This window comes from Alcaligenes sp. HNGD-HTN06 (assembly GCF_049932565.1).
GTDB classification, from domain to species: Bacteria; Pseudomonadota; Gammaproteobacteria; order Burkholderiales; family Burkholderiaceae_B; genus Alcaligenes; species Alcaligenes ammonioxydans.
Window position 1 is genome coordinate 1,706,507 of record NZ_CP187782.1, and the last position, 57,034, is coordinate 1,763,540.

At 56.7% G+C, this 57,034-nt stretch carries 49 protein-coding genes, 1 tRNA gene and 3 riboswitches (2 of these 53 cut by a window edge); of the genes, 22 read left to right on the forward strand and 28 right to left on the reverse strand.

Annotated features, from left to right (window positions below; all coding sequences use genetic code 11):
- Both pgaB and pgaA read right to left on the reverse strand, forming a co-directional pair.
- Positions 1-1,134, reverse strand: partial view of a poly-beta-1,6-N-acetyl-D-glucosamine N-deacetylase PgaB gene (gene pgaB, locus ACOZ42_RS07790; RefSeq protein WP_426345783.1) — the 5' portion only. Its footprint begins 888 nt before the window's first position; 1,134 of the gene's 2,022 nt are visible here — the first part of the coding sequence; its start codon is at positions 1,132-1,134; its stop codon lies off the left edge, out of view.
- Positions 1,135-1,146: 12 nt separating this feature from the next.
- On the reverse strand, positions 1,147-3,630 hold the full coding sequence (gene pgaA, locus ACOZ42_RS07795) for a poly-beta-1,6 N-acetyl-D-glucosamine export porin PgaA (protein WP_426345784.1): 2,484 nt from the start codon (positions 3,628-3,630) through the stop codon (positions 1,147-1,149).
- 220 nt (positions 3,631-3,850) lie between these two features.
- Here pgaA and ACOZ42_RS07800 point away from each other — a divergent pair.
- Positions 3,851-3,927, forward strand: a tRNA-Pro gene (locus tag ACOZ42_RS07800).
- A gap of 53 nt (positions 3,928-3,980) precedes the next feature.
- Here ACOZ42_RS07800 and ACOZ42_RS07805 read toward each other — a convergent pair.
- Both ACOZ42_RS07805 and ACOZ42_RS07810 read right to left on the reverse strand, forming a co-directional pair.
- Complete coding sequence (locus ACOZ42_RS07805) at positions 3,981-4,253, reverse strand: hypothetical protein (RefSeq protein ID WP_153008880.1); 273 nt, start codon at positions 4,251-4,253, stop codon at positions 3,981-3,983.
- A gap of 467 nt (positions 4,254-4,720) precedes the next feature.
- The gene (locus ACOZ42_RS07810) at positions 4,721-6,034 is read right to left on the reverse strand and encodes a ParB/Srx family N-terminal domain-containing protein (RefSeq protein ID WP_426345785.1); all 1,314 of its coding nucleotides are present in this window, start codon (positions 6,032-6,034) and stop codon (positions 4,721-4,723) included.
- Between the two features lie 427 nt (positions 6,035-6,461).
- On the opposite strand from ACOZ42_RS07810, the gene ACOZ42_RS07815 reads away from it, so the two are divergent.
- From ACOZ42_RS07815 to ACOZ42_RS07830, 4 genes are all read left to right on the forward strand, one after another.
- Positions 6,462-7,592, forward strand: a complete 1,131-nt coding sequence (locus ACOZ42_RS07815; protein ID WP_059317662.1) for an NAD(P)/FAD-dependent oxidoreductase — start codon at positions 6,462-6,464, stop codon at positions 7,590-7,592.
- A gap of 38 nt (positions 7,593-7,630) precedes the next feature.
- Positions 7,631-8,704 (forward strand): YkvI family membrane protein, encoded by a 1,074-nt coding sequence (locus ACOZ42_RS07820; protein ID WP_003800160.1) that lies wholly within the window; start codon positions 7,631-7,633, stop codon positions 8,702-8,704.
- Positions 8,694-9,308 carry a helix-turn-helix domain-containing protein gene (locus ACOZ42_RS07825; RefSeq protein ID WP_003800158.1) on the forward strand — a complete coding sequence of 205 codons (615 nt, stop codon included), beginning with the start codon at positions 8,694-8,696 and terminating at the stop codon, positions 9,306-9,308. Before ACOZ42_RS07820 ends, ACOZ42_RS07825 begins: the two co-directional genes overlap by 11 nt.
- A gap of 189 nt (positions 9,309-9,497) precedes the next feature.
- Positions 9,498-9,992: a hypothetical protein gene (locus ACOZ42_RS07830; protein WP_230406302.1), complete on the forward strand. Its 495-nt coding sequence runs from the start codon at positions 9,498-9,500 to the stop codon at positions 9,990-9,992.
- A 139-nt stretch (positions 9,993-10,131) separates the two neighbouring features.
- On the opposite strand, the gene ACOZ42_RS07835 is transcribed toward ACOZ42_RS07830, so the two are convergent.
- The 5 genes from ACOZ42_RS07835 to ACOZ42_RS07855 form a co-directional block, all read right to left on the reverse strand.
- Positions 10,132-10,992, reverse strand: a complete 861-nt coding sequence (locus tag ACOZ42_RS07835) for a formylglycine-generating enzyme family protein (RefSeq protein WP_426345786.1) — start codon at positions 10,990-10,992, stop codon at positions 10,132-10,134.
- A 222-nt stretch (positions 10,993-11,214) separates the two neighbouring features.
- A complete protein-coding gene (locus ACOZ42_RS07840; protein ID WP_426345787.1) occupies positions 11,215-11,826 on the reverse strand; it encodes a hypothetical protein in 612 nt (203 codons plus the stop codon).
- An 82-nt stretch (positions 11,827-11,908) separates the two neighbouring features.
- Positions 11,909-12,109 carry a hypothetical protein gene (locus tag ACOZ42_RS07845; RefSeq protein WP_230406303.1) on the reverse strand — a complete coding sequence of 67 codons (201 nt, stop codon included), beginning with the start codon at positions 12,107-12,109 and terminating at the stop codon, positions 11,909-11,911.
- Positions 12,110-12,241: 132 nt separating this feature from the next.
- Positions 12,242-13,609, reverse strand: a complete 1,368-nt coding sequence (locus ACOZ42_RS07850) for a TrkH family potassium uptake protein (RefSeq protein WP_003800147.1) — start codon at positions 13,607-13,609, stop codon at positions 12,242-12,244.
- Positions 13,610-13,612: 3 nt separating this feature from the next.
- Entirely contained in the window at positions 13,613-14,266 is a 654-nt protein-coding gene (locus tag ACOZ42_RS07855) for a potassium channel family protein (RefSeq protein WP_039943008.1), read from the reverse strand.
- 156 nt (positions 14,267-14,422) lie between these two features.
- On the opposite strand from ACOZ42_RS07855, the gene ACOZ42_RS07860 reads away from it, so the two are divergent.
- Complete coding sequence (locus ACOZ42_RS07860) at positions 14,423-15,523, forward strand: alkene reductase (protein WP_131071756.1); 1,101 nt, start codon at positions 14,423-14,425, stop codon at positions 15,521-15,523.
- A 194-nt stretch (positions 15,524-15,717) separates the two neighbouring features.
- Here the strand turns inward: ACOZ42_RS07860 and ACOZ42_RS07865 are convergent, their stop codons facing one another.
- From ACOZ42_RS07865 to ACOZ42_RS07885, 5 genes are all read right to left on the reverse strand, one after another.
- Positions 15,718-16,137 carry a PaaI family thioesterase gene (locus tag ACOZ42_RS07865; protein ID WP_003800142.1) on the reverse strand — a complete coding sequence of 140 codons (420 nt, stop codon included), beginning with the start codon at positions 16,135-16,137 and terminating at the stop codon, positions 15,718-15,720.
- Positions 16,134-16,595: a GatB/YqeY domain-containing protein gene (locus tag ACOZ42_RS07870; RefSeq protein WP_426345788.1), complete on the reverse strand. Its 462-nt coding sequence runs from the start codon at positions 16,593-16,595 to the stop codon at positions 16,134-16,136. The genes ACOZ42_RS07865 and ACOZ42_RS07870 overlap by 4 nt, the downstream gene beginning before the upstream one ends.
- Positions 16,596-16,658: 63 nt before the next feature.
- Complete coding sequence (locus ACOZ42_RS07875) at positions 16,659-19,856, reverse strand: error-prone DNA polymerase (protein ID WP_426345789.1); 3,198 nt, start codon at positions 19,854-19,856, stop codon at positions 16,659-16,661.
- Complete coding sequence (locus ACOZ42_RS07880) at positions 19,853-21,136, reverse strand: Y-family DNA polymerase (protein WP_003800138.1); 1,284 nt, start codon at positions 21,134-21,136, stop codon at positions 19,853-19,855. The genes ACOZ42_RS07875 and ACOZ42_RS07880 overlap by 4 nt, the downstream gene beginning before the upstream one ends.
- On the reverse strand, positions 21,093-21,830 hold the full coding sequence (locus tag ACOZ42_RS07885; RefSeq protein WP_240208715.1) for a hypothetical protein: 738 nt from the start codon (positions 21,828-21,830) through the stop codon (positions 21,093-21,095). The genes ACOZ42_RS07880 and ACOZ42_RS07885 overlap by 44 nt, the downstream gene beginning before the upstream one ends.
- Before the next feature lie 113 nt (positions 21,831-21,943).
- On the opposite strand from ACOZ42_RS07885, the gene ACOZ42_RS07890 reads away from it, so the two are divergent.
- A complete protein-coding gene (locus ACOZ42_RS07890) occupies positions 21,944-22,558 on the forward strand; it encodes a tRNA-uridine aminocarboxypropyltransferase (RefSeq protein ID WP_240208714.1) in 615 nt (204 codons plus the stop codon).
- Here ACOZ42_RS07890 and ACOZ42_RS07895 read toward each other — a convergent pair.
- The 6 genes from ACOZ42_RS07895 to pbpG all read right to left on the reverse strand — a co-directional run bounded on the left by ACOZ42_RS07895 (position 22,545) and on the right by pbpG (position 28,197).
- The gene (locus ACOZ42_RS07895; RefSeq protein WP_003800134.1) at positions 22,545-22,964 is read right to left on the reverse strand and encodes a carboxypeptidase-like regulatory domain-containing protein; all 420 of its coding nucleotides are present in this window, start codon (positions 22,962-22,964) and stop codon (positions 22,545-22,547) included. The genes ACOZ42_RS07890 and ACOZ42_RS07895 overlap by 14 nt on opposite strands.
- Positions 22,961-23,854, reverse strand: coding sequence for an NRDE family protein (locus ACOZ42_RS07900; RefSeq protein WP_426345790.1), 894 nt, complete (start codon positions 23,852-23,854; stop codon positions 22,961-22,963). Before ACOZ42_RS07900 ends, ACOZ42_RS07895 begins: the two co-directional genes overlap by 4 nt.
- Positions 23,855-23,966: 112 nt before the next feature.
- Positions 23,967-24,914: a succinylglutamate desuccinylase gene (locus ACOZ42_RS07905; RefSeq protein WP_426345791.1), complete on the reverse strand. Its 948-nt coding sequence runs from the start codon at positions 24,912-24,914 to the stop codon at positions 23,967-23,969.
- A 45-nt stretch (positions 24,915-24,959) separates the two neighbouring features.
- Positions 24,960-25,949, reverse strand: coding sequence for a Bug family tripartite tricarboxylate transporter substrate binding protein (locus ACOZ42_RS07910; RefSeq protein ID WP_426345792.1), 990 nt, complete (start codon positions 25,947-25,949; stop codon positions 24,960-24,962).
- Positions 25,950-26,107: 158 nt separating this feature from the next.
- A complete protein-coding gene (locus ACOZ42_RS07915) occupies positions 26,108-27,022 on the reverse strand; it encodes a LysR family transcriptional regulator (RefSeq protein WP_003800130.1) in 915 nt (304 codons plus the stop codon).
- Between the two features lie 170 nt (positions 27,023-27,192).
- Positions 27,193-28,197 (reverse strand): D-alanyl-D-alanine endopeptidase, encoded by a 1,005-nt coding sequence (gene pbpG / locus ACOZ42_RS07920; protein ID WP_100214771.1) that lies wholly within the window; start codon positions 28,195-28,197, stop codon positions 27,193-27,195.
- Positions 28,198-28,432: 235 nt separating this feature from the next.
- On the opposite strand from pbpG, the gene ACOZ42_RS07925 reads away from it, so the two are divergent.
- From ACOZ42_RS07925 to ACOZ42_RS07935, 3 genes are all read left to right on the forward strand, one after another.
- A complete protein-coding gene (locus ACOZ42_RS07925) occupies positions 28,433-28,825 on the forward strand; it encodes a flagellar protein FlhE (RefSeq protein ID WP_230406305.1) in 393 nt (130 codons plus the stop codon).
- A gap of 129 nt (positions 28,826-28,954) precedes the next feature.
- Entirely contained in the window at positions 28,955-29,770 is an 816-nt protein-coding gene (locus ACOZ42_RS07930; RefSeq protein ID WP_003800126.1) for a motility protein A, read from the forward strand.
- On the forward strand, positions 29,736-30,620 hold the full coding sequence (locus tag ACOZ42_RS07935) for an OmpA/MotB family protein (protein WP_426345793.1): 885 nt from the start codon (positions 29,736-29,738) through the stop codon (positions 30,618-30,620). Before ACOZ42_RS07930 ends, ACOZ42_RS07935 begins: the two co-directional genes overlap by 35 nt.
- Before the next feature lie 82 nt (positions 30,621-30,702).
- On the opposite strand, the gene ACOZ42_RS07940 is transcribed toward ACOZ42_RS07935, so the two are convergent.
- Positions 30,703-32,142 (reverse strand): sodium:solute symporter family protein, encoded by a 1,440-nt coding sequence (locus tag ACOZ42_RS07940; protein WP_426345794.1) that lies wholly within the window; start codon positions 32,140-32,142, stop codon positions 30,703-30,705.
- A gap of 142 nt (positions 32,143-32,284) precedes the next feature.
- Positions 32,285-32,392, reverse strand: a riboswitch (TPP riboswitch).
- Positions 32,393-32,459: 67 nt separating this feature from the next.
- A riboswitch (TPP riboswitch) is annotated at positions 32,460-32,557 on the forward strand.
- Between the two features lie 50 nt (positions 32,558-32,607).
- Between ACOZ42_RS07940 and ACOZ42_RS07945 the strand changes: the two genes are divergently transcribed.
- From ACOZ42_RS07945 to ACOZ42_RS07960, 4 genes are all read left to right on the forward strand, one after another.
- A complete protein-coding gene (locus ACOZ42_RS07945) occupies positions 32,608-33,390 on the forward strand; it encodes a 3-oxoacyl-ACP reductase (RefSeq protein WP_059317650.1) in 783 nt (260 codons plus the stop codon).
- Complete coding sequence (locus ACOZ42_RS07950; RefSeq protein ID WP_003800121.1) at positions 33,387-34,679, forward strand: LLM class flavin-dependent oxidoreductase; 1,293 nt, start codon at positions 33,387-33,389, stop codon at positions 34,677-34,679. Before ACOZ42_RS07945 ends, ACOZ42_RS07950 begins: the two co-directional genes overlap by 4 nt.
- Before the next feature lie 152 nt (positions 34,680-34,831).
- Positions 34,832-35,581, forward strand: coding sequence for an SDR family NAD(P)-dependent oxidoreductase (locus tag ACOZ42_RS07955; RefSeq protein ID WP_426345795.1), 750 nt, complete (start codon positions 34,832-34,834; stop codon positions 35,579-35,581).
- Positions 35,582-35,638: 57 nt separating this feature from the next.
- A riboswitch (FMN riboswitch) is annotated at positions 35,639-35,783 on the forward strand.
- A 151-nt stretch (positions 35,784-35,934) separates the two neighbouring features.
- On the forward strand, positions 35,935-36,570 hold the full coding sequence (locus tag ACOZ42_RS07960; protein ID WP_426345796.1) for a riboflavin synthase subunit alpha: 636 nt from the start codon (positions 35,935-35,937) through the stop codon (positions 36,568-36,570).
- A gap of 189 nt (positions 36,571-36,759) precedes the next feature.
- Here ACOZ42_RS07960 and ACOZ42_RS07965 read toward each other — a convergent pair whose 3' ends face one another.
- On the reverse strand, positions 36,760-37,290 hold the full coding sequence (locus ACOZ42_RS07965; RefSeq protein ID WP_240208710.1) for an AAA family ATPase: 531 nt from the start codon (positions 37,288-37,290) through the stop codon (positions 36,760-36,762).
- Here ACOZ42_RS07965 and ACOZ42_RS07970 point away from each other — a divergent pair.
- From ACOZ42_RS07970 to ACOZ42_RS07990, 5 genes are all read left to right on the forward strand, one after another.
- Positions 37,271-37,531: a hypothetical protein gene (locus ACOZ42_RS07970; RefSeq protein ID WP_426345797.1), complete on the forward strand. Its 261-nt coding sequence runs from the start codon at positions 37,271-37,273 to the stop codon at positions 37,529-37,531. The two genes, ACOZ42_RS07965 and ACOZ42_RS07970, sit on opposite strands and share 20 nt — an antisense overlap.
- 392 nt (positions 37,532-37,923) lie before the next feature.
- Positions 37,924-39,363, forward strand: a complete 1,440-nt coding sequence (locus tag ACOZ42_RS07975) for an aspartate ammonia-lyase (protein WP_426345798.1) — start codon at positions 37,924-37,926, stop codon at positions 39,361-39,363.
- 47 nt (positions 39,364-39,410) lie between these two features.
- The gene (locus tag ACOZ42_RS07980) at positions 39,411-40,730 is read left to right on the forward strand and encodes a dicarboxylate/amino acid:cation symporter (RefSeq protein ID WP_336579539.1); all 1,320 of its coding nucleotides are present in this window, start codon (positions 39,411-39,413) and stop codon (positions 40,728-40,730) included.
- A gap of 63 nt (positions 40,731-40,793) precedes the next feature.
- A complete protein-coding gene (locus tag ACOZ42_RS07985) occupies positions 40,794-42,611 on the forward strand; it encodes an ATP-binding protein (protein ID WP_059317646.1) in 1,818 nt (605 codons plus the stop codon).
- A complete protein-coding gene (locus ACOZ42_RS07990; RefSeq protein ID WP_059317645.1) occupies positions 42,596-43,930 on the forward strand; it encodes a sigma-54-dependent transcriptional regulator in 1,335 nt (444 codons plus the stop codon). The genes ACOZ42_RS07985 and ACOZ42_RS07990 overlap by 16 nt, the downstream gene beginning before the upstream one ends.
- Positions 43,931-44,130: 200 nt before the next feature.
- Here ACOZ42_RS07990 and ACOZ42_RS07995 read toward each other — a convergent pair whose 3' ends face one another.
- The 6 genes from ACOZ42_RS07995 to fmdA all read right to left on the reverse strand — a co-directional run bounded on the left by ACOZ42_RS07995 (position 44,131) and on the right by fmdA (position 53,321).
- A complete protein-coding gene (locus ACOZ42_RS07995) occupies positions 44,131-47,256 on the reverse strand; it encodes a tetrathionate reductase subunit A (protein ID WP_426345799.1) in 3,126 nt (1,041 codons plus the stop codon).
- Between the two features lie 19 nt (positions 47,257-47,275).
- Complete coding sequence (nrfD, locus tag ACOZ42_RS08000) at positions 47,276-48,325, reverse strand: NrfD/PsrC family molybdoenzyme membrane anchor subunit (protein ID WP_131071771.1); 1,050 nt, start codon at positions 48,323-48,325, stop codon at positions 47,276-47,278.
- Positions 48,326-48,334: 9 nt separating this feature from the next.
- Entirely contained in the window at positions 48,335-49,093 is a 759-nt protein-coding gene (dsrO, locus tag ACOZ42_RS08005) for a sulfate reduction electron transfer complex DsrMKJOP subunit DsrO (protein WP_426345800.1), read from the reverse strand.
- A 202-nt stretch (positions 49,094-49,295) separates the two neighbouring features.
- Complete coding sequence (locus tag ACOZ42_RS08010) at positions 49,296-51,533, reverse strand: TonB-dependent siderophore receptor (RefSeq protein ID WP_301605609.1); 2,238 nt, start codon at positions 51,531-51,533, stop codon at positions 49,296-49,298.
- A 243-nt stretch (positions 51,534-51,776) separates the two neighbouring features.
- The gene (locus tag ACOZ42_RS08015) at positions 51,777-52,064 is read right to left on the reverse strand and encodes an FmdB family zinc ribbon protein (RefSeq protein WP_426345801.1); all 288 of its coding nucleotides are present in this window, start codon (positions 52,062-52,064) and stop codon (positions 51,777-51,779) included.
- A 57-nt stretch (positions 52,065-52,121) separates the two neighbouring features.
- Positions 52,122-53,321, reverse strand: a complete 1,200-nt coding sequence (gene fmdA, locus ACOZ42_RS08020; protein WP_003800092.1) for a formamidase — start codon at positions 53,319-53,321, stop codon at positions 52,122-52,124.
- A 454-nt stretch (positions 53,322-53,775) separates the two neighbouring features.
- Between fmdA and ACOZ42_RS08025 the strand changes: the two genes are divergently transcribed.
- The 3 genes from ACOZ42_RS08025 to ACOZ42_RS08035 form a co-directional block, all read left to right on the forward strand.
- Positions 53,776-55,152 (forward strand): 8-oxoguanine deaminase, encoded by a 1,377-nt coding sequence (locus ACOZ42_RS08025; protein ID WP_240208705.1) that lies wholly within the window; start codon positions 53,776-53,778, stop codon positions 55,150-55,152.
- A 55-nt stretch (positions 55,153-55,207) separates the two neighbouring features.
- On the forward strand, positions 55,208-56,740 hold the full coding sequence (locus tag ACOZ42_RS08030; protein WP_131071777.1) for a nucleobase:cation symporter-2 family protein: 1,533 nt from the start codon (positions 55,208-55,210) through the stop codon (positions 56,738-56,740).
- 202 nt (positions 56,741-56,942) lie between these two features.
- A protein-coding gene (locus tag ACOZ42_RS08035) for an Hsp20/alpha crystallin family protein (RefSeq protein WP_003800089.1) crosses the window boundary here: on the forward strand, positions 56,943-57,034 show its 5' end (the start). The gene runs 358 nt beyond the window's last position; the window shows 92 of its 450 coding nt (coding positions 1-92); it begins with the start codon at positions 56,943-56,945; the stop codon falls past the right edge of the window.

A 57,034-nucleotide genomic window follows, 5' to 3' on the forward strand; every position in this document is an offset into this window, starting at 1 on the left:
GGCGCGCATGGGCAGGTGGCGGTTGGGGAAGTAAACCGCGCGCACCAGGCCATCGCCTGTGGGGTCGGCGAAGGCTTGCAGATAGACACTGCGTGGTTTCAAGTCTGCTATACGTTGCACCAGGGCGCTCAAGTTGCGTTCCATCTGCGCCGGATCGGGGTCATACACATAATCCAGATCCACATGGACGACGCGTTCGGCCTGACGGTCTTCACGGGCAGTGATAAAGCCTGCAAAGGTGCTGATGTCCGGGTCGTTATCCACTAGATAGCGCGGCATATTCATCAGGTCGTGGACGTTGGCCACGCCGTCGGTCAGCGTCAGGGCCATCTGATAGCCTTCTTGCTCCAGAATTTGCAGGCCCAGACCACTGATCCGGCCGTAGGGCCAGACCCAGACGCGCGGCGTCTTGCCAGCGTGCTGTTTGACCCGGGCGCTGATAGCCCGCACGTCCTCGCGAAAGCGGGCGGTGTACTCGGCATCGGTCTCGTAGCGTTTCTGATCGGTCAGATAGCGATGCGCGGCAGCCACCGGCTGAACATTGCCTTGTGGGTTGGCGATGGCACCGTAATGCATGTTTTGGGTGTGCGCGCCGATTTCCACTAAACCGGAGTTGGCCATTTCGTTGACCTGCGCCCAGTGCAAAAAGCGCGAGCGTTCGGTGGAAAGTCCGCCGAAGTCCACTTTTTCGTTGTCGGGGGTGTCCAGCCATTTGCCGACCGGGGCCAGCAGCGCAGGCCAGTGATAGGCTTTGAGCAGCGGGAACACGCGGGTATAGAAGCTTTGGTAACCGTCGTCAAACGACAGCAGCACCGCCTTTTCAGGAAGAGGCTCCACACCGAGGCGAGCGCGCATAATTTGCTCCACGCTGACCGGCACATAGTCGTTCTCCTGTAACCAGGAAAACTGCTGTCGAAGGTGCTCGGTGCTCACGCTTAGATAAGCCTGATTGGGGTCGCGGTCTTCTACATCGTGATAGGCGATGATGAGCAGTTCATCGTTGCGCCAGGGCTGTTCCTGTTGTTCAAGGCGACGCTGCTCGGGCGGCACATACAGGGCAGGCGGGCTAGTGCTGCAGGCGGATAAAAGGGCGCTGAAGGCTACTATCAGAAGGGGCAGGATTCGTGTGCTCATTGTCGTGGCCGCTTAGAATTTGATCTTGAGTTCAACCATGCCGCTGTACTGCTGTTCCCGCTGGCCGTCATAGGGGCGGGACAGGGCCTGCAGGCGCAGGCCGACTTCCAGATCGCGGTCGTGCTGGTAGTTCAGTTCGTAGGCGACGGAACCTACGGCGCCACTGCCATAGCCGCTTTGGTGATGTAGGCCCACACCCAGTGTCAGGGCCTGGGTCAGGCGCTCGTCGTAGTGTTGGTAAATCAGGTGCTCCAGACGTAGGGCAGGCACAGCCATATATTCGCGCCGTGGGCTGTAGTAGGGTCTGTCTTCGTCTTTGTTGGCGGAAGCCCATAGTTCCAGCTGGGCGTCGGCCTTGAGGCGCGGGCGGGTGTAGATGCGTTGGTTACCGGTGATCTGCAGGCTCTGACGTACGTTGTCGTCAGAGAATTTAGTCCCGGTGTAGGCGGCTTGCACCCACTGTTCGGGGCCGTTTTGCCAGCGCAGCCGTACTTGTCCCTGGTTGGCCGTGATGCCTGCGTCCAGAGCGCGATTCGGAATATCCAGGGTACGGTAATCCAGGGTGCCGCCGATGCTCCAGTGATCATTCAGCTCGTGATCGACCTGCAGGCTGGCCCCCATTTTGTTGCCCTGGCCCGCGTTCTGGTTGTTGATCATTAATTGCGACTGCCAGTCGCGGCCGCGGTACTCCAGACCGGCTCCCTGCCAGAACACGTTGTGGCCAAGCTCGTCGTTGGTATCCAGATGCCCGGCCAGGGCGGTGGCGCGCCAGTTGTAGTCGATGGGGGCGCTGTACCATTGCGCCTCAGTGCGTATGCCGTCATTGCCCGAGACATCGCCCCCGTTGCTCTTTTCAAAACCGCTGCGCAAAATCAGTTCGTTCTTGCGGTAGGTTTGCCAGTCTTTGTCCAGTTCGGTGACCCGCATATTGGTGGGGTAGTGCGCTTTTGCATACGCTAATAGTTCTTCGGCCTGGCGGTATTCGTGCAGGTCCATGGCGGTCTGGGCCTGGCTGATGATGACGTCTTCTTGACGCGGAGCGTAGGTTTCGGCGATCTTCAGATTGCGTTCCGCCGCCCTTGGCATGCTCGATATGCGCTGAACGTCGGCTAGCGGCACGCGCAGGTTGACGTTACTCGGTGCCTTCGCACTGGCCTGGGCCAGATTTTCGCGTGCGTCCTTGAGCAAACCCGTATAGGTATAGAGCGAGTTTTTTAAAATCAAGGTGTCGGTATAGCCCGGATTGGGCTGGGCGATGGGATTGCCGCGTAACCAGCGAGTGGCGGGCATGTCTTTCTCCATGCGCTCGGCCAGTGCCAGTGCCTGGTCTTCGCGGCCAGATTCCAGCAAGGAAAAGGCTAATCCGGTTTGATAGCGTGTGCGTGTTTTTTCGTCCAGCGAGGGTTCGGCCAACGCCCGCTCGTAGCTGGACACAGCTTGTTCGGGGTGGCGGGCGCGCAGTTGCAGAGCTCCTAGCGAGGCGTAAGCATAGCTCGGATATTGGGCCGCCCGTTCGGGGGCAATGTCCACTGTCGAGGGGGCGTCTTCGCGTGCGTCCACAGCAATCAGGCGGTCGCCACGAATGCGGCGTGCGAAAGCGGGATTGCCCAGAAAGCTGCCGCTGTCAGCCAGCCTGTCTTGCAACGCGATGGCTCGGTTGGCAATCACAAAGCGTTCGGTCAGTGTGCGTGTGGGCTGGGGCGATAGCCGGGTCAATTCAGCAGCATAGTCGGCCTGACGGTCAGCCATGTCTGCGTTCGAGAAGATGCCGGGATGCTGTGTTTGCCATTCCATCGCCTGACGATGTAGGCCGGCGGCATGCAGGGACTGGTCATAATCCCGGATGACATCGATTTTGTCGGGCTGGACAGCCAGGGCATCCTGGCTGACGCGCAGGGCGTCGTAGTTCTGGCCGGCAGCGCGGTAGATGTAGCTGCGGGTCAGCAGGTAATTGGTATTTTCACGTGTGGCCGGCCTCAGTTGCTGGGTGCAGCTCAAGGCCTGGGCAGTCAGGCCGGCATCGGCCAGGCTCATACATAGGCCCATGGTGAAGGCCGTTTGCTGTGGAAAGCGCCGCACTCCTTCCCGATACAGGGTTTGGGCGGGAGCCCATTGGCGCGTATCTTTGTGGGCGCGCGCGACCAACAGCAGGACATCGGCCGGCAAAAGCTGCTTGGTCGGCCAGTTTTCGTACAGACGGATGACCTCTTGCGGCTGACCTGCCCAGGCATGAATGCGCATCAGATCAAGCTGGGCACGCATCTCTTGCGGATGTTGTTGCTGGTACTGCTGCAAGCCGACGATGGCAGATTGATATTGGCCTTGGCGTGCCTGTTTGATCCAGTCCTCATAGGAGGCGGCATGCAGGCTATTGTTACACGCGGTCAGGACGAGCAGGGTTAAGGAATCCAGCCCACACCGGCGCAAAAACGAAGTTTTGGCTGGAAAGAGGCCGACGTTTTGCAGAGCACGTCTTTTTAGTGAACGCCTGGACACTTCTCTTCCCCTTGTTATTTGTATATACTTTGGCCCACTGTTCGTTATTGAGCGGTCAGAAGGGTCTTGAGGGGTATCCTAGGAGTCTGGGTCTCTGGCAGTAATTGGCCTTTTGATGTAAACCATCTGGTTTTTTTGTAGTAAGCCACTTGGCCTAAGCAAAACCTTTTTCAAAAAAAGCTTGCACAACAGAAAAAACAGGGTTATAGTTTAATTCTTTCGGGGCGTAGCGCAGCCTGGTAGCGCACTTGCATGGGGTGCAAGGGGTCGAAGGTTCAAATCCTTCCGTTCCGACCAAATTTGAAAAGGCCTACAGCATTTTTGCTGTAGGCCTTTTTCTATTGCAGTAATCAGTTATATCCAGGGGGCTGCGTTTCTACAATGTTCTTTGCGCCCATATAAATGGGTTCATTGGGATGCTCAGTGCAGTAGTTACGCATCCGTTGTGCAATCTGCGCTGGAGTCAGGCGGATTTGTCCGTTTTGCGGTCTGTGAAGATTGGTTGCGGATATAAAGCCTTGCACCCAGGACATATAAGCCAGACTCATCGTGGCAAAAAGCTCGCCATCCGAAGGATCTTTCCACATTGCGTCGTGTGCCCGCATGTCCAGCGCCTCGGCCATGCTCTTGCATGGGTGGTGGGCCCCCAAACCGTGTCCGATTCCCTGGGCGTTTGCGGTTGTCGTGCTTACTAACAGACAAGCAGCCCATACTATTTTTCTCATTGTGTCCTCTCCCGCGCAAAGCGCACTTGTATTGAATTTGAACGTCTTGGTTTCACGCTGCTGCCTTGTGTGCGTTGACAGTCTGGATGCCGGCATGTTTTAAGTTTGTCATGCTAGGGCGTTCAAGACTCCTGGTAGTGCTACGCCAGGGGCAGCACATTTTATTTGGCTTCGCCCGGGAATTGGGGTTTATCGGGGGCGAAATCGATCGACGCCACCCATTCTCGCGAGCAGCGTCATGGCCCATAAGCGGGATGGCGCCCTTATTAACGTAAAGGGCGCTCATGCCTCAAGACAAGAAGCGTGGGGCCAACAAAAAATCCCGAATGCAGGCTTTTTGTTGGCTTGATTCCCACGATCCCGCTTTACCAACCCCAGCAAGTCCCCGATGCTGGCTTGCCGCAATGGCGGTAGTTCACCGCAAACCAGAGTTTGCCGGCGCCACGCGGGCTGCCGTCGGATTTGACGTCGTTGCGTGGCAGCTCTTCCAAGGTATCGCGAGCGGCCTTGGTGACCGATCCACTGGCCGCATCAGCTTCCAGGGTGATACGACCCAGAGCGGCAGCGTCACGATCTTCAAAGACCAGATCCGTATCTTGCAAGGCCGACATTTTCAGAGAGGCATCGCGCACAGCTGCCGCATAGCTCGTATCTGAGCCGCCGGTTTGCAGGGCCTTGTTCAGGGTGCTGGCTGCCAGAATCTGCTCTGGTGTAGCGGGCGGGGCCATCAGGTAGGCGTCCAGTCCGGGGAGTTGGCCTGCTGCTGCCTGACGGCGTAGCCAGTCGCCCCACAGAAACTCCGCGTACTCGGGCAAATTCCCGTTTTTGTAGGCAATATCGCGCGTGAAGTACACCAGAGAACGATAGCGGTCTTCCTGCATGCCTCCTGCCTCTTGGTCGTTGGCCAAACCAAGACGCGTAGGCAGTTGTTCCACGGTGATGGGCTGATTCTGGCCATCTCGCAGCCAAACTTGTTTCTCCTCGCTCATGCGATCCCAGAAAGCAGGTGCATCATGCAAATCGCTGTAGTTGGCGTTGACTTTGACCCAGACGGGCAATTTCGGACCGCCATCAGGAATCTCACGCAGAGAGGAAAATGTGTGGTGACCATCGGTCAGGTAGAGATTGCCGTCCCAGCCGACCACCACAGTTTTAAGATTTTCGGTCTGCGAGCCCAACGGGTCTTTACAGAGATATGTCGTTGGTTGATCCAGACGCGCCGCTTGTACTTCGGCCAGGGACAGGAATTTCTGGGCACGTTCCGTGCCGCCCATGTCCTCGCAGTAGTCATCAAATTTCTTGCCGATGGTGCGATTCAGATAGTCCAGCTGTTGTTGGGGATCGTGTGCCCACGTGGGGCGATCCAGGTCGCCCTGCCAGCGTCCCAGCTTGTAATAAACCTGATCGTAGCCAATGGCGGCCTGAGTGGGATGCAGTTCTTCGATACGAACTTTGATCACATCACCTGCTTTGCGGTCTAGATAGGCAGTATTACGTGGTGGCGGCGCTGGCTCTTCGCTGGCAGGGGGAGTGACAACGGGAGGATCGACGAGGGCGTTGCCGCCGGTGCTCGATCCACTGTCGCAGGCTGCCAGAGCCAGAGGCAACAGGGCAATACCCAGAGTGCGCCATAAGGGGCGCCGCACGAGTTCGAGAGGGGGCAGGAAGGCAGGATTCATAGTCCATTAAGAAATGTTGTTGGAGGACCTTTCATCATGAGGGCTGGGTATTGCCGGAAGATTGCATTCAGAAACATTAATGAGCTGTCTTTCCGGTTGTTGGCCTCATGGCTATAGGGTGGGGCGTGCTGTTGAGTTTGAGCCCACTTATTTCCTGCCTGCAGGAGGAATGCGGATCGCCTAAATGGGCCTGTATATAGCCTGGCCTGGGCTGTATCGAGTGTGGCATGACCATACGCAGACTAACTCATGATCTGGCCTTCTGGGTGGCCCGTATTTTTGGGACGTAGGTAGTGTTGTCTTTAGCTCTCTGGCGGGTTGTCAGCGTAAGGCCAGCCCTTAAAGTGTCCGCCTAGTAAAAACCCTCTTGGCCGTTTTCCCAGGAAAGGCCTACTATTAGCCCTCGATTATCGGATATGAGAATTTTATGGTGTACGACTACCTGATCGTGGGCGCCGGCATGGCTGGCGTGTCTTTGGCTTACCGTTTGCCCCGTGATGCCCAAGTCCTGATTCTGGAAAGAGAGTCTCATGCCGCCTATCACTCCACCGGGCGTTCGGCTGCCATGTTTGTGGAAACCTACGGCACCGAGACGATTCGTGCCTTGACAGTGGCTGGCAATGACTTTTTCAGTCATCCTCCTGAGGGTTTTACGGATCAGCCCATCCTGTTGCCTCGAGGCGTGCTGTACGTGGGAACGGCCGAGCAGCAGGATTTGCTGGACAGCCAATATCAGGACTGGCTGGAGCAGGGCCTGGATGTCAGCCGCCTGAGTGCTGAGCAGGCTTTGGCCTTGGTGCCCTGTCTGGACCCGGAAACGCTGGCCGGCGCCTTGTATGACGGACAGGGCCAGGACATGGACGTCCATGCCTTGCATCAAGGTTTTTTGAAGGGCGCACAGGCGAAAGGAGTGAGCTTGCGTCTGGATGCCGAGGTGGTATCGGCGCAGTGGGATGGCGAATGCTGGGACGTCCAGCTCGAGGGTGAAGCGACCCGCCTGCGCACCCGTGTGCTGGTTAACGCGGCAGGTGCCTGGGCGGATACGCTGGCCCAACGCTGTGGCGTGCAGGCATTGGGCATTCAGCCCAAGCGTCGCTCGGCTTTTTTGTTCTCCCCGCCAGAGGGGGTCGATCATCGCCAATGGCCAGCCGTGATTGATATCGGCGAAGAGTTCTATTTCAAACCGGACGCAGGCATGTTGCTCGGGTCGCCCGCCAATGCGGATGATGTGCAGGCGCATGATGTGGTGGCTGAAGAACTGGATGTGGCCACCGGAATTTATCGCATTGAAGAGCGCACCCGATTGCGTATCCGTCGCCCTAGCCATACCTGGGCTGGGCTGCGCAGTTTCGCCCCAGATGGAGAGTTGGTGATTGGTCAGGATGCGCAATGTCCTGGTTTTTTCTGGCTGGCGGGGCAAGGTGGCTATGGAATTCAAACGGCGGCAGGGGCGTCCTTGCTGGCAGCCAGCCTGTTGCAACAGCAGGAACTGCCTGAATCGTTGAAAGCCTTGAACATTGATCCGGCTGTGGTGTCACCGGCTCGTTTCCGAACCTAAAAAAACAAGCAGCACTTTGATCTCCCGGAGGGGAAGGCATGTCAAATATAAAAAATATCCTGGGCATTGCGATGGCCTTTGTCGGCGTGGTGGTGGGCGCAGGCTTTGCTTCAGGACAGGAAATATTGCAGTTTTTCAGCAGCTTTGGCTACTGGGGGCTGTTGGGAGGGGTGGTCAGTGGCTTGTGTTTCACGATATTGGGCATGGCGGTGGGGGAACTGAGCCAGGTCTCCGTCTCGCATTCGTTCAAGGAAGGTTTGTATCTGATTTGCGGGCCACGACTGGGGATGGTGGTCGATGTCATGATTACCTTCTTTATGTATGCCATCGCTGTGGTGATGTTTGCCGGTGGCGGTTCGCTGATGGAGCAGCAGTGGGGGGTTCCGGCAGAGTATGGCAGCGTGGCGGTCATGCTGATTACGGTGCTGATTGTGTTTTTGCGTGTGGACCGCGTGATGGCGTTTATCGGCAGCATCACGCCCGTTCTGGTGTTGATGGTGATTTTTTTGGCGGTGTATAGCTGGAATACCCGAGACCTCCCGCTGGATGAGCTCAATGTCATCGCCCATACCAAACCCCAGGGCGCGGGGCATTGGCTGGTCGCCGCCTTGCTGTACGTGTCCTACAACATGGTGGTGGGGGCACCTTTTCTGATGATTGCAGGCTCGCAAGCCACGTCGCGGCGCAATGCGTTGCTGGGAGGGCTGCTTGGGGGGCTGTTATTGGGTGTGCTCATTGTATTGATCAGTGCCGGTGTGTTCGGTCGCATCGACTCGATTGGCTCGGCTGCCTTACCGATGCTGATGCTGGCGACCGAGCAGTCCAAGTTCTTGGGGACGGTTATGTCTGTGGTGATTTTCGCCATGATTCTGACAACCTCCGTGGGAGTGCTCTACGCTTTTTCGGCTCGCATTCTGCCTCCCAATACGCGTAGATTCAATATAGGCACCGCGATTGCCGGCGTGCTGGGATTGGTGGGCGCCAAGGTTGGTTTTATTAATCTGGTGGGCACGGTTTATCCATTTTTCGGCTATCTGGGCTTTGTTTTGATGGCCTGGATTCTGATTGCCTGGTTCCGTTTGCGCCGCTTACAATCCAGGAATGCTACGTAATGAACTGCTCAGCAAGGAACAGGTAGGAGCTCGCCTGCGCCAGGCCCGACATAATCAAAAACAGACACTCAAGCAGTTGGCTGAAAAAACCGGCTTGGCGCTTTCCACCATTTCCAAAGCGGAATTGGGGCAAGTCACCTTAAGTTATGAAAAATTCGTGGTGTTGGCCCGTGCCCTGAATATCGAAGTCGGCTCTTTGTTTGCCGTGCCCGATCAGGAAAGCGCACAGGCTTTGCCGGTGAGCGCAGTGGGTATTTCCAGCCACAAATCCACTGCGACCCCCGGTTATGCGACCCGTAATTACGAATACGGTTTGTTGTTTGGGGAACTAAGCGGCAAGCACATGAACCCCATTTTGGCCGTGATCGATTCACGCGATGCCAGTGAGTTTGACGATTATATTCGTCATGCGGGGCAGGAGTTTGTGGTCGTGTTGTCTGGCTCTATTGCCATTCAATTTGAAACCGGTGAAACCTTGTTTCTGGATAAACACGAATCTGCATATTTTGACAGCGGTATTGGGCATATTTATTTATCGACCAGTCAGGAAGATGCCAAGGTGGTGGCGGTCTGTACCAGCGGTTTGCCGCCAGGGATGGCTTGAGGTTTCTGGCTGAGGGATAAGGGATTAAAGTTTTTCCGGCCCTTTTTTTACCGCCGATTTTCTTTTCTCGTTTGCTTTTGGCTGCTATTAAGATTTCGCGCATACGTACCTGAATATGATTATTCTGCTTATTTAATAATTGTTAGTTACAATGCCGTTTCTTATAGTAAAAAAAGTAAAGGGTTAAGAATGAGGAAGACTGTCTTTCTGGCTGCGTTCATGTTGACGGGTTGCGCCTCCATTACCTCCGAGTCCAATCAGTTGGTGCGTGTGGATGCGGTGGATGAGTCAGGAGAGAAGGTAGAAGCGGCGCGCTGCACTTTAACGAATGACAAAGGTGAGTTTGTATCAGAGGCTGGCAAGCATGCGAGAGTGAGCAAATCCAGCAAGAACCTGAGTGTGAGCTGTACGGCTGCTGACAGAACTGACGAAGCCACGGGCACCTTGATCTCACGAGCAGGCGCTGGCATGTTTGGCAATATTATTTTTGGTGGCGGGATTGGCGCCATCATCGATCATAATCGCGGCACCGCCTATAACTACCCCGATTGGGTGGAGTTGGTGTTTGGCAAAGTGCTGACATTTGATCGCACAAACAACAAGGAAGGTCGGCCCATGAAGGAAGCCGACCTGCTGGTTGATCCGACTCAGCCTGCTGAGGCGGTGGTCGCCGCCAATCCTTGATCAGCCCCTACGGGCTAAGTAGCCCCCAAGATGGGCTTGGTTTCACAAGCTTGGGGGGCAGGTACATGTCAGCGGGATGTGTGCGCATGAGCGTAAGCCCCTGCTGGCCGGTCTGCTTGCCAAGGGCTGTCAGACAGGGCTAGGGCTTGTTAGTTGCCTCATCAAACACAGCGGGGGCATCGCTGCTGGGAACGCGGGTGGGAGCAGGAGCTCCGTTGCTTTTCAAGGGGGCCACACAGCGAGCCGTAGCGTGTTGGAAGTAGGCGGTGCCGGCCGGGTAATGGCGTAAACGGGCCAGTTCCGGCTTGGCTTGGATGCTGCTTTCGGATAGGGGAAAGACGATGCCGCGTGTGGGGATGGTATTGCGTGAGGTGCTGGCATCGTCGCCGCCGCCCTTGACGACCCTGACATGAGGCGGGTCGCGCGTGGGGTCTGAGATGACCCATTCATGCAGACCGTTCGCCATATCCTGGATACCGAGTGGGTTAGCCGGGAAAGAGCCAATATCGTAGTGCTGTGTTCGTTGCTCCTGATCGGGCAGGTTGCGCCCTTCTTGCCATTGGCCATTGTCGGTGGCCCAGGGAAAAGCCTGACCGCGGCTGCGGGCAGCATACTCCCATTCAGCCTCGGTAGGCAGGCGCATATCCAGACCACTGTTTTGACCTAACCAGGCACAAAATGCCTCCGCTTCGTCATAAGGCATATTGGCGGCTTGTTGTTCGTCGCCTTTGACCGCTTGCCAGCGGGCAGGGCGCTGGGTCTGTTTTAAAAAGCGGTCATACAGAGCGTTGCTGGCCTCTTTCTTCATGATGGAAAATGCATTGACTTCGACGGGGTAGGGCTCCAGGGCGCCTTGGTCAGGCTGGGCTACCCATTGCACGCTTTGTGCGCCGTCAGGGGTTCGCATGGGGACCTGAAAATTGCCGGCCATGAAGGAGCCGCCTTCTACTTGTATCAGTTCGGGACCGGGTTCGGGGCTGGAGGGCAGTGATCTCAACACCAGTAAGAGCAATACGCTGGCAACGATGAGAGTTGCACTGATCCGGACGGGGGTATGACGCAATCTGGGTTCCTTGTCGCTGGCTTTGGTATAAGTCAGCGTTTCATCGATTTGTGGGTTGTGCTTTTCAGGCCCCGTATTATTTCACGCTTGCTTCCGTGATGGGTTTGCCTGTGCGCAGAGTTTACTCATTTAAGTCAGACGACGGGGTCGACCAGGCACTTACTCGGCAGGAACCGCGGTTTTTTTGGGGATGACGCTCAGAGGAATACGAATCACCTGCCCTTCTTGAACCACAATGCTCCAGCGATCAGCTTGAAACAGCGCAGGGCTGACTTCAAATACCGCCACATCGGAAACGCTGACGCCAGGATTGATCTTGTCGGGCCCCACGGTGTCCAGATCATGCGCGTAACGGTAGTCCTGGCTTGCCCGTCGGTTCGGGGCGAACTTCTGACCGGCGGCATCCGCCAGGAAGAGGCGTGGCCGGTGTACCTGCGGGTTCAGAGGACGGCCTGAGGTGTTGGTGTAGCGGTAATGCAAAATGATAAATAGATTATTCTGGCGGGCGGGTGTGCCCATCTCGCCTTCATTCGGCTCATTTTGGGTGTTCCACCCGATCAGCTCGATATGCAGGCGCACTCCCTGATACTGAGGGGAGAGCAGGGTGGCTCCGTAGTTCAGCACGGAAGCCGCAGGTGGGATGGGCGCGATGGGAGGGGGCGCAGCAGGCTGCGTACGGGTGGATAGAATCCGGTCGTTTTGACTGTAAGCGACGGCAGACCACAGGGCCAAAGTGACACACAGCCAAAAACGGGAACGGGGAGCAATCATGGGGCGAGGCGAACAAGAGGCTTCATCGGTTACAGGGCCGGTCACGGCGACCCATATGGCAGGCCGGAAAAAAATAAACGGCTCATGGGCCGTTTTTCTTCACTACTTTTTTCAGATCATCCAGCTCTTTGCGCAGAGCGACGACTTCGTCACTGAGTAAACCAATGACGGCCATTTGACTTTGGTACATCTCTACCAAGGGGTGGTAACTGATACCACGACTGGTCAGTTCCCGACAAAGCGCGCTAAGACCGGTTCCAGCGCGCTTGGTTAAGGTTGCCATCTTCCTGTGATCCATAAGCCTGCGTCCTGATCCGTAGTTGTTCGATGTTTACATCCGTTAACCATACCAAAATTCGATGACAATAGTCATTTTTCTTAAAACTTCTTGTATATCGGTGGCTTGGCAATTGCCTTAGCCCACCTGAAAGTTTCCCTCCGGATAACGAACCCGGCTGCGTTTGCGGGTGGCCAGCGTGTACACCAGGGTCAGAGGCCCGAGTCGACCCGCAAACATCAGGATCATGATCAGGATCTGGCTGGGCAGGGATAGTTTGTGGGTGATGCCGTGGCTCATGCCGGTGGTGCTGAGCGCGGAGGCCGCTTCAAAGAGCAGGCTGGTAATGGGCATGTCTTCAAACAGCGTCAGCAGCAAAACACTGATGAAATACAGGGCGCCGGTGATCAGGAACAGGGCCAGGGCTTTCTGGACGGTCTCAGGCGGTACGCTGCGTTCCATCAGAACGACTTCTTCGCGTTGACGGATATAGGAGCGCACGGCTGCCAGCAGCACAATCAAGGTGCCGATCTTGATACCACTGGCCGTACTGAGTGAGCCGCCACCAATCAGCATTAGCACAATCAAGGTTAATTGGGTGCTGTCGCGCAGATTGGCAATATCCATGGTGGTGAAGCCGGCAGTGCGGGTCGCGGCGTTCTGCATCCAGGCGGCCAGTGCCTGGTCGCCGGTGCCCAACATGCCCAGGGTGTGCGGGTTGTTGAATTCCAGTGCCCACAGGCTGAAAAAACCGATCAGATTCAGTACCAGCGTTCCGATCAGGATGAGCTTGGTGTAGGGCAGGAGGGTTTGCCAGCGTTTTTTCTGGCCGACATCGGCAAGGACTGTAAAACCGATTCCGCCCAGAATAATCAGACCGGACAGCGTCATGACTGAAATAATATCGCCGGAAATGGGGATCAGCGAGTCATGAAACAGTGAGAAGCCGGCGTTGTTAAAAGCCGTCACCGAGTGGAACAGGGCGCGATACAGGGCCGTTGTCCAGGGAAAATCGATGGACCAGCGCAAGAACAGGATGGCGGCTGCGATCAGTTCAATCAGGGCAGCAATCTTGAAAACCTGGAAGGCCGTGCTGCGGATACGGGACACGCTGGTCTGATTAAAGGCTTCCAAAGCCAGCGCTTGTTGGCTGACACTGATGCGCTTGTGCATGGTGATCGCCGCAATCACGGCGAAGGTCACAAATCCCATGCCACCAATCTGCACCAGCAGCGCCAGGACAATTTGTCCGAAGTGGGTCAGGTCCGTGGCCGGGTCAATGACCGCCAGCCCGGTGACGGTGACCGCCGAGGTGGCCATGAACAGGGCCTGGAAAACCCCCAGACGGTGTTCAGCGGCTTGTGGCAGGCTGAGCAAAAGGGTGCCCAGGATAATCAAGGCCATAAAGCCCAAGGCCAGCACCAGCGGCGGGCTGGCGCTCAAGGTGCGAGCATGAGGATGGACCTCAAGACGGCGGGTAAAGCTATTGGGCAGCCAGTTGCGCATACATCAGACCAGTTTGGGGGCGGCAGTACGAAGTGCTTGCAATTGCCCAAACAAAATGAGCAGATCCTTGGCATGCAGGGAGAAATCAGGGCCGGGCTGAATGGTGGTCTGGCCGCGGCGCTTGACCAGCAAGACTTGGACATCGGTCAATTGCTCGCGCAGTATATCCCGTATGGTCTGGCCATTCATATTGTCGCTGGCGGTCACCTCCACAATGTAATCCCCATTTCCCAGGGTGATGTAGTCGTTGACCATGGGGTAGCTCAACATTTGGGCAACGCGTATACCCATTTCTTCTTCGGGGTGGATAATCCGGTTGACCCCAATCTTGGCCAGAATCAGATGCTGGGTATGGGAAATGGCTTTGGCCCAGATGGTGGGGACGCCAAAACTTTTCAAATGCACCACGCACACCAGGCTTGATTCAATATCCGCCCCAATGGCAACCAGAACGACGTCATAATTGTCCAGCCCCAGCTCCTCCAGAGCCTGACGGTCAGTGACATCGGCGATGACGGCACGGTTTAATTGGTCGGCGTATTTGTTGACCAGTTTTGGATTGGTGTCCACTCCCAGCACGGAGTGTCCCATTTTCATGAGTTCCAGAGCGCAGGCTGAGCCAAAGCGGCCTAGCCCTATGACGGCGAACTGTGCCATAGCTTATTTGTTCCGTTTGATGCTTGAAACAATTTCAAGCCAAATTAAGCGTTGATGGTATAAAGAGATATCTGGTAAAAACCCTTATCGGGTATTCCCTTGGGCGCGTGTCGTTCAAGCCCTGGCGGAAACATCAATAGTGGACAGTGTAAAACAATGGTTAGTTTGTTTGATCCAATCAAACTGGGTGATATTGAGCTCATGAACCGCATCATCATGGCGCCCATGACACGCGCGCGCGCCTCGGAGGGTCGTATGCCCAACGATTTGATGCGTATGTACTATTGTCAGCGGGCCAGTGCGGGTCTGATTGTAGCCGAAGCGACCTCGGTATCGCCGCAAGGCGTGGGCTATGCCCACACACCGGGCATCTGGAGCAGCGCGCAGGTAGATGCCTGGCGCACGATTACCGAAGCCGTGCATGCCAAGGGGGGGCGGATCGTTCTGCAATTGTGGCATGTGGGGCGGGTGTCTGACCCGGAGTTTCTCAATGGCCAGATGCCGGTAGCGCCTAGTGCAATTGCCTGTGACGGCATGGTCAGCCATTTAAGTCCCGAGCGTCCTTTCGTGGTGCCTCGCGCCTTGCGCACAGAAGAAATTGCCGACATCGTGGACGATTTTGCTGTAGCGGCCCAAAACGCACTTAGTGCGGGCTTTGATGGGGTAGAGATACACGGTGCCAATGGCTATCTGATTGACCAGTTCTTGCACGATGGGTCCAACACGCGTACCGATGCGTACGGCGGAACGATTGAAAATCGGGCGCGTTTCCTGTTGGAAATTGTGGATGCCTGTGTGGCCATTTGGGGTGCCGGCCGGGTGGGTGTGCATTTGTCTCCACGGGGTGGTTTGCATGGCATGAAGGATTCCGATCCGGCCCGCTTGTTCTCTTACGTGGCCTGTGAACTGGATCGCCGCGATATTGCCTTTTTGTTCTTGCGCGAAAGTCCGGCCTCGGACAGCTTGTTGCCCATGATCAAATGTCAGTTTGGTGGCGCCATTATTGCCAATGAGCATTTTGATTTGCCCACCGCACAGACCACTTTATCCAAAGGCATGGCCGATGCCGTGTCGTTCGGTAAGGCTTTTTTATCCAATCCGGATTTGCCATTGCGTTTGCAGTTACGCGCTCCCCTCAATAGCTGGGACCGGGATTCGTTTTACACCCAGGGCCCCAAAGGCTATACGGATTATCCATTTCTGAAAACCCAGGCAGACTGTGAGCAGTCGGTGGGTGAGGATTTGCAGACGCATTAATTCGGCGCTCTGGTTAAGTCGCTTGAAAATAAAAAAGCCCGTTTGATGCGGGCTTTTTTAATGGACTTTGTCTTGATTCGGTAGTGGATTGAAACAAGGTGCCGTTTTTGAATGATTGTGTGCGGATGGCTGATTTACTGGTGTCAACGCTGGTTTGACGGTGCCCGTTTAGGCAATCCCTTGGCGCGTGGTGTTCAGCTACCGCGCACAACCCGAAAAGTGGCTGCCGCTTTAACCAGCAAGCGCTCCTTCTCGTCGTATCCGCCTCCTTCGCAATAGGCGGTGTCGCCTTCCAGATAGAGACACCGGGCTTTGAACCAGACATCGCCACGGGCTGGGAGCAGGAACTGGGTGTTCATGTCGATGGTGGCCATCCCTGAACCAGGGCGCTGGGCTCGCGCGGCAGCGCTGAGCGTGAAGTCCAGAATAGCCATCAAGGTGCCTCCATGTACATCCGCACGGGAGTTGGCATTCCAGGCTTGCCAGGGCAGAAAAGTGATCACTTCCTGCTCGGTGCTGCTGACGGTTTGCAGGCCCAGGTGCTGCATCAAAGGGATATGAGTGCCGAAGAAATCCTGTTTGGGCTGCGCCAGTTCGGCCTGCAAATGCTTCATGGATTCAGCTTCTGCTTCACTTGAGCGGAAACTTGAGACATATCGGCACGACCGGCCAGTTTGGCTTTAACCAAACCCATGACCTTGCCCATCAGTGCGGGACCTTGAGCGCCTTCCGATTGGGCTTGGGTAATTGCATCGGCAATTGCAGTATCAATTTCTGCCTTATCGGCCTGTTGGGGCAGATATTCTTGCAGAATCTGCAATTCTGCTGCTTCTTTCTCGGCGCTTTCAGTGCGACCGGCCGATTCAAAAGCCTGAATGGATTCGCGGCGCTGCTTGACCTGTTTTTCAATGATGCTTGTGACTTCGGCATCGCCCAGCTCCGTACGCTCATCCACTTCACGTTGTTTGATCGCGGCTTGCAAAAAGCGCAAGGTCTCCAGGCGCGCGCTATCGCGAGCGCGCATCGCCGTTTTGATATCGTCAGCTAAACGGGTTTTGAGTGTTTGACTCATGGTGGTTCCTGATTGAACGGGCAAAGCCTTAGTTTAACGCAGGGCGGGATGGGGAAAATCCGATTATTGAAAATCCCGACTGCGCGTCACCAGATCACCGATCAGGTGATTCAGGCAAACCAGGCGTCGGGCAATCAAATGGCAGACAGCACCGTCGCGCTGCCAGATGCCATAGACGCCAAGCAGACGTGACTGGAGCAGTGCCTGGGATTGCTCCTGAGCCAGCTCCTCGCGCACGATGACATTCACACTGCCTGTTTCGTCTTCCAGCGTCACAAAGACCGTTCCCTTGGCGGTGCCGGGACGTTGGCGGGTCGTGACCAGGCCACAGGCCCGTGCCAGCCGGCGGTCCGGGTAGTTCAGACTCAGTTGTGCTGCCGTTGAGAATCGCAAAGGAATTAACTGCTGTCGCAGCAAGGACAGGGGGTGACGGTGCAGACTTAATCCGACTGCCTGATAGTCGCTCAATACCTCTATCCCTACGCTGGCACGAGGTAGCTCTGGCGTCGTGTCCGGGTTTTCTGCATGGCTGAGCAAACCGGCCTGGCTGGGACGGCGAGCATCCCATACGCCATGTCGACGCTGGCTATAAGCGCTGCGCAAGGCATGGGCTTGCGCCAGGGCTTGTTGATCATGAGCGGACAGAGCCAGCTCCTGGCGCAAGCAGGCCAGGTTCAATGTCCGTTCGGGGTGGTTTTGCCGGTAGTGAACAATAGCGTGTGCGCCTTGCTCACTTAAGCCTTTAACCATGTGCAGGCCCAGACGGACCTGGCGCGGGCTGCCCGGTGCTGAACATACATGGCTGTCAAACAGGCTGTATTGCACATCAACAGGCAGCACTTGTACGCCGTGGCGGCGTGCATCCTGGACCAATTGGCTGGGGCCATAAAAGCCCATGGGCTGAGAGTTCAGCAAAGCGGCCAGAAAATGATCGGGATAACGCGCTTTCAGATAGGCACTGAACCAGGCTAGTTTGGCGAAGCTGGCCGAATGGCTTTCGGGAAAACCGTATTCCCCAAAACCGCTGATCTGATCAAACAGGCGCTTGGCGAACTCAGGGGGATACTGTTTAGCGGCCATACCATCTAGCAACTCCTGTTCAAAAGGTCCCAAACCACCACGGCGACGCCAGGCAGCCATGGCTCGTCGCAGGGCATCTGCTTTGTCGGCCGAAAAACCTGCCGCCTCCATGGCCAGTTCCATCGCCTGCTCCTGAAAAATAGGCACGCCCAAGGTGCGTTCCAGCACAGGGCGGATTTCGGGAGCGGGGTAATCGACTTTGCTGGGGTCGCGACGGCGTTCCAGATACGGGTGCACCATGCCACCTTGAATGGGGCCGGGCCTCACAATCGCCACTTGCACCACCAGGTCATAAAAGCACTTGGGACGTAGCCGCGGCAACATGCTCATCTGGGCGCGGGATTCGATCTGGAATACGCCTATGGTGTCGGCGCGCCGGATCATGCGAAAGGTTTTGGCGCTGTGCAAAGGAATGTCCTGCAAGCGGAACGGCTTGCCTGTTTGCTGACTGATGCTGTCCAGGCATCGACGCAGGGCGCTCAACATGCCCAAAGCCAGGATGTCGACTTTCAGCAGCCCCAGCACATCCAGATCATCCTTGTCCCATTGCACGACGCTGCGTCCCGGCATGGCGGCGTTTTGAATCGGCACCAGCCTGTGCAAAGGCGTTTGTGAAATCACAAAACCACCGGGATGCTGAGACAGGTGACGCGGGAAACCCATGAGCTGACGGGTCAAAGACAGCCATTGATGGGCTTGTTCAGGCGGGCATTCGGGAAAGCGTGCCAGGACCTCATCCTGAATACGGGTATCTTTGAGCCAGGCGCGGTCACATTGGATCAAGGCTTCGATCAAGGCGTGAGGAATGCTAAGTGCCTTGCCGGTATCACGCAAGGCGCTGCGACGGCGGTAGCTCGTGATTACCGCCGTTAATGCAGCCCGTTCACGACCATATTTGCGATAAATGTATTGAATGACTTCTTCGCGACGCTGGTGCTCGAAGTCCACATCGATATCGGGCGGTTCGGCCCGTGCCCGACTGATAAAGCGGGCAAACAGCGTATGACTGCTGGCGGGGTCCACTTCCGTAATACCCAGGCAATAGCATACCGCTGAATTGGCGGCCGAGCCGCGACCCTGGCACAGAATTCCCCGGCTGCGGGCGTAGCTGACGATGTCGTACAAGGTCAGAAAGTAGGACTCGTAGCCCAGGTCTTCAATCAGGCTCAGCTCTTCGTCCAGGCGCGTGCGCAAACGGTCACTGATTCCTTTCGGATAGCGCCTGTGCGCGCCATGCTCGGTTTCCTGTCGCAGATACTCACTGCCACTGAGGCCGGGCGGAACAATCTCGACCGGGTACTCGTACTTGATTTCGCTTAAACAAAACTGGCACAGCTCTTGAATGTGATCGCTGGTCTTGCGCAAGTCGGCCGGGTAGAGGTTGGCCAGTTGGAAACGACTGCGCAAGTGGTGTTCCGCATTGCTGGCCAGAGACCAGCCACATTCTTGTATGGGTGTTTTCAGGCGTATGGCGGTCAAGGTGTCGTGCAAGGGCTGGCGAGAACGCACATGCATGTGGACGCCGCCCAAGGCGGCACAAGACAGGCCACACTGTTGGGCTGCCAGCCGAACCGTGCGTAAATGCTGCTGATCCTGATCCCGCCTATGTAAGCTGAGGCCTAAAAACAAACGGTCGGCAAACAGGCTTTTCAAGTCTTGCGCTTGCTGATAGATGTGTTCGCCAGACAGGCCATAAGCCGGTTTGTAAATGACCAGACAGTCGGCTAATACCGTGTGCTGCGCACCGTAGCGGGCTTGCTGCAAAAAGGACCAGTCAATGGGCGCCTCCTGCTTCAAGTCCAAAGACTGGTGCAGCTCAGAGATGAACTGACAAAGATTTCCATAGCCTTCTTTGTTGCGGGGCAGAATCAAGAGTTCGTGGGCCTGCGTGTCGTTGGGTGAAGCGGTCTCACAATGCGTGCCAGGGCAGGAAGAAGTGTCCCATTGGCCGCTAAAGCGGAATCGGCTGCCAACCAGCAAACGGATCTGTGGATGCAGTCGGGCCTGTGCGTAGGCGCGGACTACCCCGGCCATGGAGGCGTAGTCGCATAAGGCCAGTGCCTTGTAGCCCAGCTCGGCGGCTCGACTGATCAGCTCCTCGGGATGGGAGGCACCCGTCAAAAAACTGTAGTTGGACAGGCAGTCCAGTTCGGAGTAGAGCAGTTCTGAAGGGATACTCATCCAAAGACTCCGTGTAAATACCAAGCGTGTTCCTGGCTTAAATCCCGGTAAACCCAATACAAACGCCCTTGGGGGCACAAGGCTACAAAATAGTCTCGCTGCTGGTGGCCGCCACCGTTCCACCAGCCGGTTTGTATTCGCTCTGGGCCTTGAATCAGGCGCAAACGTTGATGGTCCAGGAGCGGGGATTGTTGGTCGTGTGGCAGGGGCCGGGCCGGCTCCAGCAGCCAGCAGGGACGCTGCCGTACCGGGCCTGCGGCTGGGCGGGCGGCCACCGTTGATGCGGGCTGCCATTGATTGGCTTGCTCGGGCAAATGGCTGGCCTGGGGGGCGGGGGTGAGGATCTGCCCGGTCCCGAGTCTGGCCTGCAAGCGTTCCAGAAGTTGCTGGTCTTGTTCCTGCCAATGGTGTGCATCCGGAAACAGACTGCTGGCGTGGGTTTGGCGTGGGTGAAGTTGGCGGGCCCGCAGCATCAGGCTTTGGACGGCGGCAGGTAATTGCAGGGGCTGGAACTGTTCTTGCCAGACAGGCAGAAAGTCCTGGCTGCGCCAGCTAGAGCGGGCCATGTGCAGTTCCAGATGAGTGCTGCGTGGGTAATCTTTATAGCGCTCCGTATGCAGGGTCAGTTCCAGGCCCGTACAAGCGAGTTGGTGCTGGTTCAGCCCGCCTTCCAGCTGGTTTAGCAGACGGGTCAAGGCCCGTAATACCAAGGCTTTGTTATTGGATGGGGTGTCCAGCTCCAGTCGGTATATAAATTGTGGGGCAGACTGGACCCATTCCAGGGTCCAGCTCTGCAAGCCGTAGGCCTGATCCAGTTGCAGGAGCAGGGTACGCAGCCCGCGCTGGGCCAGACCGTCGCGTGGCAATTGACGCAACTGGCCCAAGGTATGACAGCCCAGGCTGTGCAACCAGTGCAACTGATCGGCTGGTGCGCCCAGCAACTGGATGGGAAGCGGGTTCAGACAAGCGTGCAGCCGCCGGATGCAACGACGTTGCTTGCGTGTGGACAGGGCCAGCAAACAGGCCGCCCGCGCGCTGGGAGCCAGGGCCAGACAGGGATCGGGAATCAGGGCTTGCAAGTCTGCCCGAACGTGTTGGTATAGACGACGCAGGCCACCAAACAGCCGTAGGCTGGCGCTGATATTCAGTACCCATAGATTCGCCTGAATGTGAGCCAGTTGCGGGCTGTAGTGCAGCAAGACCGCCTGCAGCCTGTCTTGCTGCTCTGAACCGGCCTCAGGCGTGAGCAGGCTCTGGGGCAGTCGCAGGCACAGGTACATGGTTTGGCAGGGCCGCTGGCGGCATCCCGGTTGGGTGAAGGGCTAAGGCAATGGCTTGCGAGCAGGGCGGACCGCGGCGCTTAAGAATCTGCACATCCAGCCAGGCCTGGCCTTGTTGATCTTGTCGGGGGTAAAGCGCCAGGCGCAACAGGGCCGGGCTATTGGCTTGGCTGTGCAGGGGACGTAAGCAAAAAAACAGGCTGTCGCTATGGCTGGCCAACAGTTGCAACTGGCGTAAGGCGGCTAAAGGGACATGGGCGGGCAACCAGCTCAGTACGGCGGCACAGTGGCCGTGCCGCAGGGCTTGGGCGCTGGCCCATAAGGTGTCGTTCAGGTGCTGGCTGCGTATCCAGAGCAGGCGGGCGGGTAGCGTGCGTGGCGCAGGGTGGGTTGGCCGGGACATTGCACAGGTGCCATGCCACGATTGCTGCATGGGCTGATAGGGAGGGGCGACCAGCACACGCAAGCGTTCTGCCGGCATGGCATTTAAGGCGGGCAATAGCAAGGACATGGTACTGCTGTCCGGGTGGGCCAGCAGCTCGATCAGGTTGCCCACTGGCCAGCCGCCTCCAGGCAGTTGGGCATTCAGGCTGTCAAAGCCACTGGACAGGCACGTGCCGGCGGCATGCGCATAATGCTTGCCCGTCCACAGGGAGGGGTGAATATCTAAAAGGGAACGAAGTGCGCTTGCCATAGAATGCTCCTGAATGCTGTATAAATATACAGTAAAAATGCAACTCGGCAAACCGGCCATCGGCTTCAAAGCAGAACTTTTATATACTGTGGCCTTCTGTTGGGTCCCCTTGCATGAACGCTTCCTCTTTCTCTCGTCCAGGCCGTTGCGCACGGTGTCAGCGGCCTGTGGCCCGATGCTTGTGTTCGCTGATTCCTTCTCTGCAAGCAACGTGCCCTCTTTTGATTCTGCAGCATCATTCCGAGGCGCGGCATGCGCTCAATACCGGGCGTCTGGCTTATTTGGGTGTGCAAGGGGCGCAGCTGTGGGTGGGGGAGCAGTTTGAAGATCTGGAGGCGCGTTTAGCGCAGGCCCAGCGTCCTGTACTGCTGTTTCCGGGACCTCAGGCCCAGGTGGCCCGGGCCTTGGCGCCCCAGCACAGGCCTGATCTGATAGTGGTGCCCGATGGCACCTGGCGCAAGGCCCGCTTGATTTTGCATCGCAATCCGATCTTGCAGCGTTTGCCGCATTGGGTGCTGCCGCAAGGGGATGTGTCGCGCTACCGGTTGCGCAAAGCGCCAGATCCTCAGGCCGTTTCCACGTTGGAGGCGATTGTACGGTTGATGCAGCTTATGGAGCCGGAGCGCGATTTCAGCGCCTTGCTACGGCCATTTGAGCATTTGATCGAGGAGCAGATCCAGGCCATGGGCCTGGATACCTATGAGCGCAATTATCCTACTTCCAGATGAAGTTCAGTTCCTGCGGCTTACCCTCGACCAGTGTGGTCTGGCGCTCCTGGGTTTGGCCTTCGTACGTGGCAAACACTTTGTAGTTGCCCGGACCGAGGCGGATCAGGCAATAAGGGCCATCAATCAGGCTGTTGAGCACGGTCTGATCGGCGCTGTTACGGATCACCAGCTGGACATCAGAGATGTAGGCGATGCGCTCGCCCTGCTGGGCTGAAAAGTTGACGGACAAGGGAAAGGTGCTGCGCACCATGCGGAAAAGCTGGGCTTCATCACTGCCTATGCCGCCGCTGACGTATTCGGTGGAGCCGTAATACTGGCTGGGGGGCAGTTCCTGAGCGTGCGCAATCGGACTGCTCAACAAGGCCAGCGACATGGCAATGCCGATCAAAGAAAGACGAGGACTCATGAGATTTCCTTGCTTGAGGTGAGGTGGCTAAGCGGGCCATGCATGGCCCTGTTGCTGTTATGAGTGGAAGGGGGCAGGCCGTGCGGATGAAAGCTGGGCCATGACAAGGGCCAGTCATGTTGCCGCTCGGGCTGGGCCGCCGGGGTGAAGCTGCGTTCACGCAGCGTACCTTGCCCATGCTGATCCAGCGTAATGACGGTGGTGCAACGCGTGCCATAGTCGGGGCTGACAATAAACGGGCTGCTTAACAGGCGTTCGCGCTCCAGGCTCAAGCCGGTCTGAGGCAAGTCTGCATCGGCGGCCAGGTCCTGATTGCGCAAACCTTGAAACAAGCTCTCTACGGCCGGGGCCGAGCCGTCAAAATGTTGCGCTTGCAGGGTTTCCTTCAAGAACAGGCTTTTGGGCCACGGGGTGTTCAGCCAGGCATTGCTCAGAATATGGACGCCCGGATCGAGTCGTTGCGGCTGGCCGCTGGGGTGACGATTACTGTAATAAGCCAGTTGCAAGGCTTGCGTGTCGGTGGGCCATTGCAGCACAAAAAGATTAAAACCGGCGTACTCGGCCCCTTGACGGGCTAACTGGGCCAGATAATCCAGAGGGCTGCGCTCATCGCGCAGGAATTGGGGGATCAGTTCTCCCCGCGAACGTTGAGCGCCGTTTTTATTGCCGGGAATTTCGCGGTAGTTGGTAAGCAGGGCCAGTCGTCCCCGGCTTTGTGTCAGGCCCAGCCACGTGCCTCCGGCCTGCAGGTCACGACCGGCAAGAATGTCGGGCTCGTCTTGCCAGGGCTGTGCCGGCTGGCTGGGACGAGCATGATATTCATCGCGATTGGCGGCAATAATCAGCGGCCAATCCGCATTGACTCCGATGGCGATATAAGCGATGCACATGTGCCGATTGTAGGATGGCTATGCAGGCTTTGGTAGCCGAAGAAGTGCCAAGTTCCGTATTTTTTCCCGGCATTGGAACGCAGGTGCGGGCCGTGTATTTGCCGCCGGGCCCTTAAGGCGCCATGTAGTCCCGGGCCAGGCGTACAACCGTGACGCCGGGACGCAGCTGACGTAAAGAAGGCATGATCAAGGTGCAGTGGTCGTAAGGCGTCAGCAAGGGCTGCCCATCGGCCTGGCCGATGCATGTGCCTGCCTGGCTCAGGGTTTCCAGGCCTTGCCAGGCCTGGCTGAAACTCACTTGCCGGGAGGGCGCCACCACCGCATGGGTGACCTGCACGATTCGTTGCTGTTTGGGAGAGGCCCGACGCCAGTCTGACGGGATATCTTGGATGTCCACAATCTCGGAGGCGATGAGAAAGCGGGCAATCAGGTCCAGCGCCACAGCCGGTGTCTGCGGGTCTCCGTGAAAGCCGCATTCCAGCAACAGGGAGCGGGTTTCTTCAGCCTCGGGCTCAGAGAATCGGCCGTAATCGCGCATGCGTACGCCGTCCTGATGGCCGGAATCCACAATGACGTGTTCGGGGGCGCCCAGTGTCTTGGCCAGCTCGATGTTGCGCTCCAAGGTTCCGGTCAATAGCAAGGGCGCACAGGGCTCGTGCATGGAGTGCAGATCCAGCAACCAGTCGGCCTGTTCCAGCCAGGGCAAGATGGCGCGTGCGCGACGTTGTTCCTGAGTCTGTGTTTGAGACAGTTTTTGCGCACTCCAGACCCGATTCATGTCTTCATCCACATAACGGCTGGCATCGTGATGCGCCGGGTCAAAGCGATCAAAAGCGTCCAGATTGCAAAAAGCCAGGATCAGCTTGCCGCGACGGGGTTGCACGCCACGAGCGAGCAAGGCTTTCAAGGCCCAGGCTCCGCAAAGCTCATTACCGTGTATTAGCGCGCTGATCATCACGGTTCGGCCCGCTTTACCGGAGTCCAGGCACCACAGGCCGGGAACACCGATATTGCCCTGGCGCTCTGTTTGAATGTCGGGGTACGAAAGAGAAAAGGACATGCTAGGGGCTCCAGCACCCCGACCTGCGGCCGGGGGCCTGTTTTTTTATTCGGCTTGCAGTTTGGCCAGCTCAACCAGGCGGGCGTATTTATCGACTTCTCTGGCCTGAAATTCGGCTGCGTTCATGCCGGGGGCGTAAAGCGTAGCGCCATTCGACCGCATTTTCTCTTGCAGGCTGGACGATTCCAGGCTGGTGTCCAAAGCCTGGCGCAAGGTCTGGGTGACGGATTCAGGCAAGTCCTTGGGGCCATACAAGCCGAACCAGACATTGATGTCGACTTTTTCAAAACCGGGCGTATCGGCCAGCGGCGGAATTTCCGGTGCAGCCGCAGACGCACGGGTTTCGGTAATGCCCAGGGGGACGATGGCACCGGCCCGTGCTTGTGACAGGCCCGAGGACAGGACCAGATAGGCGGTGTCCAATTGTCCACTCATCAGGTCCGAGACCAGAGGGGGCACGCCGCGATAGGGCACATGCATGGCAGTGGTGCCGGTGGAGGCATTGACCATTTCACCGGCCAGGTGCAAGGTGGTCCCCACGCCCGAGGAGCCAAAGCTGAAGGCTTCGGGTTGGGCAGCCCGCAGCTTTTGCGCATAGTCCGCCGCCGAGCGGATGCCCGATTTTTTGGAGGCGGCCAGCAGCAGGGGCTGAGAAGCAATCATGCCAATGGGCGTAAAGTCTTTCTGTCCGTCATAGCGCACGGCCTTGTTGATCATGCCTGCGATAATCATCTCGTTGGTGGAACCCAGCAGCAGGGTATAGCCGTCAGCAGCGGCACGCTGGACACGTTGAGCTCCAATCGTCCCGCCTGCGCCGCCCGCATTTTCGACCACCACCGTTTGGCCCAGACGGTTGCTGAGCTCTTCCGCCAGCAGGCGTGCAGTCAGGTCGACGCTGCCTCCGGCCGGATAGCCTACGACCAACGTCAGGCTGCGTGAGGGATAGGTGTCGGCATGGCTGATCGAAATGGGCAAGAGGCTACAGGCGCCTGCCAGGCTCAGTACCAGACTGCGTTTGGAGAAAGAAAAAGACATGATGTGCTCCCCGTTCGATGGATAGGGCTCCGGCCCGCAGCCCGGGTGGGCGCGTCGGGCTTGTTTATCCTTAGTTATGAAGGGGTATTGTGTCCGCTGCAGCTGATGCTGATGTGCTGTTACGGCACATGGCCGTGCTTTTTCAGCTGGCAGACCTGTTAACGAGCTTGCTGGGTAAAGGCCCAGACAGATTCGGCCAGATCCGAAAGGGGGGCGCGCGAGCGATACAGACGGACCTCAAAGGCAATCTCATCGCCCTTGCCACCTAGCTGCACCAGCGTTCCGCGACGACATTCATTGGCAATCATGGACAAGGGCAGCCAGGCCACGCCCATGCCTTTTAATACTGAGCCCATGGCCGTGTCCAGCGAATCGCACCGTACCGTACTGACCAGAGGGTAGGGAAAGTGATGCAGCTTGTCGCCCAGAATCCGGGCCATGGCCAGACCGCCCGAATATGAAATCAAGGGTATGCTGCGCCCGCTATCGGCGTTGAGCTCATACAAAGGGTGGCCATTCTTGCGCCGTTGACAGGTCGGCACCAGTTTGTCGGTAGCGATGGTCATGTAGGTAACCTGTTCGGCCAGAAGCTCAATTGACAGGGCGGGGTGCTCATAGCAGCACAGAAAGTCTGTTTTGCCTTGGGCAAGCAGCTTGGCCATATCGGCCATCATGCCGGTGCTGATATCGATCGGTATGTGGGCGGACAAGGGGGCCTGGCTGCCTTTCTGAAGGCGGCTGACCCAATCGGTGACCAAGGTGCGCGCCAGACTGCGGCCAGTGGCGATGCGCAAATGGCCTTGCCCTGTCTGCTCCGAGGCCTGCAATTGCCGACGTACCCGGTTGAGTTGCTCCAGTACTTGATGGGCGGTGTTGTAGAACACCTGTCCCTGGGCCGTGAGCGTGATGGGCAGGCTACCACGTTCCACCAGAGGGGTTCCGACCCAGGCCTCCAAGGCCCGGATACGGCGTCCAAATGCGGGGTGTGTGACGTGGCGTTGTTCTGCTGCCCGGACAAAGCTGCCTTCGCGTGCCAGGGTGAGGAAATCTTCAAGCAGTTTGAGCTGAGGCACGACAAGCACGCTCCTTAAAAGAATGCAGGCCTATTGATACCGGCTGCTGACCCATCGAAAGAGGTAGCCGAGCAGCAGGTCGTAAAAATGCCCCAAAATCGGCTCAAAGGCCATGATGTTGGGGCATCGGGCAGACCGTGTGTCTGTCACGGTTCAGACACGCAGGGAGATCAGAGCATGGCCAGACCGTTGGATTTTTCGACCAGATCACGGATGCGCACGGCATCACCGATACGAGAATAACGGCCTGAGGAATTCAGCAGCACAATAGCCACCTCCCGATCCTCGATTTTGGTCAACATTACCAGACATTCACCCGCTTCGTTGATGAAGCCGGTTTTGGAGACCTGGATATCCCAGTTGGCGTTTTTGACCAGACGATTGGTGTTATTAAAGACCAGTTGGCGGCCTCGCATGGGCTGGACGGAGTATTGGTCGTTGGTCGTGTATTGCTGAATGCGGGCATGCTGGCTGGTGGCGGTCAGCAGTTTGACCAGATCGCGCGGGCTGGCCACATTGTCGCTGGACAGGCCGGTGGGTTCGACAAAGCGCGTATTGCGCATGCCCAAGGCGCGCGCCTTGTCATTCATGGCGCGCACAAAGGCAGGCAGTCCGCCGGGATAGTTACGGCCCAAGGCATGGGCGGCCCGGTTTTCTGACGACATCAGGGCCAGATGCATCATGTCGGCACGGCTCAAACGCGAGCCGACGCTCAGACGTGAGCTGGAATGTTTGACGCGATCCACGTCTTCGTCGATGATCTCCAGCATTTCATCCATAGGCAAGCCCGACTCGGCAACGACCAGAGCGGTCATCAGCTTGGAGATGGATGCAATGGGACGCACGGCATCGCTGTTTTTCTGGTACAGCACCGTTGACGACTCCAGATCCTGCACAAATGCAATTTCCGAACGCAAGGCCGCATTCTGAATCAGGGCGTCATGTTTGAGGGCATTCAGGGCACGGCGACTATCGTTTTCGTTATAGCTGATAGGCTGCAGGTTTTTTTCGAAAACCAGGTGAGGCACGTTGTAGCTGATGGCGGCGGTGGCTTCCTCCTGGACGGAGGGCTCGGCCAGCGCCAAAGTCTGGGCCAGCGACGAAAGCGAAAAAGGCGCTAGAAATAAAACACATAGCGCACGGCGTATTAATTTATTTGTTCTGGTCTGAGGCATTTTTCAGTTCCCGGAGGGCGAGAAACAGAAGGGCGGAGAGAATTTATGCGCTTATGCTACCAGAAAAAATCCTCTTTATATTAGTATCTTACGGCTCAAAGTTAAAAAAAAATTAAGATGTCTTTGCGGTATCATTAAGAAACTTATTTTTATCTGTATAAAAACACAGTCTATGTCTTTGGTGAAATTTAAAAACAATAAAAAACCTGTTTTTATAAACAGTTTTTTAAATCGTTTGTGGACATCAATATCGCTGGCTTTGGTACTGCCGCTCGCACACGCCGCCTCATTAAGTTGGGATGGCGAGCAGCTCAGCAGTGCCATCACGCCCGCTTCGCCCAGCAGCCAGCAGTTCTTCATGCCAGCGCAAGCGGTACAGGCGCAGGCCTCATCGATTGGCAAGGTGGAGGTTAGCTACCACCATAATGGGCGCGCCATTTTGAAAAGCCGTTTGTGCCTGCAAGGAGGAAAGTGCGTGGATATGAACGGGTCGGTACTCAGCACCAGAGCCTTTGCGGGCCAGGATGCGCGTCTTGGTTTTGTGTTGATGCACGAGGTGTGGAGTTGGGCGGGTAGCACCGAACCGGTGCGCGTCCAGGCTTCGATCCGAGTCAATTACCAGCCTTAGTGTGACTGGCTGCGATGTGCATAATTGTTGTCTGTCTTTGATGCAACGCAAGGTCCAGGCCTAAAGAAACTCGTTCTGCTGCCGATATGTAGTCCTGATGCCCCTCGGGCCCATAACCAGGACTTGTGCATGAACCCCTCAACTTTGATCGGCATCGTGGCCAGCGTGCTGCTGTTTGCCGTGATCTTGTTTTTTACGGCAGAAAATCCCGCCTTGTTTGTGGATTTGCCCAGTCTGGCCGTGGTGCTGGTGGGCACCTTGGCAGCGACCTTTATCAGCTACCCGTTAAGTGAAGTGGTTCGCATCTTTGGACTGATTGGGACAGTGCTGCGTAACGAGCGGCTGTACACCCAGCAGGATATGGATGAGCTGATCAATATCTCCCGCCTGTGGATGATGGGAGATATCCGGGCCGTGGAAGAAGCGCTGGAAAAAGTCGCGAACCCGTTTTTGAAAACCGGCGTTCAGTTAGTGATTGATCGTGCCCCACAAGAAGACATTGAAGATCTTTTGCAATGGCGTATCAGCCGTCTGCGCGCTCGCGAACATGCCGAAGCGCAACTGTTTCGCCTGATGGCCAGCTTCGCGCCCGCTTTTGGTATGGTCGGCACGTTGATTGGTCTGGTCAATTTGATGTTTCTGCTCGGTGATGGCGATATCACCTCGATTGGACAACAGATGGCGCTGGCCCTGATGACCACCTTTTATGGGGTGCTGCTTTCCAATCTGGTATTTAAGCCGGTGGCCGTCAAGCTGGAGCGTCGCACGGAACAGCGGGTGGTCTTGATGAACATGATCATGCAGGGCGTGTCCATGATGAGTCAGCGCCGTGGCCCCGCGCTGATGCGTGAGACGCTGAACTCGTTCATGGCGCAGTATCAGGACGAGATCAATGACCGGGGCGGCCGCGATGACGATGCCGACCCGGCTGCACAGCGAGGTTGATCCCATGGGAAACATGGAGCAAGACCTGACGTTAGGTGAGTTGGCGGATCGCCAGAAAGCCTTGCAAAAGGAGTTGGAGCAGGCCCGGGGAGCCAAGATTGAGCAGCAGCTGGCGAGTAATCTGGGCAGTCGGCGTCGCAGTCGCCCCTGGAACGATCCCGGCCTGGCAGTCCCCGAGGAGGAAGAGGCGTGGCTGACCACTTACCTGGATATGATGACTTTGCTGCTGGTCTTGATGATCGTGATGCTTTCTTTTGCCGGCAAGCGGGCTCAGACTGCGGCTCAGGGGCAAGGGCAGGGGGCAGCAACAGTGATGGCCCAGGCAGGTAAAGAAGGGGCGGGGCTGTTGCCGGCTTCAGCAGGGCTGTTTCCTGAATCGGCGCTCGGTGCCGGACCGGACAAAAGCAATCATGGTTTGGACCTGGATGGTCTGGGAGATAACATTGATGTGGTCATGAATGATCAGTCGGTTAGTTTCCGTATCAACAGCGAGATTCTGTTCAACTCGGGTGGCGCTGATTTGGGGCTGGAAGGGTTGACCGTCCTGCGCCAACTGGCTACCGTCCTGCAAAAATCGGCGCACCCTATTGTGATCGAAGGGCATACCGACTCGGTGCCCATTCGCAGTTATCGCTACCCGTCCAATTGGGAGCTGTCCGGTGCGCGTGCCGGCAGTGTGGTGCGCTATATGGAGGCCAATGGCATAGGCAGTCAGCGTCTGAGCGCGGTCGGCTACGCGGATACGCGTCCCTTGGGTGACAATGCCACGCAGCAAGGGCGTGCAACGAATCGAAGGGTTGAAATCATTGTGCAGATCCCTCAAACACAGACTGAAAGCCCTGCCCAATAAATCGTTAAAACAAAACCCCGGTTTGCATGTCGCAAACCGGGGTTTTTTTTTATCCTGAGCCTTGGTCTCAGGGCGTTCGGATTTAGTCCAGTACGCGCGTGGAGGAAGCCAGGGAGCTGAGATCGAAATTGGGCAGCTGACGGCGCAAGGGCATGATCAGGACGCTGATCACCACCGGCACAATCGCAGCCAGCAAGAAGGATTCCAGCAAGTAATCCATAGGGCCATTGGGACGTGGAAACACAGCCAGGCCGGCAATTAGACCGCCCAGGGTACTGACCGTGGCGGTAAAACCATCGTAGCGGCGGCTGTACAGTCCAAAGAACACGGGAAATGCTGCCGCCGAGCACAGCAAGTCTGCCAGCAGGAACAGGTACAGCACGCTGAAACCTTGCGAGGAAGCGTACAGCACAGGGATGGAGCACACCCAGATCAGGGAACGAGCCAGACTCATCATTTGAGCGGTATTGCGGTGAGGCATGATACGGCCCAGGTCCACCGCAATCAGGCTGGACACTGCGCTGATGGCCGTATCGGCGCTGCTCATCACCAGGGACAGCCCCAGGGGAATCAGCAGCACCAGAAACCAGACAGGAACATGCGGCAAAATCACATTGAACAGTGCCACGGAGCTGTCACCGTGTGAACCCAGGCCCACAAAGGCCAAGCCAAACAGACCCATCAAGAAGATGAAGGGGGCGACAAACAAGCCGCCCAGCAAAAAGCCACGCCGCATGGATTGCGTGTCTTTGGCAGCATAAATGCGCTGCCAGTTGCCCTGGTGAAAAAGGCCGGTCAGCAAAATGGCGACAAAGAAGGTCAGGCCGGCCTTCATTCCCACGGGGTCGCTCAGTTCGATCAGACGCGGGGCTTGCAGCTTGACGCTGTCAAACAAATTCACCGGTCCTCCCACGGCTTGCCAGCCGAACATCACAATCAGAAATAGCATGGGCAGGATGACCAGCATCTGTACTTTGTCGGTAAAGATGGAGGCTCGCAGCCCGCCGTAAGAGGTGTAGATCAGGGTGGCCAGCAGCACAATACTGGCGGTAACCCACAAAGGAATGGGGGCAATCAAGGTAATCATCTTGGACATGGCGGTAATTTCGGCCGTCATGGAGATGAACATGTAAAACAGCATGATCAGCAGAGTCAGGGCATACATGGGACGGCCATAGCGGGCAATCACAAACTCGCTCAGGCTGTGACCGCGTGGCAGCAGTTCGCGCATGCGTTTGCCAAGCGGAATCATGGCCAGTCGTGGCGACATGGAGCCAATGGCATACCCGATCACGGCGCTCAAGCCTCCCCAACTGGCCGCCTGCGCCGGTGAGAATAGAATCCAGGCGCCCAGCGAAGAGGCCAATAAGGTCAGAATTGTGGCCAGCGAGCTTTGACTGTTGCGCGCTACCACAAAGTCTTCCAAAGAGCTGTTGTAGTGGCGGGCATACAGCACCCCGGCCAAAGCAAAGGCGGCAGAAAAAACAATCAGCCACAAAAGGGTGGCGGTTTGGTCCAGCATGAGATCTCCCCAAAAACCCGTGTGAACGGGCACAAACCGGCCCGGCCGGCACGATGCCGGGGACGGGGCGCAGAAAAATGGAGGGATTGAAATGGGGCGTGTGCGCTTGCCAATGCGCCGCACAGACAAGAGCGGGCAGGCTGCCAGGCCGCGTTTCCTTTCCCTTCGCCGGCATGATCCGGATCAGGTTCTAAGGGTTACCGCTGCAATGCGGAATCTCAGCCCGTTAAGGACTCCCCCAGGAACAGGCTCAAAGAGTAGGAGAGCTTCTTTCAATTGTCAATCATACGGTTGGCGGTGTTTTGTGCTATGGTCTGCCCTGCGGCACGGGGTGTCCTTCTTGAAAAGGGCTGAGATAAAACCCGTCGAACCTGATCCAGCTCATACTGGCGAAGGGATGTCCGAAGCTCTAGCCCTGCGTCCGAACCGGGCCGACATCCTCGCCGAATTTTTGCAAGGAATGTCATGTCTGTGGAACACGTCTCGGAACTCTCCCAACAACTGGTTCTGGTCACTGGCGGCGCACGCGGCCTGGGGGCTTGTCTGGTGCGTGCGTTTGCACGTCAGGGCGCCAAAGTTGTCATCAATTACCTGAAAAGTGCAGCCGCTGCCCAGGCGCTGGCGGACGAGTTTCCGCAGCACTGTCTGGCGGTGCAAGCGGATGTGAGGGATGCGACTGCTGTACAAGCCTTGTTTGCCCAGGCGCAGGCACACTTTGGTCAGCCCATCACCACCGTCGTCAATAACGCCTTGCCCGAGTTTTCCTTCAACGGCGATGCCCGCCCTCATGCGGATACCTTGACCTGGTCGCAATTGAACCAGCAACTGGAAGGGATTGTGGGTGGGGCCCTGAACACCACGCAGGCTGCCTTGCCCGGCATGAAGCAGGCCGGTTTTGGCCGCATTATCAATATCGGGACAAACCTGTTCCAGAATCCTGTGGTGCCTTACCACGACTACACAGCGGCCAAGGCCGCCTTGTTGTCCATGACGCGCACCTTGTCGCACGATCTGGGACCGGATCAGATTACCGTGAACATGATTTCCGGCGGTTTGTTGCGCACAACGGATGCGTCCGCGGCTACCCCCGAGGCGGTGTTTGATCTGATTGCGGCCAGTACACCGCTGCGTCGCGTGACCACGCCCGAAGAATTTGCCGATGCGGCCTTGTTCTTTGCCGGTCCGTGGGCTCGTGCCGTAACAGGACAAAATTTGGTGGTTGACGGCGGATTGGTGAAAAACGGATGAGACAACTGCATTTCAATCTGTTCATTATGGGCTGCGGACATCACAAGGCCGCCTGGCGCCATCCCGAATCCCAGGTTGAGCGCTTGGGCGATATCCGCTTTTATGAAGAGCTGGCGCAGATTGCCGAGCGCGGCAAACTGGATGCGATTTTCTTTGCCGATGGTCAGTCCAGCGATAATGTGGCAGATGGACCGCGCTGGTTTCTGGAGCCCTTGACCATGATGGCCGCGCTGGCGCGAGCCACTGAGCGTATTGGTCTGATCAGCACCGTCTCGAGCACCTTTTACACCCCCTTTGTAGCGGCGCGCATGTTGTGTTCCCTGGACCATCTGTCCCAAGGGCGGATGGGCTGGAACGTGGTGACCTCGATGTTTGATGCCGAAGCACGTAACCATGGCTATGAAGCCATGCCTGACCATGCCTGGCGCTACGCCCGAGCCGAAGAATTCGTAGATACCGCACTGAAGCTGTTCGACTCCTGGAGCGACAGTGCCTTGGTGATGGACAGGCAGGGTGATTACGCCAAGGTGGATCAGGTGCGTCAGATCCTGCATAAAGGCGATCATTTCCTGGTGGATGGTCCCCTGACCTTGCCGCGCTCGCCTCAAGGACAGCCGGTGCTGTTTCAGGCCGGTGCGTCTGAACAGGGACGGGATCTGGCAGCGCGCAAGGCCGAAGCCATTTACGCCGTGGCGTATGACTTGCCCTCGGCTCAAGCCTATTACCGTGACATCAAACGACGCGTGCGTGAAGCGGGTCGTGGTGTGGATGTGCCTGTCATGCCGGGGCTGGTGACCTATGTGGGTTCCACCATGCAAGAGGCGCGCCGCAAGCAAGAGGAGCTGGATGCATTGCTGCCTACCCAGACCTCCTTGCGGCAACTGGGCATGTTTGTCGGGCAGGACTGCATGAACTGGGAGCTTGATGCACCGGTTCCGCCATTGCCTGCGCTGGAAAGTTTCAAGGGCCCCAAGGGGCGTTATGCCACCATGCTGCGCATCATTGAAACGGAAAAACCGACAGTCCGGCAATTGTTGGGGCGGATTGCTGCCGGTGGTGGTCACTGCACCATGGTCGGTACGCCCGAGTCCATTGCCGATCAGATTGAACATTGGTGGCGTAATGAGGGCGCCGACGGCTTTAACTTGATGCCTCCGTCCTTGCCCAATGGCATTGGTGACTTTGTGGAGCAGGTCATCCCCGTTTTACAAAAGCGCGGTCTGTTCCGTCAGGAATACGAGCACACCAGCTTGCGGGGGCATCTGGGGCTGGAGCGTCCAGCGGCCTGATGCCCGGAGCAGAAAAAAGCGGGCATTGCCATGGACGGATTTGTCCGCTTTTTCCCTAGGGGGAAGGGGCTACGAAGTTCCTGAAGTTTGCTATCCTTAATGCTTTAATTGTCGCCTGCTTAACGAGCAGCGAGCTGTATAGGGATCGCACTATGAAAACCGCCGTTGTCACCGGGGCCTCCTCAGGGTTTGGGGCTGCTCTGGCCCGTAAACTGGTCGCTGAAGGGCATACCGTGCTGGGCCTGGCGCGTCGTCAGGACAAGCTGGACGCCCTTGCTGCCGAGCTGGGCGAGCGTTTTGTTCCGGTCAGCGTGGATCTGACGGATCGTGCGCGTGCAGATGCGGTGCTCGGCGACCTAATGGCCCGGTTCCCCAATATCGATGTGCTGATCAATAATGCGGGTCTGGCGCTGGGCGTGGACAAGGCTCAGGATGCCAAGCTGGAGCAATGGGACACCATGGTGGCCACCAATATCAGCGCGTTGCTGCACATTACGCACGCTTTGCTGCCAGGTATGGTCAAGCAGAACAAGGGCCACATCATCAATCTGGGCTCGACGGCGGGCGAATATGCCTACGCAGGTGGCAATGTGTACGGCGCCACCAAGGCTTTTGTGCATCAACTGGGCCTGAACCTGCGTGCCGACCTGTCGGGTACGGCAGTTCGTGTGTCTACCGTGGCTCCTGGCCTCTGTTCCGGTACGGATTTCTCTACCGTTCGTCTGGGCGATAAAGTTAAAGCTGCTGCGCTGTACCAGAACGTGGATGCGCTGACGCCCGAGGACATCGCCAACACCATTGCCTGGATCATGAACGCGCCTGCCCATATGAATGTCAACTACATCGAGTTGATGCCGGTGGCGCAAAGCTTTGCAGGCTTGAGCGTGCATCGCAAGGCTTAAGCTTGGCGACCGGCCCTGGTCTGGCTTGATTAGACTTGGGCTCCGGTCTTACACTGCAAACGTCTTCAGGGCGGGGTGAAATTCCCCACCGGCGGTAAGGGAGCCATTCCCCAGCCCGCGAGCGCTTTCCGCCAGAGAAAGGTCAGCAGATCAGGTGAGAAACCTGGGCCGACGGTGAGAGTCCGGATGAAAGAAGATGAAGCATCGCTGCCTTGATCACAAGGCAGCGACGTGTTTTATTGTTGCCCAGAGGACGCATTGTTTAATCAAGGATGCGTTCAAATGAAAAATCTGAAAATCTCCCCTGCATTAGCCGTTGGTCTTTTGCATGAATTTTGCGAAGGAGCGTGCTGATGTATACCGGAATTGTTAAAGCGGTTCGTCCTCTTACCGCGGTCAAGGCCGAGCTGGGCCGTACCGAGTTTGAAATTGATTTCACCGACGAATTGCTGGTGGATCTGCAACTGGGCGCCAGTGTCAGCGTGGAAGGCACATGCCTGAGCGTGACCAGTATTTCCGGCCACAAAGTTACTTTTGATGCGATTCCCGTCACGCTGGAGCGGACGAACCTGGGCACGCTCAAGACAGGTGATCTGGTCAATATCGAACGATCGGCCAAGCTGAACGAGGAAATTGGTGGTCATGTGATGGCTGGCCATATCGCAACGACTGCTGAAGTGCTGGAACTGAGCATTACCGAGGCCGGCAACCGTCTGCGTTTTCAGATGCCGGAAGATTGGGCGAAATACGTGTTCCCGCGTGGTTTTCTGGGTGTTAATGGCTGCAGCCTGACCGTGGCGGACGTGGAGGATGGCGTTGTGACCATCAATCTGATTCCCGAAACATTGCGCCAGACAACATTTTCTCGTTACAAGGCAGGCGATAGACTCAATATCGAAGTGGATCAACAGACGGTTGTTCTGGTTGACGTGCTGGAGCGTACGGTGGCAGGCACGATGGCGCGCGTGATGCCTGGTTTTAAAGGCTGAGTCACGCATGAGTTAAGTGCAAAGGGCCGCTAGTTCTAAAACTGGCGGCCCTTTTTGTGTGTCTGTGCTTTTTAAGCACTCATAAAGCTCGGAATGAAATGCAGTACAGGTGCTAGAGAACATAGCCACTCTAGTGACGATCAGCCATTTTCCAATGGCCTGATGCGCTGCGCACCAAAGCTTGCTCCGCTATTGATTCAGTGTTTCCAAGACAAAATCAGCGCGGTTTTCTACGCTTGTTTTGGGCAGCAGGCGCACTTGGTATCCCAGCAGGGGATAGACACGCTCCAGACGTTCATACTCATGCAAAGCCGCGTTCATGTCGTGACGGCGCTCTGGATCAACTTCGTATATTTCAGGCCAGGGGGGCGTAAAGAACACCTGTGAATGATAAGGGTGAGTCTTGTTGAGTTCGTCCAGCAGTGGAGTACCTGTTAACTCTTCTAAAGCAGCTGCGGCGTCAATCAATCCTCGATCAAAAAATACCCAAGGGCCATCTTTGGGCGCGGTTGAGTAGTCAGTCTGCGCGACCTGTATCGCTTCTTTCAGGAAGGCCTCCATATCCTGCCAGGGGAGGGCAGAGCCACCATTGACCCACTGCTCCTGCACGATACGCCGTCCAGGCTCCTGTATAACCGTATAGCCACGATTTTGTAGCTCGGATAACAGAGTGGATTTACCGCCGCCGGAGCAGCCGGAAATGAGGACAAATGTAGACATAAAGAAATCCAGATCAACAAAGGATAAAGGCTTGGCGACGATGCGCCGCGCCCCGAAACTAAGACCGGAGGGAAGGAGGGAAGGAGGGAAGGAGGGAAGGAGGGAAGGAGGGAAGGAGGGAAGGAGGGAAGGAGGGAAGGAGGGAAGGAGGGAAGGAGGGAAGGAGGGAAGGAGGGAAGGAGGGGGCCTTATTTTAAGGCTGGGACGGGAAATGGTGAAATGCCTGGCCTTGAGTACATAACTTCCTAACACGCTGGTAAGTAGGCGTCTTTCATAAATAATAAAATGCAATTAACGGAAAAGAAATACAAGCATTGAAAAAAACGTCTGCAACAAAAAGAGGGCGGTTTGGGTGAAGAAGCGGCAGGCTGACACGGCTGGCTACCGATCAACGCATGGGCACACGTGTACGGTCAGATGCATTCTGTTCGGATTTCCGTCTTTTTAGAGTTTGTTCTGTTCGGAAATCCGAACGGAAAGGGGCGTATTGTTGGTGCTAATACAATCAGCACACAAAAAATGACTTGTTTTTCAATAGACTAATGTCAGCAAAGAGTCTTGGCACAGTTGTTGCTTTTAACTCCGTACAAGAACCCCAGTATTGGGGGCCCTTAATAAAAACGGAGAGATGACATGACTGATTGCGCCGCAACGGCTAACACTCGTCTGGAGAAAGACTTGCTGGGTACGCGCCCCGTACCTGACTCGGTATATTTTGGCGTACACACCTTGCGAGCCGTCGAAAACTTCAGGATTACGGCGACAACTATCGCCAACTACCCCGATTTGATCCGAGCCCTGGCACAGATTAAAGCGTCCGCCGCACAGGCCAACCATGCACTGGGCGCATTGGATGCCGCCAAGAAAGAAGCGATTGTGCAGGCGTGCCGGGAAATTGAGGCTGGCCAGCATCACGACCATTTTGTGGTGGATGTGATTCAGGGAGGGGCAGGAACTTCTACCAATATGAATGCGAATGAAGTGATCGCTAACCGTGCTCTGGAAATTCTGGGTCACCAACGCGGGCAGTACGCGTTCCTTCACCCTAATGAGGATGTAAACCTGGGGCAATCTACCAATGATGTGTACCCCACCGCCTTGAAACTGGCTGCCTATCAGGGTGCGGCCCGTTTACTGACTGCCTTGGAGTATTTGCAGCAAGCCTTTGATCGCAAAGCCCACGCTTTCAAAGATTTGTTGAAAATGGGGCGCACGCAGTTGCAGGAAGCAGTCCCCATGACACTCGGGCAAGAATTTGCGGTTTACGCCGGCATGATTGCCAAAGATCGCCTGTGCCTGACCGAGGCCATGCAAGAGCTGTGTGAAATCAATCTAGGCGCGACGGCGATCGGGACGGGGATCAATACGGAGCCACGCTATGCCGAACTGGTTACGCGCCTGCTGTCCTCGAACACGGGTATCAGTCTGCGTAGCGCATCGGATCTGATTCTGGCCACGCAGGACTGCAGCGCGTTCGTACAGCTGTCCGGTGCCTTAAAACGCATTGCCGTCACCTTGTCCAAGACTTGCAACGACTTGCGTTTGCTCTCAAGTGGTCCACGTGCAGGCATTGGTGAGATCAATTTGCCTCCTCGCCAGGCGGGCTCTTCCATCATGCCCGGCAAAGTCAATCCCGTTATCCCAGAAGCCGTCAGTCAGATTGCCTTTGAAGTCTTTGGTAATGATGTGACCGTCTCTTTTGCAGCCGAAGCCGGTCAGCTTCAACTTAACGCGTTTGAGCCCATTATCGCCCACAGTCTTTACAAGAGCCTGCGTCATCTGCAGCGTGGATGCATGATTTTGGCCGACTACTGCGTGGACACGATTACCGCCAATCCCCAGCGTCTGGCAGACAGTGTCAGCAACTCCATCGGCTTGGTCACGGCGCTTAATCCGTTGATCGGCTATACCGCGGCCACCGCTATTGCCAAGCAGGCGCATGAAACCGGTAAAGGGGTGGCTGAGCTGATTCTGGAGCAAGGTTTGTTAAGCGCGGACGAACTGGCTCAGGCCTTACAGCCTGAGCAACTGATCGCGCCGCGCGCCTCCAAAACCACGGAACAAACTCTTTAATTAAAAATCGACAGGCCCGCGCACGGGCCGATACGGGAGATGAACGCATGAAGCTGAATAAGCAAACCACATGGATTCTGATTGCCATGGTACTGGGCGTGGTAGTGGGTTATATCTGCCACAAGATGGCCGACACCCCTGAACAGGCGCATGCCATTGCCAGCTACTTTGGCATGGTGACGGATATGTTCCTGCGCTTGATCAAGATGATCATTGCTCCGTTGATTTTCGCCACGCTGGTTGCCGGTATGGCCAGCATGGATGATGCGGCAACTGTTGGACGTATCGGGGGCCGTGCTGTGGGCTGGTTTTTGCTGGCCTCGCTGGTATCGCTGACGGTAGGGTTGATTTTTGCCAATATCTTCCAGCCTGGTGCGAATGTTGGCATTCCCTTGCCGGCCGAATCGGCTCATTTGGGGGTGGATACCTCGGCGCTGAATCTGAAAACGTTTCTGACGCATGTTGTGCCACGTAACTTTTTTGAATCCATGTCCAAGAACGAGATTTTGCAGATCCTGGTGTTCTCGGTATTTTTTGGACTGGCCTTGGGCAAAGTGCGTGGTAACCCTCAGGCCAACATCCTGGCGCAAACGATTGAGGGCGCAGTGCCAGTGATGCTGACCGTCACCAACTACGTCATGTACTTTGCACCACTGGGCGTGTTTGCCGCTGTTGCCAATATCATCACGACCGAAGGGCTGGGTATTTTGGCCGTCTATGGCAAGTTTCTGGGCAGCTTTTATGCCACCTTGGTGGTGCTGTGGGCGATTTTGCTTGCCGCGGGATTTCTGGTGCTCAAGGGCCGGGTATTCACCCTGTTCAAAGAAATCCGTCAACCGATGTTACTGGGCTTTTCGACGGCCTCCAGCGAAGCCGCCTATCCTCGTTTGATGGAAAAGCTGGAAGTGTTCGGTGTACGCAAGCGTGTTATCGGTTTTGTCCTCCCGCTGGGTTATTCCTTCAACCTGGACGGCTCCATGATCTATACCGCTTTTGCGGCGCTGTTCATCTCTCAGGCATATGACGTGCCGCTCACCATGCAACAGCAAATTATCATGCTGTTGGTGTTGATGATTTCCAGTAAAGGTATTGCCGGCGTACCACGCTCTGCGCTGGTCGTCGTGGCAGCAGTTTTGCCTATGTTTGGGCTGCCTGAGGCTGGTGTATTATTGATCATGGGCATTGATCACTTTCTGGACATGGGCCGCACTGCGACAAATGTATTGGGTAACGGCATTGCCACAGCCGTTGTCGCTAAATGGGAAGGTGCCATCGATGCGCCTGACCAGGCGGACAGCAAGGCGGCAGGCTCACCACAGCCCCAGCCCGAGCAGGCAGGCCCGGACTCAGCACCCGCTGTCGCCTGACGTCTTCCGTGTCGATATAGCGGCTGTTTACTAAATATTCTGCGTAAGTGGCCGCTACGTTTTATGCATCTGCCCCGATTTATTCGTCTTCATAAAGTCCTGTTGTTGCTGGTATTGATTGCGTCACTGTCAGCCTTGGCGGGCGTGATGGCTTACCGAGCTGGTGAATCATTCGGACTGTCCAGCTTGCAGGAGTCGGGGCGGCAGCGTCTGGATTTGTATGCGCTGACACTACGCCACGAAGTCGAGAAGTATGAGTATCTGCCCAAGATGCTGGAGCTGGATCAAGAAGTGGTGGGGCTGTTGGAGCGGGGCACCCGGTCCTCGCGCGAGGTCAGCCGTCATCTGGAGCGCTTGAACGAGCGCGCCCAGACCCGCGTGATTTATATCCTCGGCCGTCAGGGTCAGGTTCTGGCGACCAGCAACTGGCAAGAGGCCGATAGCTATCTGGGGGAAGATCTTTCCTACCGCCATTATTTCACCGAAGCGCGTGAAGGACGGCCCGGATTCTTTTTTGGAGTTGGAACCACACGGGGCGAGGCCGGCTATTACATTTCCTCCCCCATCACCCAGGCAGGGCAGGTGATCGGCGTGGCCGTCATCAAGGTGGATCTGGATCGCCTGCAGGATTCCTGGACCCACGCTCAAGCGCCGGTGATAGTGTCCGATCACTATGGTGTGGCGATTCTGTCTTCGGTGCCCGCCTGGAAATTTACTGCCAGTCAGCCCCTGAGCGAAGATGTACAACTGCATCTGCACCAGACCCGCCAGTACAACGGTTTGCCCATTGTTCCCCTGAATTTACTGACCCAGAGCGTGTTGAGCCAGGATGCGCAGCTGGTGTCCTTGCCTTCTGATGGCAGGGCGTCGGGAGCCGAGGATGACACCCGCGGACTCCTGCTGGCCCAGACAATTCCGTTTGGTGCGAACGGCTGGACCTTGACCCTGTTTTTACCCACCGATCTGGTCTATTCCATGGCACGTCTGTACGCCGTGTTGGCCGCTTTGGGGCTTGTATGCCTGTTTGTGATGCTGGTCAGCTGGTATTTGCGCCGGCAGCAACAGCGTGACCGTGCCTTGGCTCGCGTTCAGCTGGAGCGCGCACATGCTCAGCTTGAACGCAAAGTAGAAGAACGTACGCGTTCGCTGGAAGAAACCCAGGCGGGTCTGATTCACGCTGGCAAACTGGCGGTCATCGGGCAATTGTCTACTGGCCTGGCCCACGAACTGAACCAGCCCCTGACTGCCTTGCGTACCTTGTCAGGAAATACCATCCGCTTCATGGAGCGCGGTGATCTGGATACCGTGCGTGCCAACTTGAAGCGCATCAATGATCTGGTCGACAGCATGGGCGCGCTGACCTCTCAGCTCAAGCAATTTGCCCGCAAGTCGCCAGGCCATTCAGAACTGACAGATTTGAGCGCGATTATCGATCAGGCGCTGTTGATTCTCGAACCCGCGATTCGCCAGCATCGTGCAACAATCCAGATTCAATTGGCAGACGATGCAGGGGTAGTGCAGTGCAATCCCAACCGTCTTGAACAGGTCATCGTTAATTTACTGAGTAATGCGATTGATGCCGGCGCCTCACGAAACACGCACCCTGTTGTTCAGCTCAGCAGCCAGCGGCAAGGTCAGCAGGTGACGATACGGGTTCAGGACAATGGCCCAGGATTAAGCGAGGATGCTCGGCTGCATCTATTCGAGCCATTTTTCACCACTAAAGAAAGTGGTACAGGGCTGGGGCTGGGTTTGGCTATTTCGATGAGTATTATTCAACATTGCGACGGCAGTCTGACAGCCGATAACTTGCCAGGTGGTGGCGCCGTGTTCACCATTGTGCTTCCCTTTCCTGGAGCAGAAAAATGTACGAAGGGCTAACCGTTCTCATCGTTGAAGACGATGTCAATGTGCGTCTGGGTTGTAGCCAAACCTTGCAGCTTGAAGGCATTCGGGTGGAGGAGGCCGAGAGCGCAGAACAGGCCTTGCGCCTCCTGCACAATGGCTGGCCAGGCATTGTCGTGTCCGATGTACGTTTGCCGGGTGCCGATGGCATGAGCTTGCTGCAGCAACTGCAACAGCTGGACAGCGACTTGCCTGTGGTGCTGATTACTGGCCATGGCGATGTGTCGATGGCTGTTCAGGCGATGAAAATGGGGGCTTACGATTTTATTGAGAAGCCGTTTTCGCCCGAACATTTTGTGCAGGTGGTATCGCGCGCCTTGGACAGACGTCAAATGAGCTTTGAGATCAAAGCACTGCAGGGTCGATTACAAGACAAGCAGTCCATTGAGGCTCGCGTGTTGGGCAACTCCTGTCCCATGTCCAAGGTGCGCGAACTGATCTGCAATCTGGGCAATAGTGCCGCCGATGTACTCATTTTTGGCGAAACCGGCACCGGCAAAGAGCTGGTGGCGCGCTGCCTGCACGATCTAGGGCCCAACAGGGACGGTAATTTTGTGGCAGTCAATTGCGGCGCCCTGTCCGACAGTCTGTTCGACAGTCAGATGTTTGGTCATGAGGCGGGGGCCTTTACGGGTGCAGGCAAGCGGGTGATCGGCAAAATCGAACATGCGCACCAGGGCACCTTGTTTCTGGACGAAATAGAAAGCATGCCGATGGCCATGCAGGTCAAGCTATTGCGCGTTTTACAGGAGCGCACGCTGGAGCGTCTGGGCTCTAATCAATCCATCGCCATCAATTGCCGCGTCATTGCGGCGACGAAAGTTGATTTACTGGCCCTGGCCGATCAAGGCTTGTTTCGTCACGACTTGTATTACCGCTTGAATATGGCGACCTTGCCCTTGCCGCCCTTACGCGAACGCCGTGAGGATATTGGCCTGTTGTTTGAGCATTTTGCCTTGTTGGCGGCGGCTCGGCATGACCGTCCGGCGCTGGAGCCAAACTCCGAGCGCTTGCAGGCCATGCTGGGCTGGCATTGGCCGGGCAATGTGCGCGAGCTACGCAATTTCGCCGATCGCTGCGTGCTGGGGGTCAACAGCGCCTTGCCCGGTCAGCAAGCCGCTCCAGGAACCGTGCCGACCTCATTGGTCCACACCGTTGAAGCGGTCGAGCGCGCCTTGATCGCTGAAGCCTTGAAACGACATCACCATAACTTGACTCGCGCCGGGCAGGAATTGGGCATAGCCAAAAGTACGCTGCACGACAAGATCCGCAAGTACGGCCTGTTGGCGTCCTAGAACTGGTCTGTCTGGGCATGGGCGGCCGACCCTGTCTGTTACGTCGCCTGAACAGGCCCGCACTACGCAATCGCTACGCGCTGGGGCGGGCAAGCGCCAGATCGTGCCGGTTTGACGAGGCAAAAAAGAACGCCAGACTCTTCAACGTAGAGTCGGCGTTCTTTGCCTTTCACGGCCTTAGGAGACCCGGGTCGTCTTTTCTAAGCCGACAACTTCTCCACGCGGGCTGGCAAACCTTGACGCACGGCAGCTCCTGAAACCCAATCAATCCACACGTTGTCCTGACCGTCGCCACGGGTTGGGTCCGCAAAACCCAGCTCGTTCAGGTTCACGCCAGCCGCAAGATCCGCCAGATGGGGGGTGGCCTCACCGTCGATGTGATGAGAGCGGGCGCCCAGCTCGGTATGACCAAACCCATGTTCGATCGCGATGGCCCCGCGCATGATACCGCCGCGTACCAACGCCACGCCTTCGACGGCTCCGCCTGGTGTACTGACCCGGATACGATCTCCGTTACGGATACCCATATTCTTCGCATCCTCCAGGTTCAATGAGATCGGGTTATGCGGATGCACCTGGCGCAAACGGGACATGCCAATCGACATGGAGCTCATCAAGTTGGATTTGTAGGAGCTCATCAGCAGCGGCCACTCCTGTTCAGAGAAATGTTCGCGCATCGGGCTGCCATCGGCCAGACGGGTAGGGTACCAGGTGGGGCACCCACTGAGTCGTTCGCCCGTCATGGTGTGACGCATCTTGGCCAGATCTTCGTTCCAGATCTGTAAAGCGTTGTCGTAGCGATTTTTCAGCTGATTGCCTTTCCAGGCGTTTTCAATTCGATCGAAGCGTCCACCGCGGGTCAGCAACATGGCCACTTTACGCTGCTCTTCGGGATGCAAGCGCGATTGCAGCTCTGGAAAGAGGCGGTCGACACCCGTGATGCGCATATCGTCATCGGAGGCATCGCCCACCGGACGACCTGCACCAAACGCGATGTTGGCCATGCCCCGTAGGTAGAAATCCTCGGCGCACAACAAATCATGGGTATTGCCCGCCTTGTCTTTCAGGACACCCTTGCCAAAACCGGGCAGTTCCAGACGTAGCGCGACCGCAAACAGGAAACTTTCCAAGTTGATCGGCTGACCATCCGCCGTGCGCTCCACGCGGGGCTGAACAACCGGCCAGCGCAAGGTCGAGGACTTGGCGATTACGTCGGCCCAAGGCGCAGACACCCCCCAGCTTTCATAGGTGACCGTGTCCGGCACGATGTAGTCTGCATAAGCATTGGTCTCGTTGATGAATGGATTGACCGAAATCGACAGCGGGAGGGCGGCCGGATCTTTCAACTTGTGCAGCAGCGCATTTTTAAAGCCCGCGATCGCGTAGACCGGATTACTCATGTGATTGATCCAGACCTTGGCCGAGTAGGGATAGCCATTCAGCCCGGAGGCAATCATTTCGCTGCTCAAGGCGCCCACCGCGGGGTACCAGGGAGCAGGAGCCGGGTATAAGGCTTCACCTTTTGCCAGGCGGCGTTTGTACTCGCTGGATTTCTCATAGGCGAAACGATGGCGCGACAAGGACACGCCTTTGGCCGTCACTTTTCCAGGAAACTGTGCAAAGTTGTAGCGTGGTCCCGGTCCAAAAGGCCCGAATGGGCCCGCATCCAGCACCAGGCCCCCTTTCAGGTTCAGGTTGCCCACCAGGGTATTCAACATGGCAATGGCATAAGCCGTGTAGAAACCCGACCCGTTCATGGTGCCACCATGCGCATCGGCCACTGCCTGCCGGCCATAGCTGGTGAACTCTCGCGCCAGCTCGATCAGGGCTTCTTCTTCCATGCCACAGCCTTGGGCGTACTGGGCAATGGTTTTCTCCTGACTGCGCTCGCGCAGCATATGCAAGGCGGTACAGACGCGTACATCCTTGCCGTCCAGATCAACAAGACGGTCGACAAACAGCGTCGCGCGATCCAGATCGGTATGGGCGCGCAGCTCACCTTGTTCGTCCTGAACGATAAAGGGTGATTCAGCTCCTTCGGTCACTTCCCAACCCAGGTCGGTACCGCGCAAGTAGCGGCCAAAACCAGGGTGCTCAGGATCAGCAATCAGTAAATGGCTGGCGTTAGTCCAGGAAGCCGTGTTTTCGTCCTGTTCGGCCGGGGCGTGGGGCAGGGCCAAATGCTCCACATCAAAGCGCTCTTGTTCCAGAATCCAGCGCAACATGCCCATGACCAGCGACAAGTCGGTGCCGGGCAGGACAGGCTGCCAGCGGTTGCCGCTGCCCGAGGCGAGGCTGGACGAGGTTGGCAGGATCGGGGAAACAACCACATATTTAAAGGTGTTTTCAGGGCGCGAACGGGCTTCCGCCAGCTCGCGACCTTGGCGCTGGAAGGGGTTGCCGGATTGAGCGGGTGCCGCGCCAATAAACAGTCCAAAACGGGCGTTTTTCCAATCTGGCTTGCCATGCGGCATGCCTTTGATATCGCCCATGGCAGCGCCAGTGCCTACGCGGAAGCTCTGACCGCAATAAGAGCCGTGGTTGCTGACGTTGATCGTGCCAAACGCTTGTTCGGCAAAGCGTTTGACCAGCGGCGTACGACCTTCGTTGGCCGCATCGGTGAACAACAATTGATTGGCAAGTGGGCCAAACTCGGGGTTTTGCGGATCTATCAGGGTTTCATGGTCCCAAATGGCCCGCAATCCGTCGACGTGGCCTTCGTTAAACAAGTTGCCGCCTTCGCAAACCTCTTCGATCAGTTGCTCAAAGCTGATGCGTTGCCATTGCCCTGAGCCGCGCGGGCCAACACGCTTAAGGGGGGAGAGAACACGATAAGGACTGCTGTGCTGCTCTAGCATGGATGCACCACGCGCGCAGGCGCTGGCACGGCCTTCCAGTCCATTTTCACCACCGAGCATGGCGTAAACCTCGCGTACCGGCTGCTCCATGGGGGCAGACTGGGTGGTGGCCAAGGGATGGTAGGGGTTGCCGGCAATACGCAGAATCTTATTGTTCTCCGTATCAATGCGCACACGCACCCCACATTGGGTCCAGCATCCCAGGCAACTGGAAGGGCTGACAATCTGGCCAGGCTGCGTGTCGAGCAAGCCGGTAACCGGATCGATCCGGAATTCAGCTTGCAGAGAGTTGCCGCGGGTAGCATGGGCGGTTGGCGCTCCGGCTGTGCCTTGACCCAGACCTTGTACCGCCTTGACCACGGTGTCGCTGTAACCGGCCGCAAAAGCAGCCAGACCACCCACAGCAACGCCGCCGCGGGTCAGGACCTGTCGACGCGACAGATCGGGGGTTTCGTTTTTCTTGCTCATGACGATAAGTACCTGAAATCTAGTGGGTCTGTGCGGCCTGGGCCGTCAACGGCGCATGCCGGGCCGGGAACAGAGAGAGCAGGGTGGTGCTGGCGGCAATCAAGGCAATGCACAGGCCGAGCACACCCAGCATGCCCAGCAGTCCATCACTGCCCAAAGGCATGGTGTAGAGGTACAAACCAGCACCATATTTCGGTACACCCTGCACCGCCATGAAAATAATCCAGCGAAACACCCAGGCAGAGCCAAGCATGAAGGCGGCACACAGCAAGCTATACCACGTGCCTTGCAACGTCTCGGCCGGACGGCTGAGCATATAAAGCAGCAGCAGACCCAAAGCGCAAGAGCCCAGAAAGCCCAAACGCCATACCGGGTAGGTCTGGAACAGCTCCTGGGCGGCAGCAAAAGAGCGACTCTCACCCATCAAACCGGAGCCAAGCCACAGCAGGGCCACCAGGATCAGGGACAGCACCACACCCAACGACCAGCGGCGGATATAGTTCATCGGCAGACCGGCCACGCCACCGGGCAGAAAGCGGGCAACCAGTAACAGTGCGCCCAAACTGGCCAGGGCTGCTGTCAACGCAAAATTTACCGGCAAAAACGCGGTGTTCCACAAAGGACGTGAACGCAGCACCATCACTTCAAAGCCGCTGTAAACCAGAATCGACACGGCCGAGACCAGCAGGGCCAGGCTCAGGCCGCGCCACAAAGCGCGTTTGTCCAGCCACCAGGCCAGTACGTTCGCCACCGACAACCCGACGAACACAGGCAACAGAATGGCGCCCAATGACATCCAGGACCAAGGTGTGAAGTGGGCATAGAAATGCCAGAAACGGCCAGGTTGGTGCAAGTCGGCCAGCAAGGACACGGGCGCGGCGATGCTGCTGCACAGCAGCACAATCATCAGCGCGGGTTCCAAACGACGCAAAGCGGGATCGCGAGACCAGGCGCAACGCCATACCCAGACCGTGCTGGTGGCGGCCATGCCTACCAGAAAAAAGTATTGGACCGCCCAAGGTAGCCAGGCGACTTCATAGGCGGGGGTCAGAATTTCAATAATAGACATATCGGCCCTTTAGAACTGATTGGTCAGACGCACGCTGGCCTGACCATCCACACCATCGACAAACTCGTCTGGCAAGCCGATGTAAAACACATGGGGGCTGGTATTCATGCCGGGTTTGAGAACGCGGATTTCCTCTTTGTGCTCGTTGAGCAGTTGGGAAATCGTGCTGTTTTCATCGTTCATGTCACCAATGACACGCGCTCCACCCACACAGCTTTCTACACAGGCCGGCAGCAAGCCCGCTTCCAGGCGATGTTCACAGAACGTGCATTTGTCGGCAGTTTGGGTTTCATGGTTAATGAAGCGGGCGTCGTAAGGACAGGCCTGAACACAATATGCGCAGCCGACACAGCGCTCGTTATCCACCAACACCACCCCGTCTTCACGCTGAAATGTCGCCTGTACCGGACAGACAGGTACACAGGGTGGGTTATCGCAGTGATTGCAAAGGCGCGGCAGGCTCAGCATGGCCGCCTGCTGCTGCTCGTCGAGCACCTCGTATTGCAGAACCGTGGTTCGGAACTGCCCGATAGGCGGGGCGTTTTCGATCGAGCAACTGACCGTACAGGCCTGACAACCAATACATTTTCGTAGATCCACCACCATGCCGTAGCGGGCCCCCTCTTTCCCACCGCTGCGGCGGGGAGGTTGACTGTTCATGGCCGCCTGGACAGGCTGGATAGGAATAATGGTGGCACCGGCGCTCAGGCCCAGTAATTCCTTAAGAAAACGTCGCTTGCCCGGTTTGGGCTCGGCGGTTGGAATCATGTGTTTTCCTTTTTTTGCCTGGGTTTAACCCATTTAAATTATTTACAGTTATAAGCATATTAAGAATACGAAGTTACAGTCTTGATGAAAGTCAAAAAGAACATTTAAAGGTTGAAATGTTGATATGCAGTGATAATGGGCACAAAAAAAAGCCCCTTCGTTCAGAAGGGGCTGTATAAGACTGATTTAAAAAGAAAAATACTTAAAAAGTCCCGCCCAGACTCAGGAAGAAAGTACGGCCAGGCTGGTTGAACGTATGAGCGCCAGCGCCATAGATGTAGTTGGGCGTCCCCAGGTTCACGCCGATTGCATTTCCGCGCCGGAACAGGCGTTTGTCAAACAGATTGTCGACACCCGCGGTGATATGCATCCGCTTGTTGATTTTGTACTGGGTGCTCAGACCAAATAAGGCGTACGGGGAGACCTTGTCGGTTGCAGAGCCTGTCAGAGTCTGCCCGTAGTAGTCGTATTTGGGTGGCTTTTGTTCGCCGTAGAACGTCGCTTTGGCCCGCAAGGACCAGTCGGCGTTTACCGTCCAGTCCAAGGTAGTGTTGATGGTGTATTTGGGAATCGTGGACAGCGCTTCGCCAGTGGTCTTGTTTTTGGACTCAATCATGTAGGTGAAGTTGGTTGACCATAGCCAGTTCGGGGCAACGGGCCAGGTCAGGTTGCCTTCCAGGCCTGAAACCACGGCTTTGGGAATGTTTTCCCACTGCAGAACCAATTGCTGCTTGTTCAGGGCGGTAAAGCTATCTACTGCAAAACGTCCTGCTTCCACTTTATTGCGGTAGTCGTTATGAAAGTAGGTCAGGCTTGCACCCAGGCCGCCGTCACCGACATACTCAATTCCCAGCTCCTTGTTGATGCTGGTTTCTGCCTTCAGGTCCGAGTTACCCTGCAGAAAGCAACCTGTCGTGCTCGATGATGTATTACCCCAGCAACCGTTACCGAGACTGTACAAGGTGTAGCCATCATTACTTTGATACAGGTTGGGAGCCTTGTAGGCGCGGGCGATACCGGCTTTGAACAACCAGTTGTCAGTTACCGCATGCGTGAGATTGAGTGACGGGCTCCAGTTGCTGCCATGCTTGTCGTGGTAGTCAAAGCGCAGCCCGGGTGTAACGGTCGTCTGGTCGGTAGCGTAAATATTGTTTTCAGCAAACACCGAATAAATACTGGCTCGCGATTTGGGCTTGTAGGCCGTCGGTACGCCAGGGATGCGGGTAGGGTTGCGTTGCGCCAAGTCCGAGGACGTGTCGTTGAGTTCCTGGCCAACCCATTCCATACCGACCGTTGCGTATTGCTCAATACTGCCGGCCTTGAATTGATGACTGGCCTCGGCATGGGCGGTCAGGGTGCTCAGGTCAGCCGTACCAAATCCCCCATCGTTCACACGGGACGGGTCATTAAATGCCCCCTCGGTCCCGCCCGCCAGGCCCTCCAGCAGACGGTAGTTGCGTGTTTTCTCGTACTGCACATACGCCAGCGTGTTGGTTTTGTCATTCCAATCACCCCGATGGGTCAGGGAATAGCTTTGGCGATATATTTTGTTCGTTTCGTCGCCCAACTGGCGTTTGACCTCATCATTGGTATTGGTGTTTTGGGTATCGCCGGTGTAAATATTGCCCTGGCGGCCGTAGAAAACCTCCAGGTCCACCGTGTGGCGGCTGTCGGGACGCCAGGACAGCAGACCATTGATGTCCTTGTTGCGCACCCCCTCACGCCCGGCAGGCAGACTGTTGGCGTTGGCCCCCCCGCGTTCGGTCTGGTGGCCTTTATTGATCTCCGGGTCGTCCGCATCGGTCTTGTTCAGGTTTCCGTATAGGCGAAAGGACAGGGATTCGCTGATGGGGCCGCTCAGGCCAAAATTCATGCGGCGTGTCGCCCCTTCATCGCTGTGTTCGGGCACATTCCCATAAAGAGAATAGGAGCCCTGGAACGTGTCGGTGGTGGGCTTGGTGATGATATTGACCACTCCTCCGGCTGCTCCGTTACCGTAACGAGCTGCGGCTGGGCCGCGCAGCACTTCTACTCGTTCGATCTGCTCGGCAGGAACCCAGTTGGTATCGCCGCGGGAATCGCGTTCGCCCCGCCAACCAAATCGCACGGCAGAGCGTGAACTGACCGGTTTGCCATCAATCAGAATCAGCGTGTTTTCCGGGCCCATGCCGCGGATATCAATTTGCCGATTATTGCCACGCTGCCCGCTGGCTGAATTACCCGTCAGGTTGACCCCCGGCATGGTGCGCAGCACTTCGGAGATGTCGTTGGCGGGTGGGGATTTCTGGATGTCGTCGGCGGTGATGACAGACGACCCCAAGGTTTGCTTGAGCTCTTGTTCGGCCTTGACCACGATGCGCTCCAGTTCCTCGACCTCTTGCGCTCGCGTCTGAACAGGGAAGGCCAAGCTCATCGCTACAGCCAGACTGCTTAGGGACATAAAGGGGACACCGCCAGGCCTACGGCGCGTAGCGGCGAAAGAGGAGGACACCGACATGATTAACACCTAGTAATAATGAGATTGATTCGTGATTATAAACAAGGTGAGCGGTGTTACAAAGTGATAATTTCGTATGGCCGATACAAAGGGATCGGCGCATTCAGCCCGACACCCAGCCGCTGCCGGTCAAGACAAAGCCCTTGTCAAGATGGGCAGCGTGCGTGGTAGACAGGGTGAATGCGCTCAAGCGCAGACACTGCAGCCAGGGCCCATGCAAGTATGGATAACCGAGTTGCGCGTACTGGAGCGCGTGCCGGGGCCAGTCACATTATTGCCGGCCAGGGCTTGTTGAGGGGTCAGGCCCCGCGCGGGGCTGGATTTGCTGAACAGACGCCGAGGAGCACTCAGCTGCAGCAAAAGACTGCCTTTTTCACAAGCAGGGCAAATTTGAGGGTCGTTGCGGGCAGCCATGCTGCGCAAATGGCTGCTGCGTTGCAAGCAATGATTGCAAAGATAGTCGTACAAAGGCATGGCAAATCCAAGTGAAACGGGCCCTGGTCTCAATGAAAGACCAGGGCCATAGACCGATTAGCTCAGCTTACAGCGTGTGCCTGGACGGCCAAAACGAGCGGCATCATTCAAGGCACCCTTAGGCAGAATATCGGTATCAAAAATACCGGTAGGCAAGGCAAGGGAGGCGGAGCTGTTGGGCAGGTCCACCACGCCACCGTAACGACCCTCAACGGGAGCGGCCGTCAGGAGCATGTACGCTTGCGCGCGCGACAAGTCCGTGGTGCGGCTGATGTAATCAATCGCCGCCAGGCAAGCCTGACGGTACGCGACCGTGGAGTCCAGATAGTAGTTCACGCCTTCTTCCACACTGATCCCGGTAAAGTGCATCCACTGATCGTACTTGGGATCGTGGCGGCCCGGCACGTAGATAGGCGCGGTCAGATTATATTTGGCCATGCCCCCTTTGATCAGGTCAAAGCCAAGGTGGGCAGCGCCGTCCATCTCAATGGCGCCACAAAAGGAGATTTCGCCATCGCCCTGGGAGAAGTGCAAGTCACCCATGGACAGGCCAGCCCCTTTGACGTACACGGGGAAGTAAATCCGCGAACCGATGGTCAGATTCTTGATGTCCAGGTTGCCGCCGTGCTCACGCGGGGGCACGGTACGGGCGGCTTCGGCAGCCATACGGTCAAATTCCGCGCCCTTGACACCGCGCAGCACCGCTGTCTTGGCGTCGGGTGGATTGGCGTGGCCCTTGGGTACGAGCAAGGCTTCCCGACGATTCCACTCACGCAGCAACTCATGCGAGGGCAGGGTGCCGATCAGGCCGGGATGCATCATGGCGGCGATGCGTACACCAGGGATATGCCGCGAGGTGGCATACACACCATGCAGGTCCCAGATGGCCTTGTCGGCTTCGGGGAAATGCTCGGCCAAAAAACCACCGCCGTTCTCTTTGGCAAAAATGCCCGAGAAACCCACCGGGGTAATACAGCGAATATCCAGCAGGTCCACCACCAGAATGTCGCCGGGCTCGGCGCCTTCCACGTGGATCGGGCCGGTCAGGGGGTGAGCGCGGGTCAGGTCAACGTCGCGCACGTCGTTGGCGCTATCGGTGTTTTTAATCTGGGCATCCAGAAAATCCAGGCATTCCAGAATCATTTCTTCACCCGGCTTGACGCTGGTCAGATCGGGAATATCAGGATGCCATCGGTTGTGCCCTATTTCAGCTTGTTCGGCCAGGGGTGCGCCGGGTTTGATTTTTATATGCTGCATGTGTTCTCCGAAGTATGTGTGCGAGGTTCGCACCAAGGCGCTTTTTCAGGCGCTTGACCACACCATTAACACGACTGGACAAGCATGGTCAAAATCAGCCAAGCAACGGTTTTATATGCATTTTTTTGCCAGTAAATAAATTCTTAAGTGAGTCAATGATTTAGACATTAAGCGATTAAAAAACAATAAACCGCGCTTTTTGTCTAGAGGATAAATCCTGATCTGGCGCAGGTTTTTTATGTCGGCGCGTACCGTTAATAAAAAGGGGTATGGACATACGCTAATTCGTATAGAAGACATACGAGTTTCTTAATGGCCCAAGCAGATTCAAGGCCAGACACGGAAAAGGGGGCTTGGTTCGTAAGGCTCCGAATAACCCTTATCACCAACGCGCAATAAGACAGCAAGTTGAACTGACAACAATAAAAGCAAATAAAACGCAGGAGACACCCTTGTGACTAGCTGTTCCCCCATCCTGTGGATTCGACATCCACTGGCTTGTTCTGACGCGGATGCCGCCGGTGGCGTGCTGATTCAAGACAGCCGCATTATCGAAAAAGTAGCGTCTGGTCAGCAACCGCGACAGGCCTATGACCAAACCTGGGACGCCTCACGTCATGTATTGCTGCCCGGTCTGGTCAATACTCATCATCATTTTTATCAGACCTTGACCCGGGCCTATACCCCCGCCTTGAACAAACCGTTGTTTCCCTGGCTGACCACCCTGTATGACGTATGGGCAGGCTTGGATGATGAGCAGATGCAGGTGGCCAGTGAGCTGGCGATGGTGGAGCTGCTGCAATCGGGCTGCACTACGGTGGCTGACCACCATTATGTGTTTTCGGGCGCCTTGCAGCATGCAATTGACTGTCAGGCTGAAACGGCCCAGCGTCTGGGCGTTCGTGCGGCATTGACGCGAGGCTCCATGAGTGTGGGCCGCGAGCAGGGCGGCTTACCGCCGCAAATCGTAGTGCAGGACGAGCAAACCATTCTGGATGACAGTCTGCGCCTGATTCGTCAGTATCACCAGCGCGAGGACGGCGCCATGATTACCCTGGCGCTGGCTCCCTGTTCGCCTTTTTCTGTCAGCCGTGAGCTCATGCGTGAAAGTGCCCAACTGGCCGAGCGCGAAGACGTGCGTTTGCATACCCATCTGGCCGAAACCGACGATGAAACCGCCTACTGTGAACGCCTCTTTGGCATGCGTCCACTTGATTACCTGGATCAGCAGGGATGGTTGAGCAATCGTACCTGGCTGGCGCATGGCATTCATTTCAATGACGAAGAAATTCAACGCCTGGGTCGGGCAGGGACCGGCATCGCCCATTGCCCCTCCTCCAATATGGTGTTGGGAAGTGGCCTGTGCCGCACCATTGAGCTGGAAGCGGCAGGCGCACCGGTTGGTCTGGCGGTTGATGGTTCGGCTTCCAACGATCACTCCAATCTGGCTCAGGAAATGCGGCAGGCCCTGTTGTTAGGCCGGCTGCGTTACCAGCCAGGGCAGGTCACCCATCAAGCCGTCATTCGTTGGGCCACCCAGGGTTCGGCCCGTTGTTTGGGCCGGGACGATATTGGCGGTCTGAACGTTGGACAGCAAGCAGATCTGGCCCTGTTCACTCTTGATGAATTGCGTTTTTCGGGTGCGGAAAACCCCCTGGCTGCCTTATTGCTGTGCGGTGCGGACCGCGCTGACCGCGTGATGGTCGCAGGTCAGTGGCGTGTCATTGACGGCCAGGTCTGCGGGATTGATCAACACGATTTGATGCAGCGTCATCAAGGCGCCGCACGTCGTTTGCGTGACAAGGCACTGTCCGGCGCAGTGACGGCTTAAGTTCAGTAGCGACAGGGCCGACAGAGCCCTGCCTCATTATTCCTCGGAGACAGTTATGACAAGACCTGCACAGGCAAGGGCTGCGGCAACGGCGCCGCGTCCTGAAGACGAGAATCTGGGCCTGGGGGCCAATCTGGCCTATGGCTTTCAGCACGTATTAACCATGTATGGCGGCATTATTGCCGTCCCGCTGATTATTGGTGAGGCTGCGGGCCTGCCTGCCAACGAAACAGGGCTGTTGATTACCGCCTGCCTGTTCATGGGCGGGCTGGCCACCTTGCTGCAGACCCTGGGCGTTCCTTTCTTCGGCTGCCGGCTGCCCCTGGTACAAGGGGTGTCCTTTTCGGGCGTTGCCACCATGATCGCCATTTTGGGCACGGGCGGCGGCTTGCCCGCGGTGTTTGGCGCAGTGATTGCGGCCTCCTTCATAGGGTTGCTGATTACCCCCATCTTTTCTCGAGTCATCCGTTTTTTTCCGCCTCTGGTCACCGGTTGTGTAATCACCACGATTGGGCTGACCCTGATGCCGGTGGCGGCCTTCTGGGCGATGGGCGGCAATCCACAGGCGCCTGACTTTGGCAGTGTCGGCAATATTTCCCTGGCTGCCCTGACCTTGCTGATCGTGCTGCTGCTCAGCAAGCTGGGAAGTGCCACTATTTCTCGCCTGTCCATCTTGCTGGCTATTATTATTGGCACTGTCATTGCTGTTGCCATGGGACATGCGGATTTCTCAGCGGTCAGCGAAGGGGAGGTATTTGCCTTGCCCAGCCTGTTCCATTTCGGCATGCCCACCTTTCAGACGGCCGCGATCATCTCCATGTTCATTGTGATCATCGTGACCTTGGTCGAGACCTCGGCGGATATTCTGGCAGTGGGCGATATCATCGAGACCAAAGTGGACGCCCGCCGTCTCGGTGATGGTTTGCGTGCCGATATGCTCTCCAGCCTGCTTGCTCCCGTTTTTGGTTCCTTCACGCAAAGCGCCTTTGCCCAGAATGTAGGCCTGGTAGCGGTAACCGGCGTGAAAAGTCGCTATGTTGTCGCCTTTGGCGGCCTGATCCTGATTGCTCTGGGCTTGTTGCCGATAATGGGACGCCTGGTCGCTGCTGTGCCGCCGGCCGTTCTGGGCGGTGCGGGCATGGTGCTGTTTGGCACGGTCGCAGCCAGCGGCATCCGTACCTTGGCCAAAGTGAACTATGACAACAATATGAACCTGATTATTGTGGCCACCTCAATTGGCGCAGGCATGATTCCCATTGTGGCACCCAAGTTCTACGAGCACTTCCCGGTCTGGTTTGCAACGATTTTCCATTCCGGTATCAGCTCGGCCGCTCTGGTCGCCATCGTACTGAATCTGCTGTTCAACCACTTCACCCTGGGCAATTCCGAGCATCCTTCCGTATTTGCAGCTGGGGGAGGCCGCTATCTGCGTGTCTCGGATCTGGCCAAATTGAATGAAGGTGATCACGTGATTAATGGCAAGGTGATGGACAAAGACGGCAAGGAGATTCCGGTCATTGATGACGATCATCCACTGGCCCATGAGCCCGTCCTGCCACACGCCAAGCCAAGCCTGAGCAGTACGTAAGGCTGGGCAGTCCCTCTTGGCAATATTTGCTCAACGTCTACACGGTCGTACCTTTGGCCGCCTTGTCTCTCTAACGAGCAGGGCGGTTTTTTTACGCAGATACTTGAAAAAGTGAACAAGCCCCCCATTTCTGTTGATGTAGGCGCCCGAGCCCACGCCTTCCCTTGCACAGGGCTCAGCAAAGGAAAAATGGAGGTCAAGCATGGCAAGCAATTTGACACGTTTTAATCCGTTTGGGGATCTGGCTGGTCTGGATTCGTGGCGGGATATCGAAGATATGTTCCGGCGCGTCCC

Bases quoted from the DNA above. Each gene is read 5' to 3' on its own strand.
- ACOZ42_RS07940 (WP_426345794.1), bottom strand. From the start codon at position 32,142: ATGCTGGACCAAACCGCCACCCTTTTGTGGCTGATTGTTTTTTCTGCC.
- ACOZ42_RS07945 (WP_059317650.1), top strand. From the start codon at position 32,608: ATGTCTGTGGAACACGTCTCGGAACTCTCCCAACAACTGGTTCTGGTC.
- ACOZ42_RS08030 (WP_131071777.1), top strand. From the start codon at position 55,208: ATGACAAGACCTGCACAGGCAAGGGCTGCGGCAACGGCGCCGCGTCCT.
- ACOZ42_RS07870 (WP_426345788.1), bottom strand. From the start codon at position 16,595: ATGAGTCAAACACTCAAAACCCGTTTAGCTGACGATATCAAAACGGCG.
- ACOZ42_RS07975 (WP_426345798.1), top strand. From the start codon at position 37,924: ATGACTGATTGCGCCGCAACGGCTAACACTCGTCTGGAGAAAGACTTG.
- ACOZ42_RS07850 (WP_003800147.1), bottom strand. From the start codon at position 13,609: ATGCGCAACTGGCTGCCCAATAGCTTTACCCGCCGTCTTGAGGTCCAT.
- ACOZ42_RS07840 (WP_426345787.1), bottom strand. From the start codon at position 11,826: ATGATTGCTCCCCGTTCCCGTTTTTGGCTGTGTGTCACTTTGGCCCTG.
- ACOZ42_RS07905 (WP_426345791.1), bottom strand. From the start codon at position 24,914: ATGTCCTTTTCTCTTTCGTACCCCGACATTCAAACAGAGCGCCAGGGC.
- ACOZ42_RS08010 (WP_301605609.1), bottom strand. From the start codon at position 51,533: ATGTCCCTAAGCAGTCTGGCTGTAGCGATGAGCTTGGCCTTCCCTGTT.
- ACOZ42_RS07865 (WP_003800142.1), bottom strand. From the start codon at position 16,137: ATGAAGCATTTGCAGGCCGAACTGGCGCAGCCCAAACAGGATTTCTTC.
- ACOZ42_RS07935 (WP_426345793.1), top strand. From the start codon at position 29,736: ATGACGATGCCGACCCGGCTGCACAGCGAGGTTGATCCCATGGGAAAC.
- ACOZ42_RS07960 (WP_426345796.1), top strand. From the start codon at position 35,935: ATGTATACCGGAATTGTTAAAGCGGTTCGTCCTCTTACCGCGGTCAAG.
- ACOZ42_RS07855 (WP_039943008.1), bottom strand. From the start codon at position 14,266: ATGGCACAGTTCGCCGTCATAGGGCTAGGCCGCTTTGGCTCAGCCTGC.
- fmdA (WP_003800092.1), bottom strand. From the start codon at position 53,321: ATGCAGCATATAAAAATCAAACCCGGCGCACCCCTGGCCGAACAAGCT.
- ACOZ42_RS07890 (WP_240208714.1), top strand. From the start codon at position 21,944: ATGAACGCTTCCTCTTTCTCTCGTCCAGGCCGTTGCGCACGGTGTCAG.
- ACOZ42_RS07995 (WP_426345799.1), bottom strand. From the start codon at position 47,256: ATGAGCAAGAAAAACGAAACCCCCGATCTGTCGCGTCGACAGGTCCTG.
- ACOZ42_RS07895 (WP_003800134.1), bottom strand. From the start codon at position 22,964: ATGAGTCCTCGTCTTTCTTTGATCGGCATTGCCATGTCGCTGGCCTTG.
- ACOZ42_RS07955 (WP_426345795.1), top strand. From the start codon at position 34,832: ATGAAAACCGCCGTTGTCACCGGGGCCTCCTCAGGGTTTGGGGCTGCT.
- ACOZ42_RS07950 (WP_003800121.1), top strand. From the start codon at position 33,387: ATGAGACAACTGCATTTCAATCTGTTCATTATGGGCTGCGGACATCAC.
- ACOZ42_RS07990 (WP_059317645.1), top strand. From the start codon at position 42,596: ATGTACGAAGGGCTAACCGTTCTCATCGTTGAAGACGATGTCAATGTG.
- ACOZ42_RS07985 (WP_059317646.1), top strand. From the start codon at position 40,794: ATGCATCTGCCCCGATTTATTCGTCTTCATAAAGTCCTGTTGTTGCTG.
- ACOZ42_RS07815 (WP_059317662.1), top strand. From the start codon at position 6,462: ATGGTGTACGACTACCTGATCGTGGGCGCCGGCATGGCTGGCGTGTCT.
- ACOZ42_RS08015 (WP_426345801.1), bottom strand. From the start codon at position 52,064: ATGCCTTTGTACGACTATCTTTGCAATCATTGCTTGCAACGCAGCAGC.
- ACOZ42_RS07860 (WP_131071756.1), top strand. From the start codon at position 14,423: ATGGTTAGTTTGTTTGATCCAATCAAACTGGGTGATATTGAGCTCATG.
- pbpG (WP_100214771.1), bottom strand. From the start codon at position 28,197: ATGCCTCAGACCAGAACAAATAAATTAATACGCCGTGCGCTATGTGTT.
- ACOZ42_RS07980 (WP_336579539.1), top strand. From the start codon at position 39,411: ATGAAGCTGAATAAGCAAACCACATGGATTCTGATTGCCATGGTACTG.
- ACOZ42_RS07965 (WP_240208710.1), bottom strand. From the start codon at position 37,290: ATGTCTACATTTGTCCTCATTTCCGGCTGCTCCGGCGGCGGTAAATCC.
- ACOZ42_RS07885 (WP_240208715.1), bottom strand. From the start codon at position 21,830: ATGGCAAGCGCACTTCGTTCCCTTTTAGATATTCACCCCTCCCTGTGG.
- ACOZ42_RS07845 (WP_230406303.1), bottom strand. From the start codon at position 12,109: ATGGCAACCTTAACCAAGCGCGCTGGAACCGGTCTTAGCGCGCTTTGT.
- nrfD (WP_131071771.1), bottom strand. From the start codon at position 48,325: ATGTCTATTATTGAAATTCTGACCCCCGCCTATGAAGTCGCCTGGCTA.
- ACOZ42_RS07880 (WP_003800138.1), bottom strand. From the start codon at position 21,136: ATGTACCTGTGCCTGCGACTGCCCCAGAGCCTGCTCACGCCTGAGGCC.
- ACOZ42_RS07910 (WP_426345792.1), bottom strand. From the start codon at position 25,949: ATGTCTTTTTCTTTCTCCAAACGCAGTCTGGTACTGAGCCTGGCAGGC.
- ACOZ42_RS07875 (WP_426345789.1), bottom strand. From the start codon at position 19,856: ATGAGTATCCCTTCAGAACTGCTCTACTCCGAACTGGACTGCCTGTCC.
- ACOZ42_RS07820 (WP_003800160.1), top strand. From the start codon at position 7,631: ATGTCAAATATAAAAAATATCCTGGGCATTGCGATGGCCTTTGTCGGC.
- ACOZ42_RS07830 (WP_230406302.1), top strand. From the start codon at position 9,498: ATGAGGAAGACTGTCTTTCTGGCTGCGTTCATGTTGACGGGTTGCGCC.
- ACOZ42_RS07805 (WP_153008880.1), bottom strand. From the start codon at position 4,253: ATGGCCGAGGCGCTGGACATGCGGGCACACGACGCAATGTGGAAAGAT.
- ACOZ42_RS07930 (WP_003800126.1), top strand. From the start codon at position 28,955: ATGAACCCCTCAACTTTGATCGGCATCGTGGCCAGCGTGCTGCTGTTT.
- ACOZ42_RS07900 (WP_426345790.1), bottom strand. From the start codon at position 23,854: ATGTGCATCGCTTATATCGCCATCGGAGTCAATGCGGATTGGCCGCTG.
- ACOZ42_RS07810 (WP_426345785.1), bottom strand. From the start codon at position 6,034: ATGAATCCTGCCTTCCTGCCCCCTCTCGAACTCGTGCGGCGCCCCTTA.
- ACOZ42_RS07970 (WP_426345797.1), top strand. From the start codon at position 37,271: ATGAGGACAAATGTAGACATAAAGAAATCCAGATCAACAAAGGATAAA.
- dsrO (WP_426345800.1), bottom strand. From the start codon at position 49,093: ATGATTCCAACCGCCGAGCCCAAACCGGGCAAGCGACGTTTTCTTAAG.
- ACOZ42_RS07825 (WP_003800158.1), top strand. From the start codon at position 8,694: ATGCTACGTAATGAACTGCTCAGCAAGGAACAGGTAGGAGCTCGCCTG.